Source organism: Nodosilinea sp. P-1105, from assembly GCF_012911975.1.
In the GTDB taxonomy this organism is placed as follows: Bacteria; Cyanobacteriota; Cyanobacteriia; order Phormidesmidales; family Phormidesmidaceae; genus Nodosilinea.
Window position 1 is genome coordinate 1 of the sequence record NZ_SMDQ01000053.1, and the last position, 41,251, is coordinate 41,251.

Here is a 41,251-nt window from a genome sequence, read left to right on the forward strand (position 1 = left end):
TGCTTCCCCCGATGGCTGGTGCCGTTCTTGGAGATATCGTGAGACCCACAGGTCGGACAGGTCATCTCAATAGCCATGCGCTTGTCTCCCTGGTTATCGTGGTGGCGTAGTCTGATTTTCCTCCGTCCCGTGCATTAATGCACTACCGAGCTATGCTCGTGCGCAGCAGACAGGGCATTGCCCACCACTCGGTAGAAAGTTTCCTAGACGTCACCTAAGACTGCATCTGCAGTAGTTTCCAGAGGGTATATCGACTAAGCCTAGCTAGGAACCTGGCGTTTTCCATGATCGGAACATCAGGTCGCAACTTGGACTCGGTTTAGCTCCATCATAGAGGCTGTGGAGAACCAGAAGGAACAGGCCAGCTTACCGTGGTGCTTCCTGGACCTGGCCGTCGAGGGTGAGGCCGCGCATGGAGCGGTCCAACAGCTCCATGGGATGCATCAGGGGCAGGGACTGTTGCTGTTTGGCCAGGTGCTTCTGGATTTGTAGGGAACAGCCTGGGTTGGGGGAGGCCACCAGGGCTGCCCCGGTGTTCAACAAATTAGTCACCTTCATTTGCCCCAATTCTTCGGCCACATCTGGGTGCAGCATGTTGTAGACCCCGGCACTGCCGCAGCAGAGGGCGGCGTCAATTGGTTCTCGCAGGGTGACCCCAGGAATCTGCCGTAGCAGTTGGCGGGGCTGCACGCTGATTCTTTGACCATGCAGCAGGTGGCAGGCATCCTGGTAGACGATGGGCAGTTCTCCATCGGTGAGGGGATGCAGGGGGGTGGTGAGTCCCACTTCGGCCAAAAATTCTTGCACATCACGCACCCGGGCGGAAAATGCCTGGGCCCGATCGCGGTAGGCCAAATCATCCTGCAGAATATGGTGGTACTCCTTCAGGGTATGGCCACAGCCCGCCGCATTGATAATCACATAGTCCACCTGGGCTGCCTCGAAGCGGTCGATCATTTGCCGGGCCAGGGCTTGGGCCTGGGCGGTTTGCCCCTGGTGGGCGGGTAGGGCGGCACAACAGTTTTGCTCAGCCGGAATCACCACCTCGCAGCCGTTGGCACTCAAGACTCGGGCGGTGGCGGCATTGACGTCAGCCAAAAATACCCGCTGTACACAGCCCAGCACCATCCCCACCCGGAAACGTTTTTCCCCCTGGGCAGGGATTACCTCGGGCAGGTCGTCCCGAAAACTATCGGCGGTGACTGGCGGCAGTAAGGAAGCCATGGCGGCCAGGTTGGGGGATAGCTTTTGCAGCAAACCCGACTGTTCCACCAGGCGGGCCAGTCCTAGCTTTTGGTACAGGTACAGGGGACCGGCGATCGCCCGTAGGCGATTGGGATAGGGAAACAGGCTAAAAATCAGCGATCGCAGTAGTTTTTCCAGCAGAGGACGGTCATGGTGGCGCTCCACCTGGGGGCGCACGGCGGCAATCAACTGGTCATACTGCACCCCGGAAGGGCAGGCCGTGGTACAGGCCAAACAGCCCAGGCAGGAGTCAAAATGCTGGGCAGAGGTGGCTGACAGCGGGGCTTCCCCCTGGTTAATGGCGTCCATCAGGTAGATCCGACCTCGGGGAGAGTCCATCTCGGTGCCCAGCACCCGGTAGCTGGGGCAAGTGGTGAGGCAAAATCCGCAGTGCACACAGGCGTCGATCAGTTTGGGATCGGGGGGATGCTGGGCATCGAAGCCTTCGATAAATGACAGCGAGGCGGCAGAATTCTCCGGGGTGGCCATGAATTTAGGGGTAACAATTCCTTTAAAGGTAACGCGATCGCACCCCCACCAGGGCCTTTGGTGAATGATGTGACTATGGAAAAACGTAATCGTGACCATTGCTCGTGTTGAGTCGAAAAATAATGACGGGAGATGTGACTCAGGGTTCAAGGCTCACGGTAAGCGGTTCAAGGCGAGCCGTAGACCGTAGACCGTAGACCGTAGACCGTGTACCGCAAGCCCGGCTGATCCGTCACATCTGACTGGATAGACCACTAGCGTGCTAAGCGGTTCTGAGGGCCACAATCGGGTCGAGTTTGGCCGCCTGGCGGGCCGGAAACACACCAAAAAACAGGCCAATTCCGCCAGAAATGCTGACGGTTAAAATAATCGCCCCGGGGGCAATGCTGGCGGCAAAGGGGGTAAGAACGCCAATCAGCAGAATGCCGCTAACCCCCAGGCCGGTGCCAATGATGCCGCCAGCCACCGACAGAATGATTGCTTCAATCAAAAACTGGCCCAAAATATCCCCCTGGGAGGCGCCGATCGCCTTGCGCAGGCCAATCTCCTGGGTGCGTTCGCGCACAGACACCAGCATGATATTCATAATCCCGATGCCTCCCACAAACAGAGAAATCCCGGCGATCGCCGCCAGCAGTAGCGTCAGGGCCCCGGTAATGGTGCCAGCGATATTCAGCAGGGTGTCTTGGCTGTTGATATAAAAGTCGTCTTCGTCCCGGATATTGTGGCGCAGGCGCAGCAGGTTAGTAATTTGGAACTCGGCGGTGGCCATACTGGCGCGATCGCGGGCCGATACAGCAATAAACGCCACATCTAACCCATAGGGCGATCGCTCGCCCCCGGCCAGCCGATTAGCCTGGGTGGTCAGGGGCAGCAAGACGGCGTCATCGTAGTCCAACCCCAGGTTAGAGCCCTTGGGCTCTAGCACCCCCACCACCTCCACCGTCACCCCACCCACTCGCAGGGTTTGGCCCAGGGCGGGTTGGTCATCAAACAACCGCTGGCTCAGGGTGCCCCCCAGCACCGCCACCTGGGCATTGCGAGTAACATCCAGATCGCTAATGAAGCGCCCGTGGGCCATTTCAAAGCTGCGCACGGTTAAAAAGTCGGGGGTGACCCCCACGGCGTTGACGTTGGCGTTGCGGTTGCGAAAGGTGACCAATTGGCGAGCACTGGTTTCTGGGGCCACCCCATTCACCGAGGGCACTTGCTCTGCAATCGCCACCGCATCAGCCAGCACTAGGGTACGGGGAACATTGAGGGAGCCCAACTGTCGGGTTTCGCGATTGCCGGGAATCACAAACAGCACATTAGGCCCCAGGGTTTCTAGTTCGTCATTGACAAACCGTTGTGCCCCCTCCCCCAAACCCACCATGGTAATCACGGAGGCATTACCAATAATGATGCCCAGCATGGTCAGGGCACTACGCAGCCGGTTACCCGTCAGGGTTTTGGTGGCCATGGATAGACTTTCTGGCAAATTCATAGGGATAGTTAGCGTAGAGCTTGTAGGAGTTGGCTTCTGGCCGCGATCGGATCCTCCAGGCGAATGCAGGACGCTAGCAGGCCCCTGTCGAGCTTGGGTAGCCACTGGCTGCGATCGCAGCTTTGATATTGGGACTCTGTTCCTGGCCGTTCAACCAGCTGATAGATAGATAGGCGATCCCCTTGCCAAAACCATACTTCAGGGATATTAAAGCGCCGGTATTTCTCGAGCTTATCCAGACCGCCACTGGTAAACACCACTTCAATCCCCAGGTCAGGGTAGGGTTTATCAGAACCAAAACAGTAGGATTCATCTGGATTGAAAGACGCTCCTTTTTCCTCGGCTTCGCAGGTGGCGTTCCCCGCCGGGAAAAATGGAATTCCCAGCTCAAAGCAATAGGCTTCGACCAAAATGGCTATCAACTTTTTAATCCGCTCGTGGGGTTTGCCAGTGGTCATCAGTTCGATCACCCCATCCAGATAGGTGATGGCTAGGCCGGGAGTTTGCTCAGACCACTGTTGCAGCTGCTTAAAGTGGGTCCAGTCGTAGCGCCCCGGTAGCACCAGGGCCTGTTGGGTGGACAGGGTGACCAGCGTAGACATGGTGGTAACCGCAAAGATCTGATCCCAGCATAGCGTTCTTGAGAGAGGTCTACAGCAGCCCGGGGGGAGGATCAAGTTGCAGGTAACCCTGAGCCACATCCACCACCGGCACGATCGCCTCTACAAAGGGCACCAGCACAGTTTTGGGCTTAGCCGATGCTGCTGCGTCTGAGCCTTGCAAAGTTACCTCTAGCAGGTCATTGCCCGCCTCATAAATATCCGTGACCAGGCCAATCTCTTCCCCGGTGGCCAACAATCGCACCCGCAGCCCCACCAAGTCAGCGACATAGAACTCACCGGGCTCTAGCTCAGGGCGATCGCTGGCGGGTACCAGCAGAGTACAATGGCGCAGGGTTTCGGCCCGATCGCAATCATCAATGCCTTCCAGCTTTAAAACATACAGACCTTTGCCTGCCATAAACCGGCCCCGCACCAGGGTGACCAGCTCTGGGGTCGGCCGATTCGGGTAGCGTAGCCAGCGGGGACCGGGCTGCAAAAACCGCTCCGGAAAATCGCTCCGGGGGTAGACTCGCACTTCCCCTTTAAGACCCTGAGGGGCGACAATGTGGCCAATTTCCATCCATTCGGTATCGGTCATATCAGTCGTGGCCATGGCTAAGAGACCGCCGCTGCCGCTGCCAAGACCCCTTGCCCCTGGTACAGCTGGGTGACGAGCTGGCCCAACCGGCCCATAGCCGTCACCAATGCGTCGCGATCGGCGGTAAGGCTAATCCGAATACATTGACGGGTATGGGGCCAATCGTCCCGCAGCCCAGGGAAGAAGGGATTACCGGGCACCACAATTACCCCCTGCTGCTTCAGTTGCTGATAAAGCTCGCTGTCGGTCACCGGCAGTTGATCAAACCACAGCCAGGCAAAAATCGCCCCTTCTCCCCGATGCAGATACCAGGGCATATCCCTGGGCATCGCCTGATCTAGGGCGGCTTCTAACACCGCAAACTTATCCTGGTAGTAGGGGCGAATCACCTGCTCCGATAGGCGAGCCAGTTCCCCAGAGGCGATCGCCCGTGCTGCGATCGCCTGGCCGTAGCGAGAGGAATGGATACACAGGTTGGTCTGAAAGCATTCCAGCACCTGAATAATCGCTGGATCGCCAATGGCTATCCCCAGGCGCTCGCCCGGCAACCCGGCCTTCGACAGACTCATGCAGTGGACAATATTGTCGCCAAACACCGGGGTCATATCGGTAAAATTTAGGGCCGGGTAGGGGGGCGCATAGGCGGAATCTACCAGCACCGGCGCTCTGTGGGTAGCGGCCAGGTCAGCAATCTGCCGCACGTCGGCATCACTGAGCACATTGCCCGTGGGGTTGCAGGGGCGGGAAAACAGCACAAATCCTGTTTGATCGGTAATCTCCAGTTGGCTAAAGTCGGGGCGATACTTAAATCGATGGTTGGCCTCGTCTACCTCCAGGGAGGGGCGGTAAGCTTTGACGGCTTCCGGTACCAGGGAAATGCCCCCATAGCCGGTGTAGTCTGGGCTCAGGGGCAACACAATGTCTTTCAGCTGACCATTTCTGTGGTAGCCGCCAAAGGCATTGGCAGCAAAGAAATACAGGGCCTGGCTGCCCGGGGTAATTAGGATGTGGCGGTTGGTCAGCGCTAGCCCATAGCGCTGGTTAAAGTCGCCTCGGATGGCCTCAATCAGGGGGTCATACCCCTGGCTGGTGCCGTAGCGACAAACTACTTCGCCATAATCGGTACTGTTAAGCAAATCGAGGCTGCAGTCGCGCCATAGTTGCTCGATCTCGGGCAAAATCACCGGATTCCCGGCACTAAGATTAATAAAGGATTTCCCTTGCCCGGCCCGCAGGGTTTCAATAATGTCTTTCATAATGGCGCGCACCCCAGTCAGGTGCGACATTTCTTCGCCAAATTGGGTTAGGGCAGGAATCATGGCTGTTACGGGAGGGTCAAGGGGGCGGCTGAATACAGAAATAGCCCTAAAGCTCTTCGGTGCTTAGTTCTGGCGGGCTCTCTAGCTCGACAGCCAGGGCTTCTGCCGCGGTGGTGGCGGTAGAAGCTTCCAAGGGCAGGGGTTCGGCTTCCTCCTGCTTGGTGTCCAGGTTGAGGGGCAGCCGCAGGGGCTGTTCTGCTTCGATCTCCACCCGGGGAAGGGAGTCTTCCAGGTCATCCAGGGGACGAGGAATTACCATCACCGCATGCAGTTCACCAATGCGTTCAGCTTCGTGCATACCTGCTTCAATTGCGATCGCCACATTCGGCAGGGACCCGCGAATCAAAATGGTGCACAGTCCATCGCCAATGGTTTCGTGGGACATCAATTGCACATCGGCGGACTTGGTCATCGCATCGGCGGCCCCCACCATAGCCGGAAACCCCCGAGTTTCCAGTAGCCCTATGGCCTGGTTTCCCAGCTTACCCCGGCCCACCTGGCCCAGTTCATTCCAGCGGGCGCAGATGGGCAGTACCGCTTCCAAATTAGGCAGCGGGCGGGGAATTAAGCTGGATGAGACGTACTGGCCAAAGTCTTGGGCAGTTTCTACCCCGGCCTGCACAGCCATACGAATATCGGCAATACCCCCCCGCACAATCGCGGTGCAGTGGCCACTGCCGGTTTTTTCGTAGCCCACTAAAAAGACATCAGCCGCCTTTAGCATGGCATCAGCGGTACCCACCACCGCCGGGAAGCTCTCGGTCGCCACCATGCCCAGGGCCGCCCCCCGATACTTGTCCCACCGACTTTGGGCCTCTGCTTTCACAGGGCTGGGGGTAGCCAGGTTCAGCTTTCGAGGCTTAGCCTCTAGCTGTAACTCTTGTTTTGAGGCTAACTTACCGTCGATTTGCATAGAGTGCCTCTTGAGGTGCCAGGGGGGTAGATAAATCCACTCCTCCATTCTAGGGCTTGTCTTCGGAAGACGCGCCATTTCTTGATGCGCCATTTCTTGATGCGCCATCTAAGGGTTGTCGATGGGGAAATAGGGTATCCAACAAGCGATTGACCTGGGTTTGGCCATAGACATAGGACCCCAACTTTTGATCGGTGCCTGGTCCCGGTGGTGTCGGGTCTGCACTGTCAGAGGTAGGGGACGGCGGTGATTCCGACTTAGACCCGTCACCAATGGAACGGGTCGGCTGAGAGCCAGCTCTGTCAGGAGCCGTAGATGGCAAGGACTCTGGCGAAGCCGTCATGTCATTCTGAGCAGCTTCTGCGACCGAGCGAGGCTGGCTAGGATCGCCCAAAAGAGACTGCGGCGGTACCACCTGAGTCGCTGCGATCGCCGGGTTGATCACAGTACTATTGGCCCCAATACAAGCCTGCTGACCAATCCGCCCCTGGCCTACCACCACCACCCCACTGCCCAGACTCGCCCCTGGCTCAATCACAATATCGCCATGGCTGGCCTGAATCACCACATCTGCCCCCAGACAAACCCCAGCCGAAATCACTAACCGATACCCTGGGGCCGCTCCCAACAAGGCCCCATCGGCCAGGGCTACCCCAGGGGCGATCGCCACATCCCCTTGGATGTGGCCACGGCTGGAGTATGGGGCCTGAATGGACTCTGCCATTGCTGGGGCAACTCTCCTTATAACAACGTTTAAGGACGTTGAATCGTCGTTTCCAGCACCCGCCGTTTAGCCTTTGGATCAATCCCCACCAGGCGGACATACTCCCCGGCATGACTACTGAGCTGGGCTTCTAGGGCCGATAAAATCTCGGACACCCGACTACCTTCAATCGCTCCGCCAGTTTTCCAGGCACCGCTACGATAGCGACGGGAGTCGGCATGCTCCCAACTGACGCGATAGCCTTGATTGACTAACTGACTCACCTGCTGAGCCACATCCTGGGAAAGGTTGTCCCTATGCCCATTACTGGATGCCGCCGCTGCCCCATAGGAGGATGCCGTCGCAGCCGCACTCCCCCCCCCTGAACTGGAGTTTGAACTGGCGGGTGCCCCCTGCCCAGGACGCTGCACAGTCACGGTCGAGACCCGCCGTTTGGCTTGGGGGTCGATACCAAAGATACGCACATACTCCCCGGCATGGTCGGCCATACAGGCCTGAACAGCAGCTACCACATCCCCTTCCCGACTGGTGTTAATTGGGGGGCAAGTTTGCCACACATTGCTGCGGTAGCGGCGTGTGTCAGCATGCTCGGCCCCAATCTTATACCCCTGGTTGAGCAACTGTCGCACCTGCTGGGCCACATCACCACTCAACTGACCACCGCCACTGCCACCACTGCCACTGTGACCACCGCCACCGTAGCTACTGCTGCCACCAGAAGCACTACCCGGGACAGTAGTATTCACCTGAACAGGCTTGCCATCGGGGCGCTGGATGGTAACTGGTGCCACCCGTCGCTTGGCCTGGGGATCAATACCAAACATCCGTACGTATTCCCCAGAATGCTCTGACAGACAAGCTTCTAGGGCCGAGATGACTTCCGACTCCCGAGGCGATTGGATTGGGCTGCAAGTTTGCCACACATTGCTGCGGTAGCGACGAGAATCAGCATGCTCGGTGCCAATTTTATACCCCTGATTGATGTACTGCCGCACCTGCTGCACCACTTCGGCCGGTAAGGAGCCTGAATAGTTGGAGTAGTTAGAGGAGTTAGCAGCAACCTGGGGGGCGGGGCGATAATAGCTGCCGTTGGCATTAGCCCCACTAGAGCCAGACCCGTTGCCAATGGCTACCGCTTTGCCATCGGGGCGCTGGATAGTGACTGGCGCTACCCGTTGTTTGGCCTGCGGGTCAATACCAAACATGCGGACATACTCGTCGGCATGTTCAGCTAAGCAAGCTTCTAAGGCCTTAAATACTTCTGACTCGTTGGTGGACTGAATGGGACTACAGGTCTGCCAAACGCCACTGCGGTAGCGACGGGAATCGGCGTGCTCAGTACCAATGCGCAGCCCCTGGGCCAAATACTGGCGGACCCGCTGCACCACTTCTGGGGATAGCTTTTGACGTTCCATAGTACCTAATCCATCGCGTTCGTTTGATTGTGTGTCTGAAAAATCCCGCTGTGACTGACTCTGAGCCGCCACCGGGACATGCTGCTGGCCTAAAAGCTCCTGCACTAAGGCGCGATCGCTGGGGGTGACATCGGGTAGGGCATCAGCTTGGTCTTGACGAGTCACCACCGACCCTGAGGGCACTAGCTTACCCGCAGGAACAACCACATCTTGCACCAGGGCGTGCATCATAACCACACACCCTGCCCCTAGGCGGGCATTAAACAGGGTGGAGCGAAAACCAACGAAACAAGCTTCACCCACATATACAGGCCCCTGCACCAGCACCTTATGGGTCAAAACTGCCTCGCGGCCAATCCACACAGCGTAGGGGATTTGGTCATCCCCCATCACTTTGCCCTGGCCTAGGGCGTAAATCGCTGCTCCCTCTTGCACAACGGCGGACTGTCCCAGCCGACAGGGGGAACCTTGTTCAGCTCGAATGGCTACCCCCGGAGCAATAGATACCTGGCCCTCAACGTGCACGTCGCCCACCACCTGTGCCAGGGGGTGGACTAAAACAGATGGACGGTTACGGGAATCCCCAGATATCGTCTTGCTAGATGTCACCTTGCCAAATGCCGCCTCGGTAGACGCCGCCGGTGCTTGGACCGCCATCGCCTGAACCCTCCAAAGAAATCTCTCATTCACCCTGCCCCAGGGAGACCGAGCCAGTTAAAAACCGTGATCAAAATCCCCAGGATAGGGGCCTAACCAAGCTAGGTTAAGCATCAGTCCCAGTGCCTTAAGCGGTGGCTTGACGTGCTTGGAACTAGCTGGCCAACTTAGCGCCCAAAACGTGACCACCTCTGCCTGGTCGACCCATTAAGGACGACTCTATAGCCCTCTAGCTAAAGTCATCCCGCTTGTTGTACAAGGCACCGCTATCAAGGCTAACGGTATCCACAATCGCGATCACCGCCGCATCCACCGGGCGATTTTCGTACCCCTGGTGCTGTCGGGCCCCGCTGCCCTGGGAAATGAGCACCCACTCCCCAGGACCAGCCCCAACCACATCAGCCGCTACGGTGTAATCGGGCAATAAATCGCCATTTTCACTGATGAGTTGCACCAGCAAAAACTTGACACCACCTAAACTGGGCTCTTTGCAGGTACTAACTACGGTGCCACGAACCTTTGCCAAAAGCATGAGAACCTATCTGCCGTAGGGGCGAATGCCACTGACGCTTTCCCTAAACTGTTCCACCGCTTCGGTGTAACGGATGGGCAGCACAAACTCCAAGTTCTCGTGGGGACGAGCAATAATGTGGGTCGACAGCACCTGCCCCCCATTCACCCGCTTCACGTTTTCTACCCCAGCGGACACAGAGGCCTGTACCTCAGACACGTCGCCCCGTACAATCACGGTGACGCGACCGCTACCAATTTTCTCATAACCCACCAGAGTGACGCGGGCGGCCTTCACCATTGCGTCTGCGGCTTCTACCACAGCGGGAAAGCCCAAAGTTTCAACCATGCCGACTGCAATTGCCATGCGGGTAAACCCTTCCTAATTAATGAATGTGTTCAGTAATATCGTCTCTAATTTCCGTCCTCCCGGGATAGGCGTAGGCCACCCCCGAAGACCAAAAAACCTAGATGCGTCCAGCTAATGTCTTGTTCAGACCATAAACCAGACTGTGAACCAGATCCGTAGATGGGGCTAGGAGCAGCTCTACGGAAACCTGGATTAGCCGGAATCCCCTAAGTACGGAACTGTTCTACCGCTTCGGTGTAGCGAATGGGTAGGACAAACTCCAAGTTCTCATGGGGACGAGCAATGATGTGGGTGGATAACACCTCACCCCCATTGACCCGTTTGGCTGATTCTACCCCAGCCGACACAGAGGCTTGCACTTCAGACACATCACCCCGCACGATCACAGTGACGCGACCGCTACCGATCTTCTCGTAGCCCACCAGGGTGACCCGGGCCGCCTTGACCATGGCGTCTGCGGCTTCTACCACAGCAGGAAACCCAAGGGTTTCAATCATTCCAACAGCAATTGGCATTATCCTAATCTCCTCTTGAACTCAGGCACAGAAACTTCCCCACTGAAGGCCCGATTTACAGGGGCTAAATCTCGTTGTTTAGGCACTCAAAAACTATCCCGAAACTAAGTAAAACGGGATGGCCACAAGAGATAAAAACGCCAAAAAAATGCCTGAAAATTTTGATGACAAATTAAGCATAGGTGGCTGTAGTCACTTTTGCAATATAAGCCCCAATGATTGTTGCTAATGTTGAATATTATTAAAGCTTATGTTGCAAACCTTATTGCTTAGACATGAATCGATAGGTTGATTGGGGTGGGTGCTCATGGAGTATGGCTGGAACCGTTCTCCATAGATATCTAATGGTCTGGAAGCGCTTGATGGGACAAAGTTTTGCCAGAAAACCCCGGATGTGTTTAGGGAGAGTGTAAAGAATCGAGTAGGATGTTAAGCAAGTGGGCCGGTTGTTAGAGAATGTTGTGGCAGTGTAAGTTGTGGCAGTGTAACAGAAAGAATAATATGGACGCGATCGCAGCGTCTTGACATTTGAGCACCATAGCCGCTTAGTCGCTTGTTCATCGAAAATTGATTGTCAGGAGCAAAGTCTTTTCCGTCGATTGTTCCTGATGTAGTGACTAGACTGCCCCTGTGGGATAGATGCCATTTATAGCCACTGACTGATAAATGTTTGGAATGCCTCAGTTTTTTGTTGAGACAAGTTGGCTTTTGCCTCTCTATGGGCTGTTTGGGGCTGTACTAGCCTTGCCTTGGTCTACTGGCTGGATCAGGCGCACCGGTCCCCGGCCAGCGGCCTATGCCAACATCGCCATGACCCTGGTCACTTGCCTCCATGGACTGCTGGCGTTTCGCAGCATTTGGAATGATGGCCCCCAAGAGCTGATGGTACGGTGGTTTGACTTCGCTGATCTGCATCTAGATTTAGCGTTTGACATTTCGGTACTTAACCTGGGGGTGCTCGAATTAATCACGGTCATGAGTTTGCTGGCTCAGATCTTTGCCCTAGGGTATATGGAAAAGGACTGGGCTCTGGCTCGGTTTTACTCGTTGATGGGCTTTTTTGAAGCCGCCATGAGTGGACTCGTGCTCAGTGGCTCCCTGTTTGTCTCCTACTCGCTCCTGGAGATGCTGACTCTGTCCACTTACCTGTTGGTGGGGTTTTGGTATGCGCAACCCCTGGTGGTGACCGCAGCCCGCGATGCCTTTTTAACCAAGCGGGTGGGGGATGTGCTGCTGCTGATGGGGGTGGTTACCCTCTGTGCCCTGGCCGGTAGCCTTAACTTCAATGACCTGTACGAGTGGGTAAAGGTGGAAGATCTGCCGCCACTGTTGGCTACTCTACTGGGGTTGGCCCTGATTTCTGGTCCGATTGGCAAATGTGCCCAGTTCCCACTGCACCTCTGGCTGGATGAAGCCATGGAGGGGCCGAACCCGGCCTCTATTCTCAGAAATTCGGTGGTGGTCACCTGCGGGGCCTATGTGTTGATTCGGTTACAACCGATTGTGGTGCTGTCTCCTATCGCCTTGGGGACCTTGGTAGTACTGGGGACAATCACGGCAATTGGTGCCTCCCTGGTGGCCCTGGCCCAGGTGGATCTAAAACGAACCTTTTCCTACTCCACCAGCGCCTATTTAGGGTTGGTGTTTATTGCGGTGGGCTGTGAATGGCCGGGGGCCGCCCTGATGGTGCTTTTGACCCATGCCGTGGCCAAGGCCCTAATCTTCATGAGCGTGGGGGGCATTATCTTAACCACCAATAGCCAAGACCTGACAGAGATGGGGGGGCTGTGGCGAAAAATGCCCGCCACCACCCTTGCTTACGGGGTGGGCGGCTTAGGTATGGTTGGCATCTTGCCCCTGGGTTGCTTTTGGGGCTTAAGAATGGGGGCTGATTTCCTCAGCTCTGACAACCCTGTCCTAACCGCTGTGTTTTTTCTGGTTAATGGTCTGACGGCCCTGAACCTGATTCGAGTCTTTCGGTTGGTATTTTTGGGCCAAACTCAGCCCAAAACCCGTCGGGCTCCAGAGGTACCCTGGCAGATGGCAGTGCCCATGGTGACGCTGTCGATTATTACCCTACTGGTGCCAGTGATTATGGCTAACCTATCATTGCTGCCCCCCTGGGAATTCATCAATGGGCCAGTGACCGCCATGTTGATACTGTCGGGGCTGGTCGGGGCTGTGATCGGAGCCATGATGCCCTTATCAAAGTCATTGGCGCGATCGCAGCGGCGGTCTTTGCGCATTGCCCAAGACTTGCTGGCCTACGACTTCTATACCGAGCGTCTGTATGACAAAACCGTGGTTGCCGCAATCTCGGGGTTGGCCCAGTTTAGCAGTTGGTTCGATAACTATGTGGTTGATGGCCTGGTTAATGGCATCGGGTTGGCCTCTATTTTCGGGGGCGAAGGCTTGAAATACAGCGCATCGGGCCAGTCGCAGCTGTACCTGCTGACCATTATGGCAGGGGTAGGGCTGCTGGGAATTTTCATGACTTGGACACTTTGGTAGCTGTTGACGATGCTGAGCGTACTGATTTTGATTCCGCTGGTGGGGGCTTTGGTCCTTAGCCTTTGGCCAGGTAAATTAGATGCCCCCCTGGCCAAGATCATTGGTAGTGTTACCCTGACCATTACCCTGGCTTGGGTAGGGTTTTTGGCCACCCAGTTTGAGCTCACAACCCCGGGCTTTCAATTTGAAGAATTGCTGCCCTGGGTCGAGCCCCTAGGACTGACCTACCGTTTGGGGCTAGATGGGCTTTCCTTACCGTTACTGGCCATTAACAGCCTCTTGGGAATAGTGGCCATTTACATTACTGACCCTAAGATTCATCGTACCCGGCTGTATTACGTGCTGCTGCTGGTGATCAATAGCGCCGTAGCTGGGGCATTTTTGGCGGCTAATCTGCTGCTGTTCTTTATTTTTTACGAGCTAGAACTCATTCCGCTATATCTGTTAATTGCCATCTGGGGTGGGGCTAGACGTGGCTATGCGGCCACCAAGTTTTTAATCTATACCGCCCTGTCTGGGGTGCTAATTTTAGGGGCCTTTCTGGGGCTGGTGTGGCTGTCAGGCAATAGCAGCTTTGACTATGACAGTACCTTGGCGGCGGCTTTGCCCCTGGCGCAGCAGATGGTGCTTTTGGTGGCGCTTTTGGTGGGATTTGGGATCAAAATTCCCCTGTTTCCGTTTCATACCTGGTTGCCGGACGCTCACGTGGAGGCCTCTACCCCGGTGTCGGTGCTGCTGGCGGGGGTGTTGCTAAAACTGGGCACCTACGGCCTGGTGCGGTTTGGCCTAGGGCTCTTGCCCGACGCCTGGATGGCTTTGGCTCCCTGGATGGCCACTTGGGCGGTGATTAGCGTCCTCTATGGCTCCCTGGCGGCCATCTCTCAACAAGACATGAAGAAGATGGTGGCCTACAGTTCCATTGGCCACATGGGCTATGTGCTACTAGCGGCGGCGGCCTCTACCCCGGTGAGCATCGTTGCCACCGTATTTCAGATGATCAGTCACGGGCTGATTTCGGGGCTGCTGTTTTTATTGGTGGGGGTGGTTTACAAAACCACGGGCACCCGCGATCTAGCGGTTTTGCGAGGCCTGCTCAATCCAGAGCGGGGCTTACCCTTTGTGGGCTCAATGATGATTTTGGGGGTGATGGCCAGTGCTGGGATCCCTGGCATGGTGGGCTTTATCTCTGAGTTTCTGGTTTTTCGGGGTAGCTTTTTGATCTTCCCCACCCAGACCCTCCTGTGTATGGTAGGTACAGGGCTGACCGCAGTGTACTTTTTGCTGTTGGTTAACCGAGCTTTTTTTGGTCGTCTGGCGATCGCCCCTCCTGCGACCAGCCCCCAGCCCGATATTGTACTGCCTGAGGTTACCTGGCGCGATCGCACCCCAGCCCTGGCCCTGGCCACTCTAATTGTCGCCTTTGGGCTGCAACCCAACTGGTTAGCCCGCTGGAGCGAACACACCACCCTGGTGTTGCACCAGCCCTACCAAGGCTTTGTCCAAACCGGGGGACGTCGAGCAACCCCCGACGCCGCCCTGGCCGACACCCTCCTGCTCGATCCTGACAGTATCCCTGTTGTTCCTGCCGTCGAGGCCTCCCAGCCATGACCAACACCCTACCCAAGGCTACGACCCTCCATCCCTTAGATCCATTTATTCAGCGGTTATTATCGGCTGAAGCCCTGCTTCCCGACTCTGACACGAATGTGCTGGAGGTGGTGGGGATCCTCAAAAGTTACGGTGTCGTGCTAGACGCCTATTCTCGCAATTTGATCTACATTGCTGACCACCAATTTTTAGTACTGTTTCCCTTCTTTAAGTACTTTAACGGCAAGGTCACCCTGCCCCAGCTGCTGCGGCACTGGTGGCACGATCGGATTAACTTTGAATACGCCGAATACTGTATGAAAACCATGCTTTGGCATGGCGGCGGCAAGCTGGACGAGTACCTTGATTCCCTAGAGTTCCTGGAACGCTGCCAGGCTGCGGTGGCCGCTAAAACGAAACGTAACCCTCTGCTGCAAGGCCTTGGCAGGCTGTTCCCCGAGTTCTTTGCAGAGCAGGTGCGGCAACTCGTCTATTACAGTGCCCTGGGCCAGTTTTGGCGGGTGATGAGTGACCTATTCATCGACTTATCGGATGCCTACGATCACCACGAAGTCACTACAATTCCTCAGGTGGTCGCCTTTATTAAAGCCGGTCTGGTGGCAGCGGCCAGCAAACCCATCGCCTATGCCGTGGAAATTGACGGCAAAACCTATGACCTGGTGCCCCTGGCCGCAGAGATTACGTTTTTAATGGATGTGGCCGTTCCCTATGTGGAGTCTGTGTTCTTTCGGGGCACGCCCTTTCTGGGTACGGTGTCCTACAATGCCCAGGCCAACCAAATTTCCCCAGACCAGGGTCGATTTGACTATGGGGCCCTGTACGCCGATCCCCTACCCATTGGTGGGGCCGGTATTCCCCCCACCCTGCTGATGCAGGATATGCGGCACTTTTTGCCCGACTACTTGACCCAGTTTTACCAGGCCCAGGAGCGGGGACTGGACGATGTGCGGGTAAAAATTTGTCAGAGCTTTCAAAAGTCGATGTTCTGCGTCACCAGCGCTTCGTTGCAGGGACTGCTTCCCCACCCAGCCGATACCCAAGATCCGCAAGAGGCTGACGCTAACTATGCCTTTTTGTCCAGTTGGATGGATCGGTTGGCTACCTCTCGCTTATCAGTGGTCCAGCTTTAGGAGAACTTCTACTTCATCGTCTTGTCAGTCTGGCTCAACCCCATGTCTGTCCCATCGTTCGCGGTAAAGCGGGTACCCCGGTGGAGTAGGGATCAACAGGGACTGCGTTGCCATCGACGGTCAGAACACGACCGCATCAGACTAACCAGCCCCTATTAGACGCCATTGACTTAAGACACTACTTAATAAACAGCATCTCTTGGTAGGTGGGCAGGGGCCAGAGGTCGTCTGCCACTTCCCCTTCTAAGGCATCCGCAGAGTCCCGCACCTCATCCATCAAAGGTCGAATTGTTTTGGCGCAGAACTGCATGTGTTCTTCGATGGACATAAAGTGTTTCGTCAGCATGTCCTCTAGGTTGCTAACGGAGGCCATCATCGCCTTGGTCAACTCAGCCACCGTGACAACGCTGTCTTTACCAAACTCAATGCCAATATCGCCCAGGTCATCAATGGCGTTGGCTAGCTCGGCCATATACCGCATGGCGGCGGGGTAGATGATGGTTTTAGCCATGCTAACCACCAACTTGGCCTCCACCTCGATGGACTGGATGTACTGTTCTGAGTAAGCTTCAAACCGGCTGCCCAACTCTACAGGGGTCAGTACCTTTTCCTTGGTAAACAGATCTTCGATGTATTGTTCCCGCAGCACCGGCAGGGCATCGGCAGTGGTTCTCAGGTTGAGTAATCCTCGCTGATTAACCGCCATTTCATGCCACTCGCTAGAGTAGCCATTGCCGTTGAACACCACGGCCCCATGATCGCAGATGATATCCCGCAGGATGTCATGGATGGCCACATTTAGCTCCACCCCGTCCCTTAGCTTGGCCTCTAGTTGATCCGCCATCCAGTCGAGGGAATCGGCCAGGATGGTGTTCATCGCCACTAAGGGGCCAGCCACGGACTGACCAGAGCCCACCGCCCGAAACTCAAACCGATTACCGGTAAAGGCAAAGGGGGAAGTGCGGTTACGATCGCCCGCATCCTTGGGAAACACCGGTAGGGTGTCCACCCCCAAGTTCATTTCTCCCTTGGCTTGACAGCCGGTAACTTCCCCTTGGGCAATCTGGTCAAACACATCTTGCAGCTGGGAACCCAGATAGATCGAAATGATCGCTGGCGGGGCTTCATTGGCCCCCAGGCGATGGTCGTTACTGGCGGTGGCAATCACCGCCCGCAACAGGGGTCCGTACTTGTGGACGCCACGAATGACAGCACCACAAAACACCAGAAACTGGGCATTGGCATGGGGGGTGTCCCCTGGATCTAAGAGATTGCCTTGGGTGGCGTTGCTGACAGACCAGTTCACATGTTTGCCAGAGCCGTTGATGCCAGCGAAGGGTTTTTCATGTAGCAGACAGACAAAACCGTGCTTTTTGGCGGTGTTACGCAGCACCGTCATCATCAACTGCTGGTGGTCGCTGGCTACGTTGGCAGATTCAAAGAAGGGAGCAATTTCAAACTGGCCAGGGGCCACCTCGTTGTGGCGAGTTTTGGCCGGAATTCCCAGGCGGTAGAGCTTTTCCTCTACATCCTGCATGAATATCTGCACCCGCTCGGGGATGGCCCCGAAGTAGTGGTCGTCAAACTGCTGACCTTTGGCAGGAGATTTACCAAACAGGGTGCGGCCTGCCAGCAGTAAGTCGGGGCGGACGCTGGCAAAGTTGGCATCTACCAAGAAATACTCTTGCTCAGCCCCGCAGCTAGAGTTTACCGGTGCTACGTCGTCATGGCCCAGCAGCTTCAGCATCCGACTAGCGGCCTTGCCCATGGCGGCATTGGAACGCAGCAACGGAGTTTTCTTGTCCAGGGCCTCCCCAGTCCAGGAGACAAACACCGTGGGAATGCAGAGGGTGACGCCGTTGTCTGTTTCCATCACAAAGGCGGGACTGGTCACATCCCAGGCGGTGTAGCCTCGGGCTTCAAAGGTGGAGCGAATGCCGCCATTGGGGAAAGACGATCCATCCGGTTCCCCCTGCACCAGCACCTTGCCTGAAAATTCGGAAATCACCGAACCATCGCTCTGCACCGAAATAAAGCCATCATGCTTTTCGGCGGTGGCGTTGGTCAGGGGATAAAACACATGGGAATAGTAGAGCGCCCCTTTGGAGATAGCCCAATCTTTCATGGCAACAGCCACCACATCCGCCACAGAGACATCTAGGGGGGCACCGGTTTTAATCGTTTTATGTAGCGATTTAAATACCGACTTGGGCAAACACTCCTGCATTTTGCCCAGGGTGAAAACATCTTTGGCCCAAAGATCTTCTAATTTTCCGGGGGGGGTATGGGCTGCGGGCTGACGATTGGTAATGTTGGCAATGGCCTGGGCACGTAATTCATTCCCACTCATAGGGACTCCTTCAGATTCAAGTAATGTGGTAAGACTTAAGGCTTTTTCAGGGCTCAATTAAGTCTTTCAAGATGAAAAGCTAACAAGATAAAAAGCCAGAAAAAATGATGGCTGGGTCATTGTTGCTTAATGATTTAGCCCATCATTGCCCTACTGCCTAGCTTTAATAGAACAGCAAAACAACTCATTAACAGCAACTAATGACAACTCCCTGACAATTAACGCCACAATGTTTACCTTCAAAAAGCCCTATGAATTATTCCATTGAACTGGGCTTTTTATTTCAACGACCTTGGTGATGGTAGAGGTAGCATTAAAACAGGTTTGTAGTCATCAATACGTTGGTAGGTTAAGTTTCGTTAAAATCTAATTTTGTCCTCGGCTGATCAACACCACCGTCGAGCGTGGACTGACGGGATAGCTCTCTCCTTCCACCGTGATCGATTGGTCGGGGTAGCTAAAGTCCCGAGGGGGTGCCACAGCGGTATCCACAATCCGATGCCATCGCTCATGTATATCCAAGGGGGGGAGATCGAATACCAAGGGCTGCCAGTAGGCGTTGAGCATAATGTGTAAATGCTCGTTGGCGTCGGGATAGCACATACTAAACGCCAGGGAATGGGAGTATTCTGCCCAATCAGGTTGTCCCAGACGAGTACCGTGCCAAATGATGTGGGGTTCATGGTGCCAGTTATCCGTCACTCGCAGCAGGTGCTCAATCTGCATCACCTTAAGGTTTTGAATCAGGTGAATTAACCCCTGAGTGAAGCGGAGCAGGTGCTGCTCTTTGTCGACCATGGCCCAATCGAACCAGCTGATGGGGTTGTTTTGACAATAGGCGTTGTTATTGCCCTGCTGACTGCGGCCTACTTCATCCCCCATTAACAGCATGGGAGTGCCCTGGGCCATAAACAACAGGGTCAAGAAATTTTTAATTTGCCGCTGGCGCAGATGGTTAACCGCAGGATCTTGGGTTGGGCCTTCTATGCCGCAATTCCAGCTGTAGTTGTCGTTGGCACCGTCGCGGTTAAATTCACCGTTGGCCTGGTTATACTTGCGGTTATAGGACACTAAGTCATTGAGGGTAAAGCCATCATGGCAGGTGACAAAGTGAATGCTGCGGTTGGGTTCGCGGTTGGGTTTTTGGTAAATGTCGGGGCTACCCAAAATGCGGGAGGCCAAAGCAGGCACCAGGCCAGCATCTCCTTTCACAAACTGACGCACCTGGTCCCGAAAGGGGCCGTTCCACTCCGCAAAGCGATCGCCGATAAAGCTGCCCACCTGGTATAGCCCAGCAGCGTCCCAGGCTTCGGCAATCAGTTTAGTACTGGCGAGGATGGGGTCTGATTCAATGTTCCAGAGAATGGGGGGATCTTCTAAGGGGACACCCGCCCTATCCCGAGACATCACCGAAGCCAGGTCAAACCGAAAGCCATCCACATGCATATTGGCCACCCAATAGCGTAGGCTATCGAGAATCATTCGACCCACCACCGCGTGGTAGGCGGCGATCGTGTTACCGCAACCGCTGTAGTTGGCGTAATAAATGGGGTTATCTTCGAGCAGATAATATGTCTTGTTGTCAATGCCCTTAAAGCTCAGAGTCGGTCCTTCGTGGTTGCCTTCGGCTGAGTGGTTAAAGACAACATCTAAAATCACCTCAATGCCTGCCCGATGCAAGGCTTTGACCATATCCCGAAACTCGTTCACCGGCCCTAGGGGGTCTTTGCGCGAGCTGTAGGCCCGGTGAGGGGCAAAAAAGCTGAGGGTGCTATAGCCCCAGTAGTTTTCTAACCCAGGGCGCACATCTTGGGGGTCAAACTGGTGAATGGGCAGGAGTTCTACCGCTGTCACCCCCAGTTCTTGCAGGTAGGGGATTTTGTCGATCACCCCCGCAAAGGTGCCCCGCTTGTCGGCGGGCAGATCTGACGAGGGGTGTCGGGTAAAGCCACCCACATGCATTTCATAAATGACGCTTTTGGCATAGGGGATATTCAAGGGGCGATCGCCTTCCCAGTCGTAACCCCGGGTATCCACCACCACACTTTTTAGGGCTGTGGCACAGTTGTCCCCAGGTCCGATCGCAGCTTCGCGATCGTAGCTATCGTCACCAATAACCGCTTTAGCGTAGGGGTCGAGCAGTACCTTAGTCGCATCAAACCGATGCCCTTCCGCTGGGTTAAACGGCCCATGAACCCGAAATCCATACACCTGTCCCGCCTTCAGCCCCGGCACAAACACATGCCAATAGTAAGAGGTGCGGTTCCACTGGGGATCGAGGGAAATGACTCGGTTCGGTGTTTGAATATCGGCAGAGTCAAACAGCAGTAGATCAACCCCAGTAGCGGATTTAGAGTAGAGACAAAAGTTAACACCAACCGCATAGATGGTGGCACCCAGGGGATAACTTTGGCCGGGTAGAACTTTGAGACTCATAAACAGTTGTGGACGCTAGCTCCTAACTTTACCATTGCCCCCCAGCAAACAGAGGCATTTAATTTTACGGGAGCGGCCTTTTATTTATAGAAAAGTGGAGGGCACGGGAACTAGATAAAACCCCGTCCTTCAGGCCGGGGTTACAGAATGGTTCCCGCGCCGCTGCAAAGCGGCAGAGTAGCAAATAGCACATGAACTATAGTAAAATATGGTACACACGAACTATAGTCATGCAGATCAACAAAGCCTACAAATTCCAGATTTACCCGAATCAGGAGCAAGAGCAATTCTTTGCCCACCACTTTGGCTGTGTGCGCTTTGTCTGCAACCGGATGTTGGCCCTGTTCCAGGAAACGCGCCAGTTCAACAAGCACGAATACAAGACGATGCTGCCCGACTTGAAGCGGCAATTCGAGTGGCTGAAATACCCCAATTCTCAGTCTTTTCAAAGTGCCGTAGATAATCTAGCTTCTGCCATCTCCCGATGGGGTAAAGGGCAGGGCGGCTTTCCCGTGTTCAAAAAGAAACACCTCAAAAATAGCTTCGAAGTATCCCAGAACTGGTGGGTAAACGACGCAGGGAAGCTCCACACTCCTAAACTAGCTAGGGGCATCAAGGTGGTGTGGCATCGGCCTTTGGGGCAGCACAACAAACAGCGCTATCCCTACAGAGTCAACTACATCGTGATTTCGCGCAGCCCATCCGGGAAATACTGGGCCTTGTTCTCCTGTGTGCGGCTATTCGGGCGCTGCACGGCTACGCCACCTACAAAGGCAAGTCGTACGGAGCTGCCGTTCAATTCATTGAACGCTGGTTCCCCTCCACTAAGCTTTGTTGGGCCTGCGGGTCACTGAACGACCATTTGACGCTCAGCGACCGAGAGTGGACGTGCCCGACCTGTGGGCAGCATCATGTGCGCGACGTGACTGCGGCATGGAATATCCTGCAATCATCGGTTCGTCTGTTGCCGGGGAACCCGGAATTAAGCCCCTAACCGGGGCAGAAGCCCCGCCCTTTTAGGGTGGGGTTCAGTTCACTCTTCGTCTCCGTTTTCATCAAGCTTAACCAGATGAATGTGCTTGTAGCCCAACTTGATCCGAAATTCGTCCCCTGGCTTCAGGCCCATTTCTTCGGTGTAAGCAGAACCAATGACAATCTGGCCATTCTTATGCACGGTGACATTGTAAGAGGCTTCCCGGCCACGGCCATCCTTCCCCTTCTCTGGCTCTAACTGAATCCCCTTGGCCGATAACAGAGCATCATAGAATTCTGCCAGATTCACACGAGTCTGCCCTTCCTTGCCGACCGTGTAGTAACCACATTCTTTAGCGAGTTCGCGCTTGGAAAGACTGTCGTTTTCTTTGACGGTTTTCAAAAGTTCCTTGCCGGTCAGGGGTTCTTTACTTTTGGTTGCCATAGCTGAAACCATGAATAGGGTACACATTAAAAATTTTTGCAGCTGCTAGAGCAATGTTCCCTAGGGCCTTACAGCACATCCTCTTGTACTTTGGCTTGTACTTTGGCAGGCGGCTACTCTAGCAAACGACTACGTTAGCGAATGGCCAAAATGAGGCAAATCAAAAAGAGGACGGGACATCGTTGTCTAGCTTACCCCAATTATAGTAATAAAATATCCAATAAGATCCACATTTATAAAATTAGAATTTTATGCATAAGGTTGCCCTAAACCGAGGTTGGCAAAGGGCAAATCTCCTTTTATAATTCATTGTTCTTGTAGAAGCGGCCACCAAAATTACCGGGCCTTAGGTGTAGCTATTCCAATTCTAAGAAGGAACCCTCTGTTCCACCGTGGAGCGATGGGGAATTAGTCACCAATTGACGACATAGGCAGCTAACTTGATCGCCTATAGGCCAAGGCGAGCGGCAATAGTGGCCATCACTGATTGACTCAGGGCAGCATGGTCATATCCCCCCTCTAAGCCAAACAGGATGTGGTCGGTGATGGCCATACAATGGCGGGTAAAGTCACCATAATCTGAGGGCTGTAAACAAATGTTCGCCAGGGGGTCAGCGGCGGTGGCATCGTACCCGGCACTAATAATGAGTAGATCGGGCTGAAAAGCGTTTAGAAAAGGAACAACCTGGTGTTGAAATTGATGCTGGTAATCAACTCCAGTGCTGCCTGGGGACATGGGTAGGTTTAGCACATTGTGGTGTAGCCCAGTTTCGCTGGCCAAGCCAGTGCCGGGATAAGCTGGGGACTGGTGCAGGGAACAGTAGGCGATGGCGGGATGATTTTCTACTAGGGCCTGGGTGCCATTGCCATGGTGCACATCCCAGTCGAGGATCGCGACCCGCTGAATGTGGGGTCGGTCCAGGGCATGGTGGGCGGCGATCGCCGCATTAGAGAAGAGGCAAAATCCCATGCCGCGATCGCGGCCGGCATGGTGACCCGGGGGCCGGGCCAGTACAAACGCCGAGTGACCGGTTTGCAGCACGTAGTCGACCCCATCTAGCCAGGCGGCCACCGCCAACCGAGCTACCCCATAGCTGCGTTCTGACACCACGGTATCGCCATCGATCTGGCCACCTCCTGCCGCGGCCAACTGCTTGAGGGCCTCCACATAGCGGGGGTTATGTAGCCTAGTAATCTGATCATCCACGGGCCGCTGCTCAGGGCTATGCCACTCCAGATGGTCCGTCCAGGGGGCCGCCTTCAGAGCTTGGACAATCGCTGTTAGGCGTCCAGCATTTTCGGGGTGGAAAGGCCCTGGGTCGTGGGCCAAAAAATCTGGGGAATAAATAACCGCAAAATCGGCCATGGTAAAGGCGTGGTGCACAACAATCGCCAAGCGCAACAATTGCTGGAAAATACCATGCTCCATTCGGTTTGAAACCAGCCTGGGGATAGCTTTGCCAGCTGTCTTCCACCATAGCGCCAAATGTCTGAGCCCCCTGATTTTATGCTAAAATAATAAATGCGCTAAGTCTAAAATTTAGCCTTTATTGAGCGCTATTCAGCACCGTCTGGCGTGGCCGTCTGATTAGCGCTTTGTCATTCGCCAATTCGGAGTTTTTTCGCCTATGGCAACCCCAGAAGAGCGTATTGTCCCCACGGATTTGCGCAACGAAATGTCTCGCTCTTACCTGGAATACGCCATGAGCGTGATTGTGGGTCGAGCCCTGCCAGACGCCAGAGATGGTTTGAAGCCAGTGCATCGCCGTATTTTATATGCCATGCACGAGTTGGGCTTGACCGCCGACCGCCCTTTTCGGAAGTGCGCCCGGGTAGTGGGGGAAGTGCTGGGTAAGTATCACCCCCATGGGGATACAGCGGTATACGATGCCCTGGTGCGCATGGCCCAAGACTTCTCGATGCGATCGCCGCTGATTAATGGCCACGGCAACTTTGGGTCCATCGATAATGACCCTCCTGCCGCCATGCGGTATACCGAGTGTCGCCTGCAATCCCTCTCCAGCGACTCTCTACTGCAAGATATCGAGTCAGAGACTGTCGATTTTGCCGACAATTTCGACGGGTCGCAACAGGAGCCGGTGGTGCTCCCCTCCCGCCTACCTCAGCTGTTGCTGAATGGGTCGTCGGGGATTGCTGTGGGCATGGCCACCAACATTCCGCCACACAATCCTGGTGAGTTGATTGATGCGGTCATTGCTCTAATCCACACCCCTGAGATTTCCACGGCTGAGCTGATGGAGCTTGTGCCTGGTCCTGACTTTCCCACGGGGGGGCAGATCTTGGGCCGCAGTGGCATTCGCGACGCTTATATGACTGGCCGGGGGTCCGTGACCATGCGCGGGGTGGCTAACATTGAAACCATTGAGCAGCGGGGTCGTCCCGATCGCGAAGCGATTATCATCACCGAGTTACCCTATCAAACTAATAAGGCGGGGATGATTGAGCGGATCGCCGAAATGGTGAACGAACGCCGACTGGATGGTATTTCAGATATTCGTGACGAGAGCGATCGCGATGGCATGCGCATCGTCATCGAGCTGAAGCGCGATGCCTATCCCCGGGTGGTGCTCAATAACCTCTATAAGCAGACCCCCCTACAAAACAACTTTGGGGTGAATATGTTGTCCCTGGTGAATGGGGAGCCCCAGTTGCTAGGGTTGAAGCCCATGTTGGAAGTCTTTCTGGACTTCCGGATTGAAACTATTACCCGCCGCACCCAATACGAGCTGCGCAAAGCCCAGGAGCGGGACCACATTTTGCAGGGCTACCTAATTGCCCTAGCGAACTTAGATGCAGTTATTGCCCTGATTCGGGCGGCGGCCGATACCCCCTCCGCCAAGCAGGAGCTAATGGACATCTACGGTCTGTCTGAGCTGCAGGCCGATGCCATTTTGCAAATGCAACTGCGGCGGCTGACTGCCCTAGAGGCGGACAAGATCCAGCAGGAACACGAAGAACTGGTGGCTCGCATTGAGGATTTGGAAGATATTCTGGCCCGGCGCGAGCGGATCCTGGAGATCATTGTCACTGAGCTGGGAGAACTGAAGGCGAAGCATGATGACCCCCGGCGCACGGTGATTGAATTAGACGAAGGGGAATTAACTGACATTTCCCTGATTGCCAACGAGCAGGTGGCGATTTTGGTTACCGACCAGGGGTATATCAAACGCATGCCCGTGGCCAGTTTTGAGGCGCAAAGCCGGGCCACCCGGGGCAAGGCAGGGGCTAAAATGCGCGAGGATGACGCGGTGCAGCATTTCATCACCTGCTATACCCACGACCATGTGCTGTTCTTTAGCGATCGCGGTGTCACCTATTCCCTGCGGGCCTATCAGGTGCCGGAAGGGTCGCGGGTGGCGCGGGGAGTGCCGATCGTGCAAATGCTACCCATCCCTAAGGAAGAGGTGATTACCTCGGTGCTGGCGGTGCGAGAGTTCACCGACGAAGACTATCTGGTGATGTTGACCCGGGGGGGCTATGTCAAAAAAACGGCCCTGTCTGCCTTTAGTAACATTCGGACCAACGGCCTGATCGCCATCTCTCTGGAAGATGGGGATCATTTGAGGTGGGTGCGTTTAGCCCGGACGACTGACAGCCTTTTAATTGGATCCCGTCAGGGTATGACCATCCACTTTAAGGCGGACGACGATCAGCTGCGGCCTTTGGGTCGACCCACCCGGGGGGTGCGGGCCATGAATCTACGGGACGGCGACGAGCTAATCAGCATGGATATCTTGCCCAGCCAAGTGGTGGAAGCCGTGATCCAAGCTACAGCGGCGGGCCAGGCCAGCGATAGCGATGATGAGGATGATGCCAGCGGCGGCGAAAACGGGCCCTGGGTGCTGGTTATTACCGCCTCGGGCCTAGGTAAGCGGGTGCCAGTGTCCAAATTCCGGTTGCAAAATCGGGCTGGGATGGGGCTGATGGCGATCAAGTTTCGCAAGGAGGACGATGCCCTGGCAGCCCTGCTGGTGGTTAACGAAGGGGATGAACTAATGTTGATTACCCATCGCGGCATCATCATTCGCCAGCGCATCGGGGATATTTCCATTCAGTCTCGCCCCGCCACTGGGGTGCGGTTGCAGCGGCTGGATGGGGATGATGCGATCGCGGCTGTGGCCGTCGTACCCCCTACCCTGCAAGACGCTGAGGACGCTGAGGACAGCGAAGTCAACGATGATGAAACCGGGGCTGTGGTGGAAGCGGAGTAGCCCTGGGTAGACCCCTGCTGCCTCAGCCTCAGGAGCCCAACGCCATCTCGTTAATCACCTCCAGTAGGGGCGATCGCTCCAGCAGCGATCGAGAGGATTGCCGTTGGCGTTGGGCCACCACAATCCGATCGGCCAGGTACTGGGCATCGCGGGCAATCCCCGAAAACCGGGCTGACCCCCAGGTATACAGCCAGGGTAGCCCCAGCACGTAAAACCCAGGGACCGGGGTGACGCCGCGATCGTGGCCAGGGTAGCCCTTGCCGTCAAACACGGGCACATCAACCCAACTGAAATCAGTGTGGTAACCCATACACCAAATCACCGTAGTGATATTAGCTGCACCGAAGTCTAGGGAGCGAGGTTCGGTCTCTGGCTGCCACACAGGGCGATAGGGTGGCTCTGGGGGAGCGTCAATCCCATGTTTCTCAATATAGCTATCGATGGTGCGCTTAATGCTTTCAGCCACCGCATCCGCCTGATCGAGATTTTGGCAAAGAGTGCCGTCAAAAGACAGTTGCGAGTCGCGAATATCGAGCAACCTACCGTACAGCTGCATTCCCTGCAGGGCAAAGTGACGTAAATCGATTTCGTGACCGCCGCCCCGACCAGTGACGTAGTGATTGGTTTTGTGGCGCACAGTGTCCTTTTGGGGATGCTGGTCGATGGGTATATCGTAGTAGCCCATCTGGTCAAGCCAGTCCACCACATCTTTACCCCGGTAGCGGCGAGGCGATCGGGGTGCCCCCCCCACACACAGATGTACCCGTCGTCCAGCAAGATGCAAGTCTTCAGCAATTTGACAACCAGATTGCCCTGTACCCACCACCAGCACATCGCCTGGGGGTAAAGATTCAGGATTTTTGTACTGGGAAGAATGAATCTGGGTAATCGACTCGGGCAGACGACTCGCCATCGCCGGTACCTTAGGTCGGTGGTACCCGCCTGTGGCCACCACCACCTGGTTAGCCAAATAATCATCGCGGCTGGTGGTCAGGTGAAATCGGTAGCCATCTTGTCGCAGTCGATGCACCGCCACCTGTTCTGCAATCGGTGGCTGAAACTGATGGGCATAGGCTTCGATGTAAGCCACAATGTCATCCCGTCCCATAAAGCCATGGGGGTCATCCCCTGGGTAAGGAAATCCGGGCAATTGACACTGCCAATTAGGAGTAACCAGGCAAAATGAGTCCCATCGTTGGTGGCGCCAAGCATGTCCAATGCGATTTTTTTCCAAGATCTTGTGGTCAATACCACGCTGTTTGAGGTAATAGCTAATGGACAAGCCCGCCTGGCCACCGCCCACAATGATCACGTCATGTTGCTGCATAGTTAGGGTCGTTTTCGCTTGGCTAAGAGTTGTCAGTCTTTAATTGGGGCTAGTCACCTGAAAATAGAGGCTAAAAATTGGTTGACCTGTAGTCATGACTACAGAATCAATGAAACTATTGGTATGACCAGGGTAGTTAGCCCCAAGTTGAGCGTTGTGGTGATCAGGGGGTAGGGCACCGATCTGACCGGGGTTGGTAGACGACGTAGAGCCCCCTTAACAAGCTGCACCCATAGGGCTACAACACCTGTCGAAAGTGATAGGTATCTGAAAAAAAGCGAGAAAACGACGCCATAATCTGACTTTCCCCTAGCAGTACTAATAGACCTAGGCAAAGTGTTGCTAAAGATACAGGTGTTTAAGGGGCAGCCTCTTAAGGTCTAGTCAAGAATTTTGCCACTAACGTTGCACGATTGACTCCGAACGAATGACTTCAAACGAAAGGACAAACCTATGCCTGAAGTAACAACCCCTGCTCACAAAGCTGGCGATTTCTTTGTGGATTACGAAGAAAAAGTATTCCCAGACGTGCAGGCAGAACCCGGGGAAAAAGCCCTGGTCACCTTCCACACCGTTGCCTTTGAAGGATCCATTGGCTTAGTGAATTTGCTTCAGGCGACCCGCTTGATTCGCAAAGGCTTCGACACCTCTGTGTTGCTCTATGGACCCGGCGTCACCCTGGGGGTGCAGCGGGGTTTTCCGAAGCTGGGGGATGAAGCCTTTCCTGGGCATTTGGCGATGAACAATCAGCTTACCAAGGTGATGGAAGAAGGCGGAAAAGTGTACGCCTGCCGGTTTGCTTTGCAGGCTCTCTATGGCCATGGTGAGCCCTCCCTGATTCCGGGAATTAAGCCCATCAACCCCCTGGATGTACTGGACATTGTGCTGGTGCATCGCAAGGAAGGGGCCTTCATTCTAGATACCTGGACAATGTAGTCAGCCCCAAGACTCGCTATGGATTACTCCCAGACGGTTCGCGCCGCAGCGGTACAGATCAGCCCCGTGCTGCACAGCCGGGAAGGAACTACGGAAAAGGTGCTCAATGCGATCGCATCTGCTGCCCAGCAAGGGGTTAATTTAATTGTCTTTCCAGAGACATTTATCCCCTACTATCCCTACTTCTCGTTTGTGCAGCCGCCAGTGCTGATGGGTAAAGCCCACCTACAACTGTACGAGGAAGCAGTTACTGTCCCTGGTCCAGTGGTGGATGCGGTGGCCCGGGCGGCGCGCTCCTACAGCATGGTGGTGGTGCTGGGCATTAATGAGCGGGACGCTGGCTCCCTCTACAATACCCAGCTAGTTTTTGATGCCGACGGCACCCTGCTGCTGAAGCGGCGCAAAATCACCCCCACCTACCACGAGCGCATGGTCTGGGGCCAGGGGGATGGGGCTGGGTTGCAGGTGCTTGATACCCAGGTGGGACGGTTGGGGGCCTTGGCCTGCTGGGAGCATTACAATCCCCTGGCCCGTTTTGCCCTGATTACCCAGCATGAGCAGATCCACTGTGGTCAGTTTCCGGGTTCGATGGTGGGGCAGATTTTTGGCGACCAGATTGAGGTCACCATGCGCCACCATGCCCTGGAATCCGGCTGCTTTGTGGTCAATGCCACCGGCTGGCTAACAGCGGAGCAAAAGCAGCAGATTACCCCTGACGAGTCCCTGCACCGGGTGCTGAGCGGCGGCTGCTACACTGCCATCATTAGCCCAGAGGGGGTGCCCCTGGGGGACCCGATTACAGAGGGGGAAGGAATGGCGATCGCCGATCTGGACTTTTCCTTGATCACCAAGCGCAAGCGGATGATGGACAGTGCCGGCCACTATGCCCGACCTGATTTGCTGCAACTGCATATGAATCGCACCCCTTGGTCCCTTACCCAGCCGTTGGACCAGACCGCTGCCGCAACGCCTCCGGTGGTGTGGCCCCCTGACCTAGATGCCACCGAACCCAAAACCCTGGTCAATGACGGCTGAAGCCGCTGACGTGCAAGACCTACGCTTTGCCGTTCATGTTGTTTCAAAACGCGTCCCCGACTGGGACCCATTTCACGCCAGCTCCTAACCTCTGAGAACTAGCCCCTGAATGGGCCAGACCGCACCATACCAAAAGTGCATGCTATTGCCCAATTGTTCCCCCTTACCTAGACAACCTATGCAGAAGCAGCAGTTGATTACAGACCTTCAGTCCCACGGTTTGCGTTTGGTGGACGGTGCCAGCGGCGCTAGCGGGCGTCGGGGGGGAGCGGGTCCCTCAGACCATAAGGCGATCACCGTTGATGGCACAACGGTCATGGTGCCAGTCTATACCGACTCTGCTACGGACTCCCCTTACCAGATAGAGGTGACCCAGGGGAGTAACCGGGCCACCCTTAGCCGCACCCAGGAGTCGCTGGCCCAAATTGAATTCCCAGCTCAACCTCGGTTTTATGGCTTGACCACCGCCGACGGCATCCCCTATCACCAGATTGCCCTACTCCATGGTCGCGATGTGCTGGCTACCACCGTGCAGCAAACCTGTATGCGCTACCGGGATCCGGCCACAGCCTGCCAGTTCTGTGCCATCGAGAAATCTCTGGAACAGGGACGCACCCTGGCCCGTAAGACCCCAGCCCAATTGGCAGAAGTGGCGGAGGCCGCGGTGCGTCTCGATGGGGTTACCCATATGGTGATGACCACGGGTACCCCCCACACCGCCGATCGCGGCGCGGCTTACCTGGCTGAATGCGCTCAGGCGGTTAAAGCTCGTGTGAATCTACCGATTCAAGCCCAATGTGAGCCGCCTGCTGACTTTGGCTGGTTTCTACGGATGAAGCAGGCGGGCATCGATAGTCTGGGCATGCACCTAGAGGCGATTGATTCGGCCGTGCGGGCCAGAATTATGCCAGGCAAGGCTGAGGTGTCCGTGGATACCTACTTCGCGGCCTTTGAGGCGGCGGTGGCCGTGTTTGGCTGGGGCCAAGTGAGCACCTATCTGCTGGCAGGGCTGGGGGACTCTGTTCAGACCCTAGTGGCAACCTCGGAGCGGTTGATTGACCTGGGGGTGTATCCCTTTGTGGTGCCGTTTGTGCCCCTCAGCGATACTCCCCTAGCGACCCATCCGGCCCCCAGCCCTGACGTTATGGTGGCGGTCTATCAACAGGTGGGACAACGGCTAAAGCAAGCAGGCCTGACCTCAGCAACGATCGCAGCGGGTTGTGCCAAGTGTGGGGCTTGTTCGGCCCTGTCAACCTTTGAACACTGAGGTTTGGGTTGCGAACTCAACCCAAAACCCAAAATCCAAAATCTAAAACTCAAAACCTCCCCTACCTTGTCCTCTACTGAGTCACCCACCGATCCCATGTCCCTGCCCCGTTATACCTTTGAACTGGCCCAAGCCCCTCAGGATGTCCGAGCTTATTTCCGTCTACGGCAAGCCATTTTCTGCCAAGAGCAGCAGCTGTTTACCGGCAATGACGTGGATGAGACCGACGCGATCGCCTATCCGATCATTGCCGTTGAGCACGATGTTCTGGCTGGCCGCCAGATTGTCGGCATCGTGCGCATTTACGAAGCGGCCCCTCGCCTTTGGTACGGGGGCCGCCTGGGGGTACACCCCCGCTACCGGCGGGTGGGCCGGATTGGCAAAGGCCTGATTCAAAAGGCTGTAACCACAGCCCATAGCTGGGGCTGCGATCGCTTTTTGGCCACGGTCCAGCAGCAAAATGTCCGGTTCTTTCGGCGGCTGCACTGGACCTCCCTGGAGGAGATAGAGATTCACCACCACCCCCACCATTTGATGGCCGCCGATTTGGCGTTTTATCCCCCCAATGGGGAAACCAGGCCAGCGGCGCAACCCAGCCAACAGGTGTCTTGAACCATGCCTGAAATTCGGTTTCACATTCGCTGGCCTGATGGAGAGGAAGACATCTGCTATTCTCCGTCTTTAGTGGTGCAGGATTACTTTGAAGTGGGTGAGAGCTACACCCTAGAGGAGTTTTTAGACCGCGCTCGCACCGCCCTATCGATCGCTAGCGATCGGGTTCAGGCTAAATATGGGTTCCCTTGCAGCCGCGCCCTGGGGCAGCTGCAACACATTGAACAGCGGTCAGCCCAGTACGGCACCTTGGAGGCTCCCCAAGTGAGTCTGCTGCGATTTATTCCTTGAAGCTCCCGTGGGGGCACCCTGTTATGACCCTCTGTTTTGGTCGTGATATCTGTGGCGATCGGGCTGTCGTTACCCAGCGAGATATGGGAGTTGATCCAGAGCAGGCATGACGGGAAAGGCGGTTCACGGTTCACGGGTAAGCAGTTTAAGGCCAGCCGTAGACCGTGAACAGTCCTAGTGCAGCGTCAAGCCTTGAATTTAGGGTTAGCAGATGTAGAGATTTGGTGGTATCAAGGTCCGAAATCTCCTCCTTTGGAGGCCTGCGCTGTATAGCCTGCGGCATGGCTTCGCTAGCGCGTAGCGGCCCCGGAGGGGCAACGTGTCGAAGTGGGTAGGGGTGGGTCAAGTAAGCTCAAAAAGACCCACCCCGCCCTGCGGGCACCCCTCCGTGGGAGGGGATGGTAAGTCCTGATATGTTGAAGCAACCTCTCTGAAGGTAAAAGGCTTTTGCAAAGCGCTTACCCTAATTTTTAGCGATGACAGACCACTAGCCTGTCATCGCTAACTAGATAAACGCCTAAATCTAGATAGACGCCTAGATCGGCGCGCTATCGCGAACGCCTAGATCGGCGCGCTATCGCGAACGCAGCTTCCCCCCAGGGCATCCACAATGGTGCAAGTATTAACTACCAACATCTCCTGGGTGGTTTCCGCCCCCGTCCCTGGGCCACCGGGACCTTCGACGAACAGGGGTTGATCCGCCACGATTACCCCCGCATCGGTGGCCACGGTTTCAATCAGCTGCGGGTTAGTGGTGGTTTCGGCAAAAATCGCTGGGACCTCAGCGGTTTTGACTTGATCCACCAGGGAGGTCATGGTCCCTGGGGTGGGCTGTTCTTCGGTGCTGAGCCCACTCAGCGCCCCCTTCACCTCAAACCCATAGGCGTCGGCAAAGTACTGGAAGGCATCGTGGGTGGTTACCAGTTGCCGCCGCTCTACAGGGACGGTGGCTACCTGGGTTTGAATCCAGGTATCAATGTCGTTGAACTGGGCGATGATGCGATCGCCATTATCCTGATACAGTTCGGCCTGATCGGGGTTGAGCTCAACCAAGCTATCCACAATCACCTGGGTAATGGTGGCGTTGTTGGTGGCGTCATGCCAGATGTGGGGGTCAGGTACCAGGTCGCTATCGGCCACCGCATCGTGACCGTGGTCGTCCTCTTCATCGTGGCCGTGGCTGTGACCGTGGTCGTCCTCTTCATCGTGGCCGTGGCTATGGCCGTGGTCGTCCTCTTCATCGTGGCCGTGGCTGTGACCGTGGTCGTCCTCTTCATCATGGCCGTGACTGTGACCGTGGTCATCCCCGTGGTCATGGTCGTGGCTGTGGCCCTCCCCCAGCAGCGGATCGGTCACCGCCGCTTCATACACCGCCACCCGTGGGATCGCACTATCGCTGTCTTCCACCATGGCAATAATGGCGGGGGCAAAGTCGTAGCCGTCGTAAAGGATCAAATCGGCCTGTTCAATCGCCTGGCGATCCGAAGGCCGTACCTGATAGGTGTGGGGATCTTGACCAGGATCCATCAGACAGGTCAGATCAATGGTGGCCTCTGCAACTTGTTCAGTCAGATCGCAGAGAATACTGGTGGTAGCGACCACCTGGGGGAGATCCTCGGGTGACACGGCTCCATCGCCAGTGGCCGTCTGATCCCCGTCAGTGGCGCAGCCTAGCAGGGTCGCCCCTAGGGCCAGCACGACCCCAGCCCCAAATCGCCTTGGGCTGATGGCTATAGATTTCAACATGATGATTCGCTCTCCCACATTTCCAGAACTGATCTATGATGGCTACGAAGCGATAATGGTTATCATTTCACGGATGCCATGCTAGAGGTTCAAAACCTGTCTGTCAACTACCGGGGAATATTGGCCCTGGATAACGTTTCTCTGGTGCTCGAGCCTGGGGAATTGGTGGGCCTGATTGGTCCCAATGGTGCCGGTAAAAGCACTCTGATCAAGGCCATGCTGGGCCTGATTGCTTGCCGGGGACAAGTGACCTATGGTGGTGTCCCTTTACGGCGGCGGCGGCGAGCGATCGCCTATGTCCCCCAGCGATCGCATATCGATTGGGACTACCCAATTACGGCTCAGCAGGTAGCCATGCTGGCCCCCTCAGCCCTGACCGGATGGTTTCGCAGGCCTGGGCGCACCGCTAAGCAACAGGTGGCCGTGGCCCTAGAACGGGTGGATATGTTGCACCTGGCCCATGCCCCCATTGGCGAACTGTCTGGGGGACAGCAGCAACGGGTGTTTTTAGCCCGGGCCTTGGCCCAAAACGCTGATTTATTCTTACTTGACGAGCCTTTCACCGGTATTGATAAAAAGACTGAAGCCCTAATGTTGGCGATTTTCGCCGAACTTAGGGCTCAAGGCAAAACCCTGGTGGTGTGTAGTCATGAGTGGGGGGACGCCCTGAACCGCTACGACCGGTTGCTGCTACTGAACCGCCACCTGCTGGCCAATGACATTCCCCAAGCCGTCATGACCTTCGATAACATTCAACGGGCTTACGGTCAGGCCAGCCAGTCCTCTGGTTCTAAACAGACCTACGCCGACTTCTTTTGCTAGTCAGGTTAAGCACACAGGGGACTGACATCAGCCAGGGGGGCAGCACTTCGCCTTTCTGGCGATCGCATCACCCCAAAGAGAGAGAAGTGTCACGGCTTAGCCAACGATTGACTAATTTCAATCAAGTCTTTCACTTAGATAGTTTTTTCAGGCTAAGCTGCCAACGCCACAATCCAACATTTTTCTTAAGAAAATCAACCCTTGCTAATTCTGATCCTCAGAATAGGCCAGTGACAGGGTTTTCATCGGTTTATCTCTGGTCCTCTCGGCGGCTGTTAGGGCCGTGAAACACCCCTGATAGGTTTGGGCTATCCCAGAATTATGATGTCAATCCAACTTTTCGTTGGTGAAGGTTATGTCAGAATGTAAGCGGTTTTTTGCCAACTCATACAGCTCTTGGAGTGGGCAGTCACAATGGATTCTGTAGACACACTTTATCAATATGCTTGGCTGGTGCCAGTGCTGCCTCTGATTGGGGCGGCTATTGTTGGCACCGGATTAATTTCCTACGGCGAGGCCACCAGCAAACTAAGACAGCCATCGGCACTGCTAATTGTTTCCCTGACCGGGGCGGCGATGGTGCTGTCTGGCCTAATTTTTTGGAGCCAGGTGCAGGGCCACCAAACCTACACCCAGATGTTCGAGTGGGCCGCCGCTGGCGACTTTCGCATCGAAATGGGCTATACCATCGACCATCTGGCCGCCCTGATGTTAGTGGTGGTCACCACCGTAGCCTTCTTGGTGATGATTTACACCGATGGCTACATGGCCCACGACCCTGGCTATGTCAGGTTTTATGCCTACCTCAGCCTGTTTAGCTCCTCGATGCTGGGTTTGGTGATTAGTCCCAACCTGCTCCAGGTTTATGTGTTTTGGGAACTGGTAGGCATGTGCTCCTACCTGCTAATTGGCTTTTGGTACGACCGTAAGCCCGCTGCCGATGCCTGCCAGAAGGCGTTTGTCACCAACCGAGTGGGTGACTTTGGCCTACTACTGGGAATTTTGGCCCTGTTTTGGGCCACGGGCAGTTTCGACTTTGAGGTGATGGGCGCACGCCTGACGGAGTTGGTTAATACCGGCACTTTGAGCGTCGCTATGGCCGCTGTGTTTGCCATTCTGGTCTTTCTTGGCCCTGTGGCCAAATCAGCCCAGTTTCCCCTGCATGTGTGGCTACCTGACGCCATGGAAGGCCCCACCCCGATTTCGGCTCTGATTCACGCGGCGACGATGGTGGCAGCAGGGGTATTTCTGGTGGCCCGCATGTACCCGGTGTTCGAGCATATTCCAGCGGTGATGACGTTGATTGCCTACACAGGGGCATTCACGGCCTTTATGGGCGCGACCATTGCCATTACCCAGAACGACATCAAAAAAGGGTTGGCATTTTCCACCATGTCGCAGTTGGGTTACATGGTGATGGCCATGGGGGTAGGTGCCTATGGGGCCGGTTTGTTCCACCTGATGACCCACGCCTACTTCAAAGCCATGCTGTTTTTGGGCTCTGGCTCTGTGATCCACGGCATGGAGGCGGTGGTAGGTCACGATCCGGTGTTGGCCCAGGATATGCGCCTGATGGGCGGCCTCCGCAAATACATGCCGGTAACCGCCATTACCTTTCTGATTGGTACCCTGGCCATCTGCGGTATTCCCCCCTTCGCTGGGTTCTGGTCAAAGGATGAGATCCTAGGGTCTACCTTCGCCGTTAGCCCGGTGTTGTGGGCCGTGGGCTGGGCCACCGCTGGCATTACCGCCTTTTACATGTTCCGGATGTATTTTTCCACCTTTGAAGGGGCATTTCGGGGCAATGACGAGGGCATTCGCCGCGACCTGAAGCGAGCTGAACTCCAGCGCATGGGCCTGTCCTTAGGGCCTGGGGCCATGAACCCCCAAGAGCTGACCCTGGATGCCTCTGAAGATGACCACAGTGATCATCACCATGCCTCTGAGCCCCATGAGTCGCCCTGGTCCATGACCTTTCCGCTGATTGCCCTGGCCATTCCTTCGGCGCTGGTGGGCCTGGTGGGGACGCCATTTGCCAACTACTTTGAGGCCTTTATCCATCCTCCTGGGGAAGTGGTAGAAGCCTTAGAGGCGGCAGAACCCTTCGACTGGAATGAGTTCATTCTAATGGCCGGTAGCTCCGTGGCGATCGCGGTGGCTGGAATTGTGCTAGCGGTGCTGATGTATCGAACTAAGGCGATTGATCCCAAAGCGATCGCGGCCAAAATTCCAGCCCTTTACCAGCTCTCCCTTAACAAGTGGTACATCGACGACATCTACGAAGTGGTATTTGTCCAGGGCAGCCGCAAGCTGGCCAAACAGGTGCTCGAAATTGACATTCGCATTGTCGATGGTCTGGTAAACCTGGCGGGCTTTGTCACCCTGGTGACCGGCGAGGGGCTGAAGTACCTGGAAAACGGTCGAGCCCAGTTCTATGCCCTGATTGTGTTTGGCGCGGTGTTGGGGCTAGTGCTGCTGTCCGGGGTGACCTAGGTAACAGGTATACGGTGCAAGGTATACAGCAGAACCGTAAACCGTGAACCGTGAACCGTATACCCAACACCCAACACCCAACACCCAAAATCCGACATCTAAACGACCCTAACGACCCTATGGATCTCGCGACTTTTCCCTGGTTGACAACCGTTATTTTGCTGCCCCTGTTGGCCAGCGTCGCCATTCCGTTTCTGCCCGATGACAACGGCCGAACGGTACGCTGGTACTCCCTAACAGTTGGCCTGGTAGACTTTGTTCTAATTGTGGTGGCCTTCTACCTCAATTACGACTTCAGCCAACCAGGCTTGCAGCTGGTCGAAAGCTACACCTGGGTACCCCAGTTGGATCTGAAGTGGTCCCTGGGGGCCGACGGGCTGTCGATGCCCCTGATCCTATTGACCGGGTTTATTACTACCCTGGCGATTCTGGCGGCCTGGCCGGTCACCCTTAAGCCCAAGCTGTTTTATTTTCTAATGCTGGCCATGTACAGCGGCCAACTCGGCGTCTTTGCCGTCCAGGATATGCTGCTATTCTTCCTGTTTTGGGAGCTAGAGCTGATTCCGGTCTACCTGCTGCTGTCCATTTGGGGGGGCAAAAAGCGGCTGTATGCCGCCACCAAGTTCATTCTGTACACCGCCGGGGGGTCACTGTTTATTTTGGTCGCCGCCTTGGCCATGGCCTTTTACGGCGACACCATCAGTTTTGACATGCGGGTGCTGGCCGAAAAGGTTTATCCCCTGCGGCTCCAGCTGTTGCTGTATGCAGCGTTCTTGGTGGCCTATGCCGTCAAACTGCCGATTATCCCCCTGCACACCTGGCTGCCCGACGCCCACGGCGAAGCCACCGCCCCGGTACACATGCTGCTGGCCGGTATTCTGCTAAAGATGGGGGGCTATGCCCTGATTCGCATGAACTTGGGCATGTTGCCTGATGCCCACACCTACTTTGCCCCCATCTTGGTGATTTTAGGCTGCGTCAATATCATCTATGCGGCGTTGACCTCCTTTGCCCAGCCCAATCTAAAGCGCAAGATCGCCTATTCCTCTATTTCCCACATGGGCTTTGTGCTGATTGGCATTGCCTCCTTCACCAACCTGGGCCTCAGCGGTGCGGTGCTGCAAATGATTTCCCATGGCTTGATTGGTGCTAGTCTGTTCTTCCTCGTGGGGGCCACCTACGATCGCACCCACACCCTGATTCTGAAAGAGATGGGTGGCGTCGGCAAAAAGATGCCCAAGATCTTTGCCATGTTTACCGCCTGCTCCCTGGCTTCTCTGGCTCTGCCGGGGATGAGTGGGTTCGTGGCCGAGTTGATGGTGTTTGTGGGCTTTGCCACCAGTGATGCCTACAGCTTTACCTTCCGGCTGATCACCGTGATCTTTATGGCAATCGGCGTGATTTTGACCCCCATTTACCTGCTGTCAATGCTGCGGGAAATCTTCTACGGCCCCGAGAACAAGGAGCTGGTGGAGCACGAGGTACTGGTGGATGCCGAACCTCGGGAGGTGTTTATTATCGCCTGTCTGTTGGTGCCGATCATTGGGTTTGGCCTCTATCCCAAAATGCTGACCCAAATCTACGACGCCACCACCCAACAGCTCACAGCCCGCCTCGGGAATGTGTTTGTCGCCAGTGAAGCCGTGACTGAAGGCAGCCCCCCGATCGCTGCTCTGCCAGTGCTTAAGGCTCCTTCAGTGAGTCAGTAACCTGCCGGGAAATAGTGTGAGAGCGTGCAGGCGATTCCAGTGCCGTGCACGCTGTTTTTTTTTCATAACAGTAGAGCACCCGACAAGATCCGCCCCACGCTTCTCGTATTGATGACGGGGGTGATTACCTCAAGGCGCTCTTTGCAAACCGAGCAAAGGTGCGGGTGCAACTGCCCATCACCCTAGCCCCAGGGTCTGAGCCGGAGCCTGATTTTGCCATTGTTCGTATTGATGAAAATCGATATAGTAATCGCCACCCTCAGCCGCAGGATGTGCTGTTGCTCATTGAGGTGGCCGACTCGACTTGGAAGCACAATGGTTCGAAACCGGCCCTGGGGGGCCATCGCACCCATAAAGCCCAAATCTATGCCAAAGCTGGTATTGGCGAATATTGGATTGTCAACATCAAAAAACGCCAGGTTGTCGTACTGCAAGACCCTCAAGACGGCTTATATCAGTCTGAACAAACCTTCACTGAAAACGATCAAATTGCGCCACTTTTATTGCCAGATGTTGTAGTAAACCTACGTTATTTAATTCTTTGACCTGTAGTTTTTGACTGACTTAGCCGTCTTTGCTCAAAGAAGTCTTGAGGACGGCGGTTCAGCGGCGCAGTGCCTGTTTCTCGAATGCCTAGCTTTGGGGAATGGATAGGATTATCGCCTATCACCCTCTCCAAGGTGACGTAGCGGCCATCTTCTAAGTCCAGCAACCAGGTCAAGGGGATGTGGTCATCTTTTGGCCGTTTGGAGAGAAACAGTGCGAGGATATTTTGGCGAGTAGTCGTTTGTCATAGCACGTAGAGAATCACTATCAAGGGAATGCTGACTAGGACTGCAAACAAGAGGGCCTGTTTCACCCGGTTGTTGATCACACCCACAGCCAAGATAATGAGCGCGAACAGGATAATCAGGCCAAGGTAAATGAGATCTTCTCCACCCTGGTCAATGAGACTGGGATCGGTTTGATCGGCCGATGATTGGGCGAGGGTTAGCAGTATGGGTAGTTGGCTCATGAGGGTTCACGGCCAAATACACCGGGTAGGTCAGACCCCATGGCGGCAGAAATGGGCTCTTCAACCGCTAACAACGTGAATACAGTGCCCTGATGAGTCATGAGTTGTAGAGCTTTGTGAAGGGCGTATGGTTCAGACTGAGAGTTATCGATCGCAACCAAGATATTCATAGGGCAATGTCACTGATTTAAGGCTGGTGGGCAGAGCCCACCCTACGACAGATCAAGGCTTCTGGCCATTTGCAATGGTTACATTGCAGCTTATTTCAGTGACATTCATTCATAGGGCATTTACCAGTTGAATAGGAATTATAGATCAGGGCGGGTCGTCAAGCCGACGACAGACGTCTGGCGCTGACGGGTCAACCGGGTCTATGGTGCAGGGTCTACGGCTCGCCTTGAACCGCTTACCGTGAACCGTGAACCCTAAGTCAGATCTCTCGTCATTATTTTTTGACTCAACACTAATCTCTACCGGGAACAATAGAGTTTAGTCAACGATAGGGACAATGGACAGCACAGCCGATCTGGATGCGCTATGGCGGCGAGTACAGCAGTTGGAGGCAGAAAACGCTGATCTCCGGCGGCAGGTTGCGGCTTTGGGGGCTGGGGAGCTGCGATCGCACCCTGCCATTGCACTGTCCCAGGTTGAGGCAACCTGCCAGTTCGATCGCGCCATTGTGGCTGCTATCCCCGACTTGCTGCTGCGGGTGGGGCGCGATGGCACCTGTTACGACTTTCGTCCCCCCCTGGATGCGGCCAGGGGCAAGTTTCTGCCTATCCAGCACCATTTGTCTGAGGTGCTGCCCCCAGATTTGTTGGCCCACCAGCTTCAGCGCATCGAGCAAGCCCTGGACACCGGCAACCTGCAGATTTGGGAGCAGCAGTTTGAGAAGCAGGGGGTGATGGCCTACGAGGAGGTACGCCTTGTCCCCTGTGGGCCAGAGGAATGCCTGCTGATTGTGCGAGACATCAGCGATCGCAAGGCGATTGAACTTGCCCTACAGACCACCATCGAAGAACTGGAACGGTTTTTCTCGGTTGCCCTAGATTTGCTCTGTATTGCCGATACCGACGGCTATTTCCACCGTCTCAACCCCGCCTGGGAGAGAATTCTGGGCTACCCGCTGGCGGATCTGGAGCATACTCAGTTTTTAGAGTATGTTCATCCTGACGACCGGGAGAATACCCTGGCGGCGATCGCCACCCTGGCCCAACAGCAAGAGGTCACGAACTTTGTCAATCGCTACCGCTGTCGGGATGGGACCTACCGCTGGCTAGAATGGCGGTCGGTGCCTGTGGGCTCTCAGGTGTATGCCGCTGCCCGCGACATTACCCTCAGGCGAGAGGCCCAACAGGCCCTGGAATCCACGCGATCCCAGTTGAGTAGTGTCCCAATACTGTTCGGATAAACAGAATTTCAGTATATTTGCACTGTTCTGACAGAGCAGGTGTATGGTGCAACTCAAGGA

The 41,251-nt window shown here is 55.4% G+C and carries 34 protein-coding genes; 16 read left to right on the forward strand and 18 right to left on the reverse strand.

Annotated features, from left to right (window positions below; all coding sequences use genetic code 11):
* Window positions 1-366: 366 nt before the first annotated feature.
* The 11 genes from E1H13_RS19135 to E1H13_RS19185 form a co-directional block, all read right to left on the reverse strand.
* Entirely contained in the window at window positions 367-1,734 is a 1,368-nt protein-coding gene (locus E1H13_RS19135; protein ID WP_169615680.1) for a (Fe-S)-binding protein, read from the reverse strand.
* 262 nt (window positions 1,735-1,996) lie between these two features.
* A complete protein-coding gene (locus E1H13_RS19140) occupies window positions 1,997-3,220 on the reverse strand; it encodes an ABC transporter permease (protein ID WP_169615616.1) in 1,224 nt (407 codons plus the stop codon).
* 8 nt (window positions 3,221-3,228) lie between these two features.
* Complete coding sequence (locus E1H13_RS19145) at window positions 3,229-3,822, reverse strand: Uma2 family endonuclease (protein WP_169615618.1); 594 nt, start codon at window positions 3,820-3,822, stop codon at window positions 3,229-3,231.
* 49 nt (window positions 3,823-3,871) lie between these two features.
* The gene (gene rimM / locus E1H13_RS19150; protein WP_169615620.1) at window positions 3,872-4,435 is read right to left on the reverse strand and encodes a ribosome maturation factor RimM; all 564 of its coding nucleotides are present in this window, start codon (window positions 4,433-4,435) and stop codon (window positions 3,872-3,874) included.
* A gap of 2 nt (window positions 4,436-4,437) precedes the next feature.
* The gene (locus E1H13_RS19155) at window positions 4,438-5,739 is read right to left on the reverse strand and encodes a valine--pyruvate transaminase (RefSeq protein WP_169615622.1); all 1,302 of its coding nucleotides are present in this window, start codon (window positions 5,737-5,739) and stop codon (window positions 4,438-4,440) included.
* A gap of 46 nt (window positions 5,740-5,785) precedes the next feature.
* Complete coding sequence (locus E1H13_RS19160) at window positions 5,786-6,511, reverse strand: carbon dioxide-concentrating mechanism protein (protein ID WP_278002530.1); 726 nt, start codon at window positions 6,509-6,511, stop codon at window positions 5,786-5,788.
* Window positions 6,512-6,701: 190 nt separating this feature from the next.
* Window positions 6,702-7,376 (reverse strand): hypothetical protein, encoded by a 675-nt coding sequence (locus E1H13_RS19165; protein ID WP_169615626.1) that lies wholly within the window; start codon window positions 7,374-7,376, stop codon window positions 6,702-6,704.
* Between the two features lie 29 nt (window positions 7,377-7,405).
* Entirely contained in the window at window positions 7,406-9,448 is a 2,043-nt protein-coding gene (locus tag E1H13_RS19170; protein WP_169615628.1) for a ribulose bisphosphate carboxylase small subunit, read from the reverse strand.
* A 229-nt stretch (window positions 9,449-9,677) separates the two neighbouring features.
* Window positions 9,678-9,980, reverse strand: a complete 303-nt coding sequence (locus E1H13_RS19175; protein WP_169615630.1) for a EutN/CcmL family microcompartment protein — start codon at window positions 9,978-9,980, stop codon at window positions 9,678-9,680.
* Window positions 9,981-9,986: 6 nt separating this feature from the next.
* Window positions 9,987-10,325 carry a carbon dioxide-concentrating mechanism protein CcmK gene (locus tag E1H13_RS19180; protein WP_169615632.1) on the reverse strand — a complete coding sequence of 113 codons (339 nt, stop codon included), beginning with the start codon at window positions 10,323-10,325 and terminating at the stop codon, window positions 9,987-9,989.
* Between the two features lie 209 nt (window positions 10,326-10,534).
* Window positions 10,535-10,843 (reverse strand): carbon dioxide-concentrating mechanism protein CcmK, encoded by a 309-nt coding sequence (locus E1H13_RS19185; protein ID WP_026072292.1) that lies wholly within the window; start codon window positions 10,841-10,843, stop codon window positions 10,535-10,537.
* A gap of 675 nt (window positions 10,844-11,518) precedes the next feature.
* Between E1H13_RS19185 and E1H13_RS19190 the strand changes: the two genes are divergently transcribed.
* The 3 genes from E1H13_RS19190 to E1H13_RS19200 are packed head-to-tail and all read left to right on the forward strand — an operon-like array spanning window position 11,519 to window position 16,092.
* Window positions 11,519-13,354 carry an NAD(P)H-quinone oxidoreductase subunit F gene (locus E1H13_RS19190; RefSeq protein WP_169615634.1) on the forward strand — a complete coding sequence of 612 codons (1,836 nt, stop codon included), beginning with the start codon at window positions 11,519-11,521 and terminating at the stop codon, window positions 13,352-13,354.
* A gap of 9 nt (window positions 13,355-13,363) precedes the next feature.
* A complete protein-coding gene (locus E1H13_RS19195) occupies window positions 13,364-14,962 on the forward strand; it encodes an NADH-quinone oxidoreductase subunit M (protein WP_169615636.1) in 1,599 nt (532 codons plus the stop codon).
* Window positions 14,959-16,092 (forward strand): CO2 hydration protein, encoded by a 1,134-nt coding sequence (locus E1H13_RS19200; protein ID WP_169615638.1) that lies wholly within the window; start codon window positions 14,959-14,961, stop codon window positions 16,090-16,092. Before E1H13_RS19195 ends, E1H13_RS19200 begins: the two co-directional genes overlap by 4 nt.
* Window positions 16,093-16,270: 178 nt before the next feature.
* Here E1H13_RS19200 and E1H13_RS19205 read toward each other — a convergent pair whose 3' ends face one another.
* Window positions 16,271-18,442, reverse strand: a complete 2,172-nt coding sequence (locus E1H13_RS19205) for a glutamine synthetase III (protein ID WP_169615640.1) — start codon at window positions 18,440-18,442, stop codon at window positions 16,271-16,273.
* A gap of 366 nt (window positions 18,443-18,808) precedes the next feature.
* The gene (gene glgX / locus E1H13_RS19210) at window positions 18,809-20,878 is read right to left on the reverse strand and encodes a glycogen debranching protein GlgX (RefSeq protein ID WP_169615642.1); all 2,070 of its coding nucleotides are present in this window, start codon (window positions 20,876-20,878) and stop codon (window positions 18,809-18,811) included.
* A 230-nt stretch (window positions 20,879-21,108) separates the two neighbouring features.
* On the opposite strand from glgX, the gene E1H13_RS19215 reads away from it, so the two are divergent.
* Window positions 21,109-21,732, forward strand: coding sequence for a helix-turn-helix domain-containing protein (locus E1H13_RS19215; protein ID WP_169615644.1), 624 nt, complete (start codon window positions 21,109-21,111; stop codon window positions 21,730-21,732).
* A complete protein-coding gene (locus tag E1H13_RS28075; RefSeq protein WP_347404190.1) occupies window positions 21,681-21,872 on the forward strand; it encodes a zinc ribbon domain-containing protein in 192 nt (63 codons plus the stop codon). The genes E1H13_RS19215 and E1H13_RS28075 overlap by 52 nt, the downstream gene beginning before the upstream one ends.
* A 39-nt stretch (window positions 21,873-21,911) precedes the next feature.
* Here the strand turns inward: E1H13_RS28075 and E1H13_RS19220 are convergent, their stop codons facing one another.
* Window positions 21,912-22,295, reverse strand: coding sequence for an AbrB family transcriptional regulator (locus E1H13_RS19220; RefSeq protein WP_169615646.1), 384 nt, complete (start codon window positions 22,293-22,295; stop codon window positions 21,912-21,914).
* 448 nt (window positions 22,296-22,743) lie between these two features.
* Complete coding sequence (locus tag E1H13_RS19225) at window positions 22,744-23,661, reverse strand: histone deacetylase (RefSeq protein WP_169615682.1); 918 nt, start codon at window positions 23,659-23,661, stop codon at window positions 22,744-22,746.
* 262 nt (window positions 23,662-23,923) lie between these two features.
* Here E1H13_RS19225 and gyrA point away from each other — a divergent pair, with 262 nt between their 5' ends.
* Window positions 23,924-26,527, forward strand: a complete 2,604-nt coding sequence (gene gyrA, locus E1H13_RS19230) for a DNA gyrase subunit A (RefSeq protein ID WP_169615648.1) — start codon at window positions 23,924-23,926, stop codon at window positions 26,525-26,527.
* 28 nt (window positions 26,528-26,555) lie between these two features.
* Here the strand turns inward: gyrA and E1H13_RS19235 are convergent, their stop codons facing one another.
* On the reverse strand, window positions 26,556-27,854 hold the full coding sequence (locus E1H13_RS19235; RefSeq protein ID WP_169615650.1) for an MSMEG_0569 family flavin-dependent oxidoreductase: 1,299 nt from the start codon (window positions 27,852-27,854) through the stop codon (window positions 26,556-26,558).
* A 453-nt stretch (window positions 27,855-28,307) separates the two neighbouring features.
* Here E1H13_RS19235 and E1H13_RS19240 point away from each other — a divergent pair, with 453 nt between their 5' ends.
* From E1H13_RS19240 to E1H13_RS19260, 5 genes are all read left to right on the forward strand, one after another.
* A complete protein-coding gene (locus tag E1H13_RS19240) occupies window positions 28,308-28,790 on the forward strand; it encodes an MSMEG_0572/Sll0783 family nitrogen starvation response protein (protein ID WP_169615652.1) in 483 nt (160 codons plus the stop codon).
* 18 nt (window positions 28,791-28,808) lie between these two features.
* On the forward strand, window positions 28,809-29,825 hold the full coding sequence (locus tag E1H13_RS19245; RefSeq protein ID WP_169615655.1) for a Nit6803 family nitrilase: 1,017 nt from the start codon (window positions 28,809-28,811) through the stop codon (window positions 29,823-29,825).
* Between the two features lie 178 nt (window positions 29,826-30,003).
* Complete coding sequence (locus E1H13_RS19250) at window positions 30,004-31,092, forward strand: MSMEG_0568 family radical SAM protein (RefSeq protein ID WP_169615657.1); 1,089 nt, start codon at window positions 30,004-30,006, stop codon at window positions 31,090-31,092.
* Between the two features lie 96 nt (window positions 31,093-31,188).
* Window positions 31,189-31,704, forward strand: coding sequence for an MSMEG_0567/Sll0786 family nitrogen starvation N-acetyltransferase (locus E1H13_RS19255; RefSeq protein ID WP_169615659.1), 516 nt, complete (start codon window positions 31,189-31,191; stop codon window positions 31,702-31,704).
* Window positions 31,705-31,707: 3 nt separating this feature from the next.
* Window positions 31,708-31,995, forward strand: a complete 288-nt coding sequence (locus tag E1H13_RS19260; RefSeq protein WP_169615661.1) for an MSMEG_0570 family nitrogen starvation response protein — start codon at window positions 31,708-31,710, stop codon at window positions 31,993-31,995.
* A gap of 561 nt (window positions 31,996-32,556) precedes the next feature.
* Here the strand turns inward: E1H13_RS19260 and E1H13_RS19265 are convergent.
* The gene (locus E1H13_RS19265; RefSeq protein ID WP_169615663.1) at window positions 32,557-33,741 is read right to left on the reverse strand and encodes a zinc ABC transporter substrate-binding protein; all 1,185 of its coding nucleotides are present in this window, start codon (window positions 33,739-33,741) and stop codon (window positions 32,557-32,559) included.
* Window positions 33,742-33,819: 78 nt separating this feature from the next.
* On the opposite strand from E1H13_RS19265, the gene E1H13_RS19270 reads away from it, so the two are divergent.
* From E1H13_RS19270 to E1H13_RS19285, 4 genes are all read left to right on the forward strand, one after another.
* A complete protein-coding gene (locus E1H13_RS19270; protein ID WP_169615666.1) occupies window positions 33,820-34,563 on the forward strand; it encodes an ABC transporter ATP-binding protein in 744 nt (247 codons plus the stop codon).
* A gap of 414 nt (window positions 34,564-34,977) precedes the next feature.
* Window positions 34,978-37,056, forward strand: a complete 2,079-nt coding sequence (locus tag E1H13_RS19275; protein ID WP_169615668.1) for an NAD(P)H-quinone oxidoreductase subunit 5 — start codon at window positions 34,978-34,980, stop codon at window positions 37,054-37,056.
* A 119-nt stretch (window positions 37,057-37,175) separates the two neighbouring features.
* Window positions 37,176-38,765, forward strand: coding sequence for an NAD(P)H-quinone oxidoreductase subunit 4 (locus tag E1H13_RS19280; RefSeq protein WP_169615670.1), 1,590 nt, complete (start codon window positions 37,176-37,178; stop codon window positions 38,763-38,765).
* A 107-nt stretch (window positions 38,766-38,872) separates the two neighbouring features.
* Window positions 38,873-39,310, forward strand: coding sequence for a Uma2 family endonuclease (locus E1H13_RS19285; RefSeq protein ID WP_347404191.1), 438 nt, complete (start codon window positions 38,873-38,875; stop codon window positions 39,308-39,310).
* Window positions 39,311-39,776: 466 nt separating this feature from the next.
* Here the strand turns inward: E1H13_RS19285 and E1H13_RS19295 are convergent, their stop codons facing one another.
* On the reverse strand, window positions 39,777-39,950 hold the full coding sequence (locus tag E1H13_RS19295; RefSeq protein ID WP_169615676.1) for a universal stress protein: 174 nt from the start codon (window positions 39,948-39,950) through the stop codon (window positions 39,777-39,779).
* A 338-nt stretch (window positions 39,951-40,288) separates the two neighbouring features.
* On the opposite strand from E1H13_RS19295, the gene E1H13_RS19300 reads away from it, so the two are divergent.
* Window positions 40,289-41,191: a PAS domain S-box protein gene (locus tag E1H13_RS19300; protein WP_169615678.1), complete on the forward strand. Its 903-nt coding sequence runs from the start codon at window positions 40,289-40,291 to the stop codon at window positions 41,189-41,191.
* The last annotated feature ends 60 nt before the right edge of the window (window positions 41,192-41,251 follow it).

Coding starts and splice junctions, on each gene's coding strand:
- E1H13_RS19135 (WP_169615680.1), bottom strand. CDS start 1,734: ATGGCCACCCCGGAGAATTCTGCCGCCTCGCTGTCATTTATCGAAGGC.
- E1H13_RS19140 (WP_169615616.1), bottom strand. CDS start 3,220: ATGAATTTGCCAGAAAGTCTATCCATGGCCACCAAAACCCTGACGGGT.
- E1H13_RS19145 (WP_169615618.1), bottom strand. CDS start 3,822: ATGTCTACGCTGGTCACCCTGTCCACCCAACAGGCCCTGGTGCTACCG.
- rimM (WP_169615620.1), bottom strand. CDS start 4,435: ATGGCCACGACTGATATGACCGATACCGAATGGATGGAAATTGGCCAC.
- E1H13_RS19155 (WP_169615622.1), bottom strand. CDS start 5,739: ATGATTCCTGCCCTAACCCAATTTGGCGAAGAAATGTCGCACCTGACT.
- E1H13_RS19160 (WP_278002530.1), bottom strand. CDS start 6,511: ATGGTGGCGACCGAGAGCTTCCCGGCGGTGGTGGGTACCGCTGATGCC.
- E1H13_RS19165 (WP_169615626.1), bottom strand. CDS start 7,376: ATGGCAGAGTCCATTCAGGCCCCATACTCCAGCCGTGGCCACATCCAA.
- E1H13_RS19170 (WP_169615628.1), bottom strand. CDS start 9,448: ATGGCGGTCCAAGCACCGGCGGCGTCTACCGAGGCGGCATTTGGCAAG.
- E1H13_RS19175 (WP_169615630.1), bottom strand. CDS start 9,980: ATGCTTTTGGCAAAGGTTCGTGGCACCGTAGTTAGTACCTGCAAAGAG.
- E1H13_RS19180 (WP_169615632.1), bottom strand. CDS start 10,325: ATGGCAATTGCAGTCGGCATGGTTGAAACTTTGGGCTTTCCCGCTGTG.
- E1H13_RS19185 (WP_026072292.1), bottom strand. CDS start 10,843: ATGCCAATTGCTGTTGGAATGATTGAAACCCTTGGGTTTCCTGCTGTG.
- E1H13_RS19190 (WP_169615634.1), top strand. CDS start 11,519: ATGCCTCAGTTTTTTGTTGAGACAAGTTGGCTTTTGCCTCTCTATGGG.
- E1H13_RS19195 (WP_169615636.1), top strand. CDS start 13,364: ATGCTGAGCGTACTGATTTTGATTCCGCTGGTGGGGGCTTTGGTCCTT.
- E1H13_RS19200 (WP_169615638.1), top strand. CDS start 14,959: ATGACCAACACCCTACCCAAGGCTACGACCCTCCATCCCTTAGATCCA.
- E1H13_RS19205 (WP_169615640.1), bottom strand. CDS start 18,442: ATGAGTGGGAATGAATTACGTGCCCAGGCCATTGCCAACATTACCAAT.
- glgX (WP_169615642.1), bottom strand. CDS start 20,878: ATGAGTCTCAAAGTTCTACCCGGCCAAAGTTATCCCCTGGGTGCCACC.
- E1H13_RS19215 (WP_169615644.1), top strand. CDS start 21,109: ATGCAGATCAACAAAGCCTACAAATTCCAGATTTACCCGAATCAGGAG.
- E1H13_RS19220 (WP_169615646.1), bottom strand. CDS start 22,295: ATGGCAACCAAAAGTAAAGAACCCCTGACCGGCAAGGAACTTTTGAAA.
- E1H13_RS19225 (WP_169615682.1), bottom strand. CDS start 23,661: ATGGCCGATTTTGCGGTTATTTATTCCCCAGATTTTTTGGCCCACGAC.
- gyrA (WP_169615648.1), top strand. CDS start 23,924: ATGGCAACCCCAGAAGAGCGTATTGTCCCCACGGATTTGCGCAACGAA.
- E1H13_RS19235 (WP_169615650.1), bottom strand. CDS start 27,854: ATGCAGCAACATGACGTGATCATTGTGGGCGGTGGCCAGGCGGGCTTG.
- E1H13_RS19240 (WP_169615652.1), top strand. CDS start 28,308: ATGCCTGAAGTAACAACCCCTGCTCACAAAGCTGGCGATTTCTTTGTG.
- E1H13_RS19245 (WP_169615655.1), top strand. CDS start 28,809: ATGGATTACTCCCAGACGGTTCGCGCCGCAGCGGTACAGATCAGCCCC.
- E1H13_RS19250 (WP_169615657.1), top strand. CDS start 30,004: ATGCAGAAGCAGCAGTTGATTACAGACCTTCAGTCCCACGGTTTGCGT.
- E1H13_RS19255 (WP_169615659.1), top strand. CDS start 31,189: ATGTCCCTGCCCCGTTATACCTTTGAACTGGCCCAAGCCCCTCAGGAT.
- E1H13_RS19260 (WP_169615661.1), top strand. CDS start 31,708: ATGCCTGAAATTCGGTTTCACATTCGCTGGCCTGATGGAGAGGAAGAC.
- E1H13_RS19265 (WP_169615663.1), bottom strand. CDS start 33,741: ATGTTGAAATCTATAGCCATCAGCCCAAGGCGATTTGGGGCTGGGGTC.
- E1H13_RS19270 (WP_169615666.1), top strand. CDS start 33,820: ATGCTAGAGGTTCAAAACCTGTCTGTCAACTACCGGGGAATATTGGCC.
- E1H13_RS19275 (WP_169615668.1), top strand. CDS start 34,978: ATGGATTCTGTAGACACACTTTATCAATATGCTTGGCTGGTGCCAGTG.
- E1H13_RS19280 (WP_169615670.1), top strand. CDS start 37,176: ATGGATCTCGCGACTTTTCCCTGGTTGACAACCGTTATTTTGCTGCCC.
- E1H13_RS19295 (WP_169615676.1), bottom strand. CDS start 39,950: ATGAATATCTTGGTTGCGATCGATAACTCTCAGTCTGAACCATACGCC.
- E1H13_RS19300 (WP_169615678.1), top strand. CDS start 40,289: ATGGACAGCACAGCCGATCTGGATGCGCTATGGCGGCGAGTACAGCAG.